The organism is Halorubrum ezzemoulense DSM 17463, from assembly GCF_002114285.1.
Taxonomy (GTDB): Archaea; Halobacteriota; Halobacteria; order Halobacteriales; family Haloferacaceae; genus Halorubrum; species Halorubrum ezzemoulense.
On the sequence record NZ_NEDJ01000008.1, the window covers coordinates 1 to 52,963 of the forward strand.

At 71.5% G+C, this 52,963-nt stretch carries 58 protein-coding genes, 1 tRNA gene and 2 pseudogenes (1 of these 61 cut by a window edge); 29 read left to right on the forward strand and 32 right to left on the reverse strand.

Annotated features, from left to right (window positions below; genetic code table 11):
• Positions 1 to 31: 31 nt before the first annotated feature.
• On the forward strand, positions 32 to 997 hold the full coding sequence (locus tag B9H04_RS03890) for a hypothetical protein (RefSeq protein WP_049931643.1): 966 nt from the start codon (positions 32 to 34) through the stop codon (positions 995 to 997).
• A gap of 27 nt (positions 998 to 1,024) precedes the next feature.
• Here the strand turns inward: B9H04_RS03890 and B9H04_RS03895 are convergent, their stop codons facing one another.
• Positions 1,025 to 2,530 (reverse strand): PAS domain-containing protein, encoded by a 1,506-nt coding sequence (locus tag B9H04_RS03895; protein WP_049931642.1) that lies wholly within the window; start codon positions 2,528 to 2,530, stop codon positions 1,025 to 1,027.
• 73 nt (positions 2,531 to 2,603) lie between these two features.
• Here B9H04_RS03895 and B9H04_RS03900 point away from each other — a divergent pair, with 73 nt between their 5' ends.
• Positions 2,604 to 4,082 (forward strand): ATPase domain-containing protein, encoded by a 1,479-nt coding sequence (locus B9H04_RS03900; RefSeq protein WP_049931641.1) that lies wholly within the window; start codon positions 2,604 to 2,606, stop codon positions 4,080 to 4,082.
• A gap of 5 nt (positions 4,083 to 4,087) precedes the next feature.
• On the opposite strand, the gene B9H04_RS03905 is transcribed toward B9H04_RS03900, so the two are convergent.
• Entirely contained in the window at positions 4,088 to 4,738 is a 651-nt protein-coding gene (locus tag B9H04_RS03905) for a tRNA (cytidine(56)-2'-O)-methyltransferase (protein WP_049931708.1), read from the reverse strand.
• Between the two features lie 168 nt (positions 4,739 to 4,906).
• On the opposite strand from B9H04_RS03905, the gene B9H04_RS03910 reads away from it, so the two are divergent.
• Together B9H04_RS03910 and B9H04_RS03915 are read left to right on the forward strand one after the other, a co-directional pair.
• Positions 4,907 to 5,968 carry a phosphoribosylaminoimidazolesuccinocarboxamide synthase gene (locus B9H04_RS03910; protein WP_049931640.1) on the forward strand — a complete coding sequence of 354 codons (1,062 nt, stop codon included), beginning with the start codon at positions 4,907 to 4,909 and terminating at the stop codon, positions 5,966 to 5,968.
• 106 nt (positions 5,969 to 6,074) lie between these two features.
• Complete coding sequence (locus tag B9H04_RS03915) at positions 6,075 to 6,779, forward strand: DUF47 domain-containing protein (RefSeq protein ID WP_049931639.1); 705 nt, start codon at positions 6,075 to 6,077, stop codon at positions 6,777 to 6,779.
• Positions 6,780 to 6,788: 9 nt separating this feature from the next.
• Here the strand turns inward: B9H04_RS03915 and B9H04_RS03920 are convergent, their stop codons facing one another.
• The 4 genes from B9H04_RS03920 to B9H04_RS03935 all read right to left on the reverse strand — a co-directional run bounded on the left by B9H04_RS03920 (position 6,789) and on the right by B9H04_RS03935 (position 11,559).
• Positions 6,789 to 9,509, reverse strand: a complete 2,721-nt coding sequence (locus B9H04_RS03920) for an AAA domain-containing protein (RefSeq protein ID WP_049931638.1) — start codon at positions 9,507 to 9,509, stop codon at positions 6,789 to 6,791.
• Positions 9,510 to 9,583: 74 nt separating this feature from the next.
• Positions 9,584 to 10,405, reverse strand: a complete 822-nt coding sequence (locus B9H04_RS03925) for a fumarylacetoacetate hydrolase family protein (protein ID WP_049931637.1) — start codon at positions 10,403 to 10,405, stop codon at positions 9,584 to 9,586.
• Between the two features lie 21 nt (positions 10,406 to 10,426).
• On the reverse strand, positions 10,427 to 10,774 hold the full coding sequence (locus B9H04_RS03930) for a cupin domain-containing protein (RefSeq protein WP_049931636.1): 348 nt from the start codon (positions 10,772 to 10,774) through the stop codon (positions 10,427 to 10,429).
• The gene (locus B9H04_RS03935) at positions 10,771 to 11,559 is read right to left on the reverse strand and encodes an SDR family oxidoreductase (protein ID WP_049931635.1); all 789 of its coding nucleotides are present in this window, start codon (positions 11,557 to 11,559) and stop codon (positions 10,771 to 10,773) included. Before B9H04_RS03935 ends, B9H04_RS03930 begins: the two co-directional genes overlap by 4 nt.
• A gap of 164 nt (positions 11,560 to 11,723) precedes the next feature.
• On the opposite strand from B9H04_RS03935, the gene B9H04_RS03940 reads away from it, so the two are divergent.
• The 3 genes from B9H04_RS03940 to B9H04_RS18555 all read left to right on the forward strand — a co-directional run bounded on the left by B9H04_RS03940 (position 11,724) and on the right by B9H04_RS18555 (position 13,807).
• Entirely contained in the window at positions 11,724 to 12,884 is a 1,161-nt protein-coding gene (locus B9H04_RS03940) for an acyl-CoA dehydrogenase family protein (RefSeq protein WP_049931634.1), read from the forward strand.
• 103 nt (positions 12,885 to 12,987) lie between these two features.
• Positions 12,988 to 13,539 carry a hypothetical protein gene (locus B9H04_RS03945; protein ID WP_085682467.1) on the forward strand — a complete coding sequence of 184 codons (552 nt, stop codon included), beginning with the start codon at positions 12,988 to 12,990 and terminating at the stop codon, positions 13,537 to 13,539.
• Positions 13,540 to 13,639: 100 nt separating this feature from the next.
• Positions 13,640 to 13,807 carry a hypothetical protein gene (locus B9H04_RS18555; RefSeq protein WP_167373073.1) on the forward strand — a complete coding sequence of 56 codons (168 nt, stop codon included), beginning with the start codon at positions 13,640 to 13,642 and terminating at the stop codon, positions 13,805 to 13,807.
• Positions 13,808 to 13,879: 72 nt separating this feature from the next.
• On the opposite strand, the gene B9H04_RS03950 is transcribed toward B9H04_RS18555, so the two are convergent.
• The 6 genes from B9H04_RS03950 to B9H04_RS03975 all read right to left on the reverse strand — a co-directional run bounded on the left by B9H04_RS03950 (position 13,880) and on the right by B9H04_RS03975 (position 18,920).
• Positions 13,880 to 14,278 (reverse strand): hypothetical protein, encoded by a 399-nt coding sequence (locus B9H04_RS03950; protein WP_049931632.1) that lies wholly within the window; start codon positions 14,276 to 14,278, stop codon positions 13,880 to 13,882.
• 73 nt (positions 14,279 to 14,351) lie between these two features.
• Positions 14,352 to 15,527, reverse strand: coding sequence for a DUF7118 family protein (locus B9H04_RS03955; protein WP_049931631.1), 1,176 nt, complete (start codon positions 15,525 to 15,527; stop codon positions 14,352 to 14,354).
• A 3-nt stretch (positions 15,528 to 15,530) separates the two neighbouring features.
• A complete protein-coding gene (gene hisI / locus B9H04_RS03960; protein WP_049931630.1) occupies positions 15,531 to 15,914 on the reverse strand; it encodes a phosphoribosyl-AMP cyclohydrolase in 384 nt (127 codons plus the stop codon).
• 73 nt (positions 15,915 to 15,987) lie between these two features.
• On the reverse strand, positions 15,988 to 16,455 hold the full coding sequence (locus tag B9H04_RS03965) for a GNAT family N-acetyltransferase (protein ID WP_049931629.1): 468 nt from the start codon (positions 16,453 to 16,455) through the stop codon (positions 15,988 to 15,990).
• A 1-nt stretch (position 16,456) separates the two neighbouring features.
• Positions 16,457 to 17,791: a DUF92 domain-containing protein gene (locus B9H04_RS03970; RefSeq protein ID WP_085682468.1), complete on the reverse strand. Its 1,335-nt coding sequence runs from the start codon at positions 17,789 to 17,791 to the stop codon at positions 16,457 to 16,459.
• Positions 17,792 to 18,140: 349 nt separating this feature from the next.
• Positions 18,141 to 18,920 (reverse strand): HAD-IIA family hydrolase, encoded by a 780-nt coding sequence (locus B9H04_RS03975; RefSeq protein WP_085682469.1) that lies wholly within the window; start codon positions 18,918 to 18,920, stop codon positions 18,141 to 18,143.
• A gap of 150 nt (positions 18,921 to 19,070) precedes the next feature.
• Here B9H04_RS03975 and B9H04_RS03980 point away from each other — a divergent pair, with 150 nt between their 5' ends.
• From B9H04_RS03980 to B9H04_RS04000, 5 genes are all read left to right on the forward strand, one after another.
• Positions 19,071 to 19,844: a GTP cyclohydrolase III gene (locus tag B9H04_RS03980; protein WP_049931625.1), complete on the forward strand. Its 774-nt coding sequence runs from the start codon at positions 19,071 to 19,073 to the stop codon at positions 19,842 to 19,844.
• Positions 19,845 to 19,945: 101 nt separating this feature from the next.
• On the forward strand, positions 19,946 to 20,185 hold the full coding sequence (locus B9H04_RS03985) for a hypothetical protein (protein WP_049931624.1): 240 nt from the start codon (positions 19,946 to 19,948) through the stop codon (positions 20,183 to 20,185).
• Positions 20,186 to 20,381: 196 nt separating this feature from the next.
• Positions 20,382 to 21,293 (forward strand): 1,4-dihydroxy-2-naphthoyl-CoA synthase, encoded by a 912-nt coding sequence (locus tag B9H04_RS03990; protein ID WP_049931623.1) that lies wholly within the window; start codon positions 20,382 to 20,384, stop codon positions 21,291 to 21,293.
• A gap of 139 nt (positions 21,294 to 21,432) precedes the next feature.
• Entirely contained in the window at positions 21,433 to 21,876 is a 444-nt protein-coding gene (locus tag B9H04_RS03995; protein ID WP_049931622.1) for a CBS domain-containing protein, read from the forward strand.
• 120 nt (positions 21,877 to 21,996) lie between these two features.
• Positions 21,997 to 22,449: a MoaD/ThiS family protein gene (locus B9H04_RS04000; RefSeq protein WP_049931621.1), complete on the forward strand. Its 453-nt coding sequence runs from the start codon at positions 21,997 to 21,999 to the stop codon at positions 22,447 to 22,449.
• Positions 22,450 to 22,620: 171 nt separating this feature from the next.
• Here the strand turns inward: B9H04_RS04000 and B9H04_RS04005 are convergent, their stop codons facing one another.
• The 5 genes from B9H04_RS04005 to B9H04_RS04025 form a co-directional block, all read right to left on the reverse strand.
• Positions 22,621 to 23,751 (reverse strand): ATP-binding protein, encoded by a 1,131-nt coding sequence (locus B9H04_RS04005; RefSeq protein WP_049931619.1) that lies wholly within the window; start codon positions 23,749 to 23,751, stop codon positions 22,621 to 22,623.
• Positions 23,752 to 24,106: 355 nt separating this feature from the next.
• Positions 24,107 to 24,191 (reverse strand) — tRNA-Leu (locus tag B9H04_RS04010).
• A 51-nt stretch (positions 24,192 to 24,242) separates the two neighbouring features.
• Positions 24,243 to 24,599 (reverse strand): hypothetical protein, encoded by a 357-nt coding sequence (locus tag B9H04_RS04015; protein ID WP_049931618.1) that lies wholly within the window; start codon positions 24,597 to 24,599, stop codon positions 24,243 to 24,245.
• A 79-nt stretch (positions 24,600 to 24,678) separates the two neighbouring features.
• Positions 24,679 to 24,918: a DUF7508 domain-containing protein gene (locus tag B9H04_RS04020; RefSeq protein ID WP_049931617.1), complete on the reverse strand. Its 240-nt coding sequence runs from the start codon at positions 24,916 to 24,918 to the stop codon at positions 24,679 to 24,681.
• 25 nt (positions 24,919 to 24,943) lie between these two features.
• Complete coding sequence (locus B9H04_RS04025) at positions 24,944 to 25,402, reverse strand: DUF5796 family protein (RefSeq protein WP_049931616.1); 459 nt, start codon at positions 25,400 to 25,402, stop codon at positions 24,944 to 24,946.
• 157 nt (positions 25,403 to 25,559) lie between these two features.
• Between B9H04_RS04025 and B9H04_RS04030 the strand changes: the two genes are divergently transcribed.
• The 5 genes from B9H04_RS04030 (at position 25,560) to B9H04_RS04050 (ending at position 29,436) form a co-directional block, all read left to right on the forward strand.
• Positions 25,560 to 26,942: a hypothetical protein gene (locus tag B9H04_RS04030; protein WP_085682470.1), complete on the forward strand. Its 1,383-nt coding sequence runs from the start codon at positions 25,560 to 25,562 to the stop codon at positions 26,940 to 26,942.
• Positions 26,939 to 27,400 (forward strand): hypothetical protein, encoded by a 462-nt coding sequence (locus B9H04_RS04035; RefSeq protein WP_049931614.1) that lies wholly within the window; start codon positions 26,939 to 26,941, stop codon positions 27,398 to 27,400. The genes B9H04_RS04030 and B9H04_RS04035 overlap by 4 nt, the downstream gene beginning before the upstream one ends.
• Positions 27,397 to 28,029, forward strand: a complete 633-nt coding sequence (locus tag B9H04_RS04040) for a hypothetical protein (protein WP_049931613.1) — start codon at positions 27,397 to 27,399, stop codon at positions 28,027 to 28,029. Before B9H04_RS04035 ends, B9H04_RS04040 begins: the two co-directional genes overlap by 4 nt.
• Before the next feature lie 88 nt (positions 28,030 to 28,117).
• Positions 28,118 to 29,110: a shikimate kinase gene (locus tag B9H04_RS04045; RefSeq protein WP_049931612.1), complete on the forward strand. Its 993-nt coding sequence runs from the start codon at positions 28,118 to 28,120 to the stop codon at positions 29,108 to 29,110.
• Positions 29,111 to 29,142: 32 nt separating this feature from the next.
• Positions 29,143 to 29,436 (forward strand): chorismate mutase, encoded by a 294-nt coding sequence (locus B9H04_RS04050; protein ID WP_049931610.1) that lies wholly within the window; start codon positions 29,143 to 29,145, stop codon positions 29,434 to 29,436.
• Here the strand turns inward: B9H04_RS04050 and B9H04_RS04055 are convergent.
• A pseudogene (locus tag B9H04_RS04055) lies at positions 29,433 to 29,783 on the reverse strand (type II toxin-antitoxin system PemK/MazF family toxin); the annotation flags it as partial. The gene B9H04_RS04050 and the pseudogene B9H04_RS04055 sit on opposite strands and share 4 nt — an antisense overlap.
• A 31-nt stretch (positions 29,784 to 29,814) precedes the next feature.
• A complete protein-coding gene (locus B9H04_RS04060) occupies positions 29,815 to 30,210 on the reverse strand; it encodes a CopG family ribbon-helix-helix protein (protein WP_049931609.1) in 396 nt (131 codons plus the stop codon).
• Between the two features lie 100 nt (positions 30,211 to 30,310).
• On the opposite strand from B9H04_RS04060, the gene B9H04_RS04065 reads away from it, so the two are divergent.
• A complete protein-coding gene (locus B9H04_RS04065; protein WP_049931608.1) occupies positions 30,311 to 31,123 on the forward strand; it encodes a hypothetical protein in 813 nt (270 codons plus the stop codon).
• A gap of 82 nt (positions 31,124 to 31,205) precedes the next feature.
• Positions 31,206 to 32,108: an MOSC domain-containing protein gene (locus B9H04_RS04070; RefSeq protein ID WP_049931607.1), complete on the forward strand. Its 903-nt coding sequence runs from the start codon at positions 31,206 to 31,208 to the stop codon at positions 32,106 to 32,108.
• A 118-nt stretch (positions 32,109 to 32,226) separates the two neighbouring features.
• On the opposite strand, the gene B9H04_RS04075 is transcribed toward B9H04_RS04070, so the two are convergent.
• Together B9H04_RS04075 and B9H04_RS04080 are read right to left on the reverse strand one after the other, a co-directional pair.
• Positions 32,227 to 33,141 carry a hypothetical protein gene (locus B9H04_RS04075; RefSeq protein WP_049931606.1) on the reverse strand — a complete coding sequence of 305 codons (915 nt, stop codon included), beginning with the start codon at positions 33,139 to 33,141 and terminating at the stop codon, positions 32,227 to 32,229.
• A 79-nt stretch (positions 33,142 to 33,220) separates the two neighbouring features.
• Complete coding sequence (locus B9H04_RS04080) at positions 33,221 to 34,090, reverse strand: CheF family chemotaxis protein (protein WP_049931605.1); 870 nt, start codon at positions 34,088 to 34,090, stop codon at positions 33,221 to 33,223.
• Positions 34,091 to 34,332: 242 nt separating this feature from the next.
• Between B9H04_RS04080 and fer the strand changes: the two genes are divergently transcribed.
• The 3 genes from fer to B9H04_RS04095 all read left to right on the forward strand — a co-directional run bounded on the left by fer (position 34,333) and on the right by B9H04_RS04095 (position 36,565).
• A complete protein-coding gene (gene fer / locus B9H04_RS04085) occupies positions 34,333 to 34,722 on the forward strand; it encodes a ferredoxin Fer (protein WP_049931604.1) in 390 nt (129 codons plus the stop codon).
• Between the two features lie 215 nt (positions 34,723 to 34,937).
• A complete protein-coding gene (locus tag B9H04_RS04090) occupies positions 34,938 to 35,333 on the forward strand; it encodes an Htur_1727 family rSAM-partnered candidate RiPP (RefSeq protein ID WP_049931603.1) in 396 nt (131 codons plus the stop codon).
• Entirely contained in the window at positions 35,330 to 36,565 is a 1,236-nt protein-coding gene (locus B9H04_RS04095; protein WP_085682471.1) for a TIGR04347 family pseudo-SAM/SPASM protein, read from the forward strand. Before B9H04_RS04090 ends, B9H04_RS04095 begins: the two co-directional genes overlap by 4 nt.
• Before the next feature lie 21 nt (positions 36,566 to 36,586).
• On the opposite strand, the gene B9H04_RS18560 is transcribed toward B9H04_RS04095, so the two are convergent.
• Positions 36,587 to 36,745: a hypothetical protein gene (locus B9H04_RS18560; RefSeq protein WP_155120037.1), complete on the reverse strand. Its 159-nt coding sequence runs from the start codon at positions 36,743 to 36,745 to the stop codon at positions 36,587 to 36,589.
• A 70-nt stretch (positions 36,746 to 36,815) separates the two neighbouring features.
• Complete coding sequence (locus B9H04_RS04100) at positions 36,816 to 37,421, reverse strand: helix-turn-helix domain-containing protein (protein WP_049931600.1); 606 nt, start codon at positions 37,419 to 37,421, stop codon at positions 36,816 to 36,818.
• Positions 37,422 to 37,559: 138 nt separating this feature from the next.
• On the opposite strand from B9H04_RS04100, the gene B9H04_RS04105 reads away from it, so the two are divergent.
• Positions 37,560 to 38,393 carry a geranylgeranylglycerol-phosphate geranylgeranyltransferase gene (locus B9H04_RS04105; protein WP_049931599.1) on the forward strand — a complete coding sequence of 278 codons (834 nt, stop codon included), beginning with the start codon at positions 37,560 to 37,562 and terminating at the stop codon, positions 38,391 to 38,393.
• Positions 38,394 to 38,512: 119 nt separating this feature from the next.
• On the opposite strand, the gene yciH is transcribed toward B9H04_RS04105, so the two are convergent.
• The 5 genes from yciH to B9H04_RS04130 all read right to left on the reverse strand — a co-directional run bounded on the left by yciH (position 38,513) and on the right by B9H04_RS04130 (position 44,927).
• Positions 38,513 to 38,806 carry a stress response translation initiation inhibitor YciH gene (gene yciH, locus B9H04_RS04110; protein WP_004596695.1) on the reverse strand — a complete coding sequence of 98 codons (294 nt, stop codon included), beginning with the start codon at positions 38,804 to 38,806 and terminating at the stop codon, positions 38,513 to 38,515.
• A gap of 54 nt (positions 38,807 to 38,860) precedes the next feature.
• Positions 38,861 to 41,137, reverse strand: a complete 2,277-nt coding sequence (locus B9H04_RS04115; RefSeq protein WP_049931598.1) for a transglutaminase family protein — start codon at positions 41,135 to 41,137, stop codon at positions 38,861 to 38,863.
• The gene (locus B9H04_RS04120) at positions 41,134 to 42,276 is read right to left on the reverse strand and encodes a DUF58 domain-containing protein (RefSeq protein ID WP_049931597.1); all 1,143 of its coding nucleotides are present in this window, start codon (positions 42,274 to 42,276) and stop codon (positions 41,134 to 41,136) included. Before B9H04_RS04120 ends, B9H04_RS04115 begins: the two co-directional genes overlap by 4 nt.
• 27 nt (positions 42,277 to 42,303) lie before the next feature.
• Positions 42,304 to 43,344 (reverse strand): AAA family ATPase, encoded by a 1,041-nt coding sequence (locus B9H04_RS04125; RefSeq protein ID WP_049931596.1) that lies wholly within the window; start codon positions 43,342 to 43,344, stop codon positions 42,304 to 42,306.
• A 215-nt stretch (positions 43,345 to 43,559) separates the two neighbouring features.
• Positions 43,560 to 44,927, reverse strand: coding sequence for a dihydroorotase (locus tag B9H04_RS04130; protein ID WP_049931595.1), 1,368 nt, complete (start codon positions 44,925 to 44,927; stop codon positions 43,560 to 43,562).
• 127 nt (positions 44,928 to 45,054) lie between these two features.
• On the opposite strand from B9H04_RS04130, the gene B9H04_RS04135 reads away from it, so the two are divergent.
• From B9H04_RS04135 to serS, 3 genes are all read left to right on the forward strand, one after another.
• Entirely contained in the window at positions 45,055 to 45,576 is a 522-nt protein-coding gene (locus B9H04_RS04135; protein WP_049931594.1) for a hypothetical protein, read from the forward strand.
• 87 nt (positions 45,577 to 45,663) lie between these two features.
• Positions 45,664 to 45,903: a hypothetical protein gene (locus B9H04_RS04140; protein ID WP_049931593.1), complete on the forward strand. Its 240-nt coding sequence runs from the start codon at positions 45,664 to 45,666 to the stop codon at positions 45,901 to 45,903.
• Between the two features lie 91 nt (positions 45,904 to 45,994).
• A complete protein-coding gene (gene serS, locus B9H04_RS04145) occupies positions 45,995 to 47,365 on the forward strand; it encodes a serine--tRNA ligase (protein ID WP_049931592.1) in 1,371 nt (456 codons plus the stop codon).
• 27 nt (positions 47,366 to 47,392) lie between these two features.
• Here serS and B9H04_RS04150 read toward each other — a convergent pair whose 3' ends face one another.
• A complete protein-coding gene (locus tag B9H04_RS04150) occupies positions 47,393 to 47,995 on the reverse strand; it encodes an LURP-one-related/scramblase family protein (RefSeq protein ID WP_049931591.1) in 603 nt (200 codons plus the stop codon).
• A 130-nt stretch (positions 47,996 to 48,125) separates the two neighbouring features.
• On the opposite strand from B9H04_RS04150, the gene B9H04_RS04155 reads away from it, so the two are divergent.
• Positions 48,126 to 48,617: a hypothetical protein gene (locus B9H04_RS04155; protein WP_049931590.1), complete on the forward strand. Its 492-nt coding sequence runs from the start codon at positions 48,126 to 48,128 to the stop codon at positions 48,615 to 48,617.
• A gap of 17 nt (positions 48,618 to 48,634) precedes the next feature.
• On the opposite strand, the pseudogene B9H04_RS04160 reads toward B9H04_RS04155, so the two are convergent.
• Positions 48,635 to 49,169, reverse strand: a pseudogene (locus B9H04_RS04160) (P-loop NTPase); the annotation flags it as partial.
• Here B9H04_RS04160 and B9H04_RS04165 point away from each other — a divergent pair.
• Positions 49,158 to 49,349, forward strand: a complete 192-nt coding sequence (locus B9H04_RS04165) for a helix-turn-helix domain-containing protein (RefSeq protein ID WP_394334717.1) — start codon at positions 49,158 to 49,160, stop codon at positions 49,347 to 49,349. The pseudogene B9H04_RS04160 and the gene B9H04_RS04165 sit on opposite strands and share 12 nt — an antisense overlap.
• 96 nt (positions 49,350 to 49,445) lie before the next feature.
• On the opposite strand, the gene endA is transcribed toward B9H04_RS04165, so the two are convergent.
• Positions 49,446 to 50,612: a tRNA-intron lyase gene (endA, locus tag B9H04_RS04170; protein WP_049931589.1), complete on the reverse strand. Its 1,167-nt coding sequence runs from the start codon at positions 50,610 to 50,612 to the stop codon at positions 49,446 to 49,448.
• 55 nt (positions 50,613 to 50,667) lie between these two features.
• Positions 50,668 to 52,335 carry an HTTM domain-containing protein gene (locus tag B9H04_RS04175; RefSeq protein WP_049931707.1) on the reverse strand — a complete coding sequence of 556 codons (1,668 nt, stop codon included), beginning with the start codon at positions 52,333 to 52,335 and terminating at the stop codon, positions 50,668 to 50,670.
• A gap of 214 nt (positions 52,336 to 52,549) precedes the next feature.
• Here B9H04_RS04175 and B9H04_RS04180 point away from each other — a divergent pair, with 214 nt between their 5' ends.
• Positions 52,550 to 52,963 carry the 5' portion of a thiol-disulfide oxidoreductase DCC family protein gene (locus tag B9H04_RS04180; RefSeq protein WP_085682472.1) on the forward strand. It continues 3 nt past the right edge of the window, so only the first 414 of its 417 coding nucleotides appear in the window; it begins with the start codon at positions 52,550 to 52,552; the stop codon falls past the right edge of the window.

A 52,963-nucleotide genomic window follows, 5' to 3' on the forward strand; every position in this document is an offset into this window, starting at 1 on the left:
GCTTTACGCGCCGTGACTCACACTCGCCCGTATGGCAGACTCGGTCGACGGACGGGGGCGACGCGCGCTCGGCGCCCTGGCGCTCCTCGCGGTCCCGGTCGTGCTGGCGGCGGTCCCGCTGGTTCCGCTCGCCGCGCTGCTCGGCCCCGGCGGGCTCGGGACCGTCCCGCTCGGCGCGCCGGGCGGGCTGCTCGCGGCCGTCGTCGTCGGCCCCGCGCTCTCCGCGCTCCTCGGTCCCGCGCTCGTCGACAGGCGGATCGCGCGGCTCCCCCGTGCCGACCTAGACGACCGCCGCGCGGACTTCGTCGCCGACCGCGTCGAACACCTCGCGGGCGAGGTCGGCGTCGACGCGCTGCCGGTGACCGCGGTCCGCGCCGACGCCGCGAACGTCGCCGTCACGGACGGCTACCGCGGGGCGCGACTGGTGGTCTCCACGCGGCTGCTCGCCCTGCCGAAGGCGGACCGCGACGCGGCGTTGCGCCACGCGCTCGTCCGGCTCCGGACGCGGCGGGCGCTCCTCACCACCGCGACGCTGCCGGCGCTGGCGGCCGTCGAGACCGCGGCGCTGCTCGCGACGCTGCTCGTGGGACGCCGCGGCGACCGGACCGCCGCCGACCGGCGCGTCAACCGGATCCACGGGTACGAGCCGGACCGCGAGCGCATCCCGTCGTGGGCGTACGCGGCCGCCGGCGTCCTGTGTTGGCTGTTGCTCCTCCCGGCGTGGGTCCCCGCGACGGTCGGCGATCGGCTCTCCGTCGCCGGCGGGCGGCGGGCCGCGGACGCGCTGGTCGCCCGGGTCGGAACCGAGGAGCGCGAGGGGCTCGCCAACGCGGTCGCGTTCGCCGGTGACGCCGCGGGCGCCGGCGACTGGCCCCCGCTCCTCGACCGGCTCTCCTTCGTCTCCATGGCCGACGCCGAGACGGGGCGGGTTCGCGGGACGAGCCGGCAGGAGGCCCGGACGCGGCTCGCGCGGCTCCGCTCGAAGCGGACACTGTAGGGGAAGCGGCTCTGTGTATCGGCCGACTCAGGGCCGCACCGGGACTTCCAGGCGGACCGTCGTCCCCTCACCGTCGGTGTCGATGTCGAACTCGCCGCCCGCCTTGGCGACGACCCAGTACATGAGCCATATGCCGAGCCGGTCCGCGTGGGTCAGCGAGGTCTCGCCAGCCTCCAGCACCTGCGTCTCGTGGTCCGGGATCCCCGGGCCGTCGTCCTCGACTTCGATCGCGATCCACTCCGGCGGACGGCGCTCGACGCGCACCTCGACCGACGGCGTCGCCGCGTCGTTGTGCTTCACCGCGTTCTCGGCCGCCTCGGAGACGGCGACGGGCAGGCCCACGGCGGTCGTCTCTATCGGTCCGTCGTCGGGTAGCGATATGGTCACCGACGCGTCCGGGTAGCGGCTGCGGAGCCGGTCTCGGAGCTCGACCAGTTCGTCTCGGAGGTTGATCGGGGCGTCGAGCCCGGGCGGTGAGACCGTCTCGTCGACGGTCTGGACGGCGCCCGCGATCCCGGTGAGGTCCGAGGCCGTCTCGGCGATGACGTCCAGCGACCGACGCCGAGACTCCTCGTCGGGGTCGTCGCGGAGGAGGTCCGCGTACCCCTCGATGAGGTTCATCTTGTTCCGGAGGTTGTGGTTGAGCACTCGGGCCATCACCTCCAGCCGCCGCTCGCGGATCTTCCGCTCGGTGATGTCGGCCTGGAATCCGACGTAGCTCGTCACGTTCCCCTCCTTGTCGCGCAGCGGCGCGATGGAGAGCCGGTTCCAGAACTTCTGGCCGTTCGCCCGATAATTGAGGATGTCGACCTCGACCGGTCGGTCCTCGTCGAGGGCCCGCCGTATCCTCGCCCGGGACTCCTCGCCGGTGTCGGGGCCCTGAAGGAACCGACAGTCCTCGCCGAGGATCTCGTCGCCGTAGCCGGTCAGCTCCTCGAACTCTCGGTTGTGGTACACGAGCGGGCTGTCGTCGCCGTCGGTCGCCCGCGCGAGGGTGATCCCGACGGGCGCCTCGTCCATCGCCCGCTCTTTGCGCCGCAGGTCCGCGACGGTCCGCCGGAACCGGAGCGACGTCCGCCGCCGCTCGACCAGGTTCGAGACGCGCGTCACGAGCGCCCGGCGTCCGACCGGGAGTTCGATGACGTCGTCGACGCGCTCCCACGCGGCGTGGCCGAGCCCCGCCCGCGACCCTTCGCTCACCAGCAGTACGAACGGGAGGAACGCGGGCTCGGCGCGCTCGCGTCGAGTGTCGATCGCGTCCGCGGCGGCCTCGAAGGCGCCGGCGTCGAGGAGACAGCAGTCGAACTCGCCGTTCAGCGCGTCCGGCGACTCGGCGGTCCGAACGGCGTACCGGTCGGACAGCGCGTCGGACAGGAGCCCGCGGTCGCGGTCGGCGTCCATCAGGAGGAGGACCGTCGCGCGGTCGCCGTCGGGGGCCCGGGAGAGAGCGGGGCCGGCGTCGTCCCCGGCGGGGCGGTCCGGGGGCCCGCCGCCGTCATCGCCCCCGGACTCCGCGTCCGACTTCGAATCCATCTCGTCGTATTTGAGTCGGGGAGCCACTAAGAACTACCCCATATATATCACGGTCGGGGGCGAGTACCACGGTATGACAACGTCGCTATCCGAGCGGGCGTCGACCGGCGTCGACGGCCTCGACGAAGTGCTGTCGGGCGGGCTCGTCCCCACGCGGAGCTACATGGTCCGCGGACAGGCCGGGAGCGGGAAGACCATTCTGGGGTTCCACTTCCTCCAGCGGGGCGTGGACGAGGGGGAGACGGCGCTCTTCGTCAACCTCGAAGAGGACCTCCGCGACCTGAAGGCGAACGCTGACGCGCTCGGCTTCGACACCGATTCGATCGAGTTCCTCGACCTGAGCCCGGGCGCGGACGCGTTCGTCGAGGACGAGTCGTACGAGGTGTTCGCGCCCTCGGAGGTCGAGCGAGAGCCGCTGACCGAGCGGATCGTCGAGGGCGTGACGGCGGTCGACCCCGACCGGGTGGTGGTCGACCCGCTGACGCAGCTCCGGTTCCTCCTCTCGGACGACTACCAGTTCCGCAAGCAGGTGGTCGGATTCATGCGGTTCCTGAAAGACAGGGGGGCGACCGTGCTGTTCACCGTCCAGAACACGCGGTCGCTCCCGACAGACGACCTCGAGTTCATCACGGACGGGACGGTCCGGCTCGACGCGGGGGCGTACGGCAAGACGGTCAGCGTCCCCAAGTTCCGGGGGTCGTCGACGCAGAGCGGGGACCACGCCTACCGGATCACCGACGCGGGAATGGAGGTGTTTCCCGCGCTCCAGCCCGGCACGCGGGACGAGGAGCTGGCGTTCGAGCAGGTCTCGTCGGGGATCCCCGAGGTCGACGAGCTGCTCCACGGCGGGATCGAGCGCGGCACCGTCACCATCGTGAGCGGCCCGACCGGCGTGGGGAAGACGACGCTCAGCACCCAGTTCATGAAGGAGGCCGCGGGCCGCGGGGAACGCTCCGTGATCTACCTGTTCGAGGAGAACCGGGAGACGTTCCTCGCCCGGTCGCGCGCGGTCAACATCCCCGTCGACGAGATGCTGGCGAAGGGGACGCTTCAGGTGACGGAGGTGGAGGCGTTAGAGCGGTCGCCACAGGAGTTCGCCCGCATGGTCCGCGACGAGGTCGAGGAGGAGGGGGCCGACATCGTCATGATCGACGGCATCTCCGGGTATCGGCTGACCCTGCGCGGCGAGAAAGAGCAGATGCTCCAGCAGATGCACGCGCTCGGCCGCTACCTCAAGAACGCGGGCGTCACCGGCCTCTTCATCGACGAGACGCGGAACGTCACGGGGGAGTTCCGCGCGACCATGGAGAACATCAGCTACCTCGCCGACAACATCCTCTTCCTCCGGCACCTAGAGGTCGGCGGCGAGCTCCGCAAGGTGATCGGCGTGTTGAAAAAGCGGACGAGCGACTTCGAGCGGACGATCCGCGAGTTCAAGATCACGGAGCACGGGGTCACCGTCGGCGAGCCGATGTCGGGGCTCCGCGGCATCCTGAGCGGGACTCCGGAGGTCGTCGAGCGAGACGCCGAGCGCGGCGACGCGGGAGAGTAGCCGGGTCAGTCGCGGCGCTCGGACGCTCGGTCGTTCCCGGGGCTGTCGTCTCCGGCCTCGTCGTCCCCGGCGCTGTCGGTTTCGGTCCCCGCGTCGATCACCGTCTTCCCGGTCGCCTCCGGGACGACGCGCCGGTCGGCGTCGGCCCACTCGCGGCCGAGTTCCGCCCCGTCGAACAGGCGGTCGAGGAAGACGGCGAGCCCCGCGACCTCCGAGTGCGGCTGGTTCGTCACGCCCACGTTGAAGTCGGCGCGCTCGTACAGCGCCCACGGCACCTTCTCGCCGCCGACGACGACGAGGAGGTCGCGCGGCGGTGACGCCTCCTCGGGCGCTTCTGGTTCGTCGAGCCCGACCGCCTCCCGGACGGCCGTCTCCACGTCTTGGACGCGCTCGCCGTACATCGTGAGGTGGACCACGACCCCGTCGAACTCCCGGACGATCGCCTTCTGGTCGTCGCGCAGTTCGACGGCGAACGGCCCGCCGAACCGGCCGGTGATGTCGCGGACCGTCTCCGCCGACTGGCCCGCGTTGTCGGGGAAGATCACCCGGTCGGCCCCGAGCGCCCGCGCCGTGAGCCCGACGTGCGTCGTCATGCGGTCGTCGCGCCCCGGCCGGTGGCCGTACCGGAGGACGACGACCTCGCGCGCATCGTTCATGCCCCGGACTGGGGGGCGGATCCCGGTGTCGCTTTCGATGCGAGCGCGCGGGCGCCGGTCCACATCGCGACCGAGATACCGCACATGTGTGGATCAAACCTCGGAAAACATGTCCGAGGTACGCACGTAACTGAAAGGTTCATGTGGGAGGCGGTCGCGGTGTGAGTCATGACGAGCGTCAAGGAGTTCCGCGTCGACGAGCCGGCGACCGCCGACGGACTCGGCCGAGGTCGGTTCGCCTTCACCGACGCCTACTCGGTGTTCGACTGGGGACAGATGCCCGACGCGATCCCCCACAAGGGGGCGAGCCTCTGCGCGATGGGCGCGTTCAACTTCGAACTACTGGAGGACGCGGGCGTCCCGACCCACTACCGCGGGGTCGTGGACCCGGGTACCGTCGCGGACGACGGGACCGAGCCCGACCCCGTCCCCCTCGCCGAGGCGACCGCGCCGCCCACCGAGATGGCCATCGACCTGACGCAGGTGCCCGACCTGTCGTACGAGGGGCCCCACGCCGGCTACGACTACGAGGCATTCCACGCCGCGGGCGGGGGGAACTACCTCGTCCCGCTGGAGGTCGTCTTCCGCAACCGGGTCCCCGTCGGGTCCAGCCTGCGGAAGCGCGCCGAGCCCGCCGACCTCGGGCTCGACGACCTCGCCGACGGCGACTGGCCCGCCGAGCCGGTCGACCTCCCGGAGCCAGTCGTGGAGTTCTCGACGAAGTACGAGCAGCAGGACCGCTATCTCACCCGGGCGGAGGCCGACGAGATCGCGGGCGCCGCCGCCGTCGACGCCCTCGAATCGCTCGCGCGCGACGTGAACCGCGTCGTCACCGAGCGCGCCGAGGCGACCGGGTTCGTCCACGAGGACGGCAAGATCGAGTGCCTCTACGTCGACGGCGAACTCCGGGTCGCCGACGTGGTCGGCACTTTCGACGAGAACCGGTTCTCGTACGGCGGCCGCGGGATCTCGAAGGAGGTCGTCCGCCAGTGGTACAAGGCGAACGACCTCGACTGGGTCGCGGCCGTGGGCGAGGCGAAAGACGCGGTCGCCGACCGCGACATCGACGACTGGCGCGAGCTCTGCGACCCGGACCCAGACCCGCTCCCGCCGGCGGTCGTGGACGCGGTCTCGGACCTGTACGCGGCCGGCGCGAACGCGTACACCGACCGCGAGTGGTTCGATGCCCCGGAGGTCGAGGCGGCGCTCGACGCCGCCGCCGAGCTGTAGGACGCGGGTCCGCGGCACCGCCGATCCGCGGCGTGCGACCGCCTGACCCTCACGATCGACGACACGCGAGGGAACCTCTTTACCGCCGACGCGCGTGGGTTCGCACATGTCCACCGACGCCGACTTCGGGGAACGGCTCGAGACCCAAACGGTCGCGTACCTCGACCGGATCGACGACTGCGTCGCCCTCCTCCCGCGGGCGCTCGACGAGTACGCGAGCGAGGGCGCGTCCCGCGACACGGTCGACGAGATAGCCGCCGTCGAGAGCGAGTGCGACGACCTCGTCCGCGGGCTCACCGGGCTCATCACCGACGCCGGGCCGGACGACATCGGCCTGCTGAACACCCGGATCAACTTCAACGAGTCCGCGCTGCTCGACTTCTACAACGAGCTGGACGTGGTCGCGAACCACACCGAGCGGATCGTCCAGGAGGTTGCCATGATGCGCCCGGCCGCGGGCGTCGAGCCGTTCGCCGACATGCGCGAGATGGCCGCCCGGATCGCCGAGATGACCGAAGTCCTCGCCGAGGTCGTCGAGGGGTTCGTCAGGGGGCTCGCGCGCGCCGACGCCACCGAGACGCTCGCCGAGGGGATCGAGTCGATCCGCGCCCTCGAGAGCGAGTGCGACGAGCTGCGGAACGACGCCATCGAGACCGCGTTCGCCGACGACACGATCGAGGAGCCGCTCGTCTACCGCGAGCTCGCGATCCTGTTGGACGAGCTCGCGAACACGATCGAGGACCTCACCGACCGGATCGTCGTGATCGCGAGCAAGGAGCCGGGGATCGTCACCGACGCGGACGAGTCGTAGGGTCGCTCCTCACCTCCGCGCCCAGTCGAGCATCCGGGCGTAGAAGGGGTCCGTGGCGAGGGCGTCGGCGTCGCCCACCAGCGTCAACTGCTTTTTCGCCCTGGTGAGCGCGACGTTCATCCGCCGGTGGTCCTCGAATATCGGCCCGTCGAGGTCGCCGGTCGCGACGAGCGAGACGAGTATCACCTCTTTCGAGGAGCCTTGGAAGCGGTCGACGGTGTCGACTGTCACGTCGGTCCGGCGGCCGATCTCCGCGACCTGCGCCCGGAAGGGGGCGATCACGCCGATGTCGTCGGGGTCGACGCCGGCGGCGACGTAGGCGTCGGCGATCGCGGCGACGCGCTCCGCCTCGCGGACGTTCCGGTTCCCGTCGCGCTCGCCGTCCGGGTCGACGAACCCGACGCCGCCGGTCAGGTCGGGCGCGAGCGCGTCGGGGTCGACGCCGAGGTCCGCGAGCGTCTGCCCGGCCACCTCGGGGGTCGCGGGGCGGAGCGCGCCGTCGTAGAACTCCGCGGAGGCGAACGCCTGGATCCGCTGGCTCATCCGGTACTGCCGGTCGAGCATCACGCTCGCGTCGGGGTACGTCTCGATGAGCCGCTGGAAGAGCGAGGTCCGGAGGTCGTTCTCCGCGCGAACGACCGGCGGGAGCTGCTCGTGGTCGCCGACGAGGACGAACCGGTCGGCGAGGTTGACGGCGGCGTGGGTCCCGGGCTCGGTGAGCTGGGAGGCCTCGTCGACGAGGGCCACGTCGAACTCGCACTCGCGCATGACGCGGGAACCGCAGGCCGCCGTCGTCGCGGCGACGACCGGCGCGTCCCGCAACTCGGCGGCCTTCGCGTTCGGCTCGCCGCGCTGGACGAGCCGCACGTCCCGCATGTCCTCGCGGACGCCGGTCTCGGTTCCCACTCGAAGCACGTCGTCGAACCCCTGGTCGCGGAGCGCCTCCAGCGCGTTGTCGACCGCGCGGTTCGTGAACGCGGAGAGCAGCACCCGGTTCCCCTCCGCGACCAGCGCGCGGATCGTCCGGGCGATTGTGTACGTCTTCCCCGTCCCCGGCGGGCCGTGGATCAGCGCGCAGTCCTCGGCGTCGACCGCGAGTTCGACCGCCTCGTTCTGCGCCGCGTTGTTGTCGATGTAGGCGTCGGGCGCGTCCGGGTCGTCGGCTCCGGGGCTACCCGGTGGGCGCTCGGTCGGGTCCCGGAACGACGGGTTCCGCCGGCCGAATATCACGTCCTTGCGGTCGGGATCGCCCTTCAGGACGGCGTCGTGGAGCGCGGTCAGCGAGCGGTCGACGGAGATCTCGGAGGGGTAGACGTCGAGCCGCCGCAGCTCCACCGGCTCGTCCGTCTCGACGACGACCTCGTCGCTCCCGAGGGCTGTGATCCGGCCCAGTTCCGCGTGGCCGGAGACGGGGTCGCCGTCGCTCGCGAGCGCCACGTCGCCCTCGCGGAGCTTCGAGACGGCGTCGCCCGGCTTCTTCGCGCGAAGCTCCCACCGGGCGTCGTCGATCTCCGTCTGCGCGACCGGCTCCAAGCCGATCAGCGCGCGGTCGTCGGCCGCGCGCTCTTCGGGCGTCTGCTCCCACAGCTTCCGGTACTCCGCGTGAGTCTCGCGGCGCTCCTCTTCGAGGGCGACGTAGAACCGGTCGAAGTAGTCGCGCTCCTCCTCGGGCACCGGCGTCCCGATCTGGCCCGCCTTCGACTCCTGGTCGAGCCGGCCGGAGACGACCATACAGGCGTCCTGCTCGAAGCAGTAGCTGCAGGTCGCGTCGGCCTCGTACCCCGTCGGCACCGCGGGGCGCTCGCCGGCCTCGTTGAGCGCCCGCCACTCGGCGGCCGCGAGGGCGTTTCGCTCGCGGACGACGAACTCCAGGAACCCCCGGCCGACGGTGAACTCCTTGGCCGGCGCGAGGTCGCCCGACTCCTCGTTGCGGTCCAAGGCCGTGTTCTTCGTGTACAGCAGCGTCCCGATGTCCGGGTCGACGCCGCGCTCGTCGAGCATGAGCGCGTAGCAGGCCGCCTGCACCTTGTCGTGGAACCGCGGCTCCCGCTTGGTGTTCTTCCCCGTCTTCAGTTCGACCGGCGTGCCGCGCCGGAGCGCGTCCGCGCGCCCCTTCAGCCCGAACGTGGGCGAGATGAGGGAGAACTCCGAGCGCCACGTGTCCTCGTCGGCGAGCGTCCCCTGCGCGAGCCACCCCTCGACCGCGGCGGCGTTGCGCCGCACCTCGTCTTCCACCTCCGCGGTCTCGTAGCCGAGGAGGCCGAGTTCGAGGCCCGCCTCGGCCACGCGCTCCGCGACCGACTCGTCGAGGTCCATCCCGCGGAGCAGGTCGCCGAACACCTCGTGGACGATGGTCCCCTTGACGACGGGGTAGTTGAGCGGAATCCCCGACAGTTTGTTCAGGTAGTACATCCGCGGGCACTGGACCCACGACCGGATGCCGGTCACGTCGACGAGGAAGTCGGGTTCGAGGACGACCCACGACTCGTCGGTCGTCGCGTACCCCGTCTCCCCGCGGTACTCGTCCTCCTCGGGGTCGGTGACGAGCAGTTCCATCCCCGGCTCCGCGTGTTCGGCGACCTCTGTCCACTTCCCCCACAGCGTCACGTCGACCGGGTCGCCCGCGCCGCGGTCGGGCCGGACCCGCACCTCGCGGAGGTCGCGCTCGCCGTACGACGTCGACACCGTCCGCGCCTCCCCGACGGAGACGATCGGCCCCCGAACGTTCACGTCCCCGCTCGGCGGCGCCGTCGAAAAACGCTGTCGGTGAGCCGGAATCGCGTCCGCGTCGGGTCGGCGCCCGCCTACCGGGTCACCGGCGCGGTGACGGACCCGATCGACTCGACGACCGCCCGCACCTCGTCGCCGGGGGCGATCGGCGCCGCACCGGGCGTCCCCGTGCTGAACAGGTCCCCCGGTTCCAGCGTCATCGCGTCGGCGTGGAACGAGACGATCTCCGCCGGCGGGAACAGCATGTTACGGATCTCGTTTTCGGCCCGCACCTCCCCGTTGACCTCGGTGCGCACCGAGAGCCCGTCGAGGTCGAGCGGCCCCTCCAGCACCGCGATCGCGGCGCCGGGCACGAGGAACGTGTCGTAGCTCTTTGCCCGGGTGAGGAACCGGGGGTTCTGCTGGAGCACGTCCTCCGCGGTCATGTCGATCACGGGCAGAAAGCCGGCGATCACGTCGCTCACCTCGCCCTCGTCGACGCCCCGGCACGTCCGGCCCATCACGACGGCCAGCTCCGCCTCGGCGGTCACCCGTTCGCTCTGCGACCGCGGCGGCAGGCGGATCGGGCCGTCCGGCCCGGTCAGGGCCGACGACGGTTTCATGAAGCTCGCCGGCTCCGTCGGGCGCTCCTCGTCGAGATCGCCGGCGTGTTCCGCGTAGTTCAGGCCGATCCCCCACAGCTTCCCGAACGACGCCAGCGGCGCGCCGAACGACAGGTCGGCCGCCGGGACGGGGTCGGCCGTCGCGCTGGCGACGCTGCCGAGCCTCCCCGCGGCAGCTCGGGGGAGCGCGTCGCGGACCGTCTCGAGGTCGGGCTCGACGGCGCCGAGCGGGACGTACCCCGTCTCGTCGCCGAGCAGGGGGTTGCCGGTCGCCGCGCGCGCGAGGTACTTCATCTCGTCCTCGGTCCACTCATCTCACTCCTCGCGGTCGGTCCAGAAGTCGAACGAGCGTCCGGGCGCGAACACGTCGAGGCCGACGGCGAGCTCGTCGCCCGTGTTCTCGACGCGGTGGGGCTCGTTGGGCGCTACGAGGACGGAGTCGTTCTTCTGAAGCGTCACCTCGTCGTCCTCGGTCGCGACGGTCAGCTCGCCCTCCAGACAGAGGCACACCTGCTCGTTCTCGTGGTCGTGCATCGGCGAGCTGTGGCCCGGCGGCTTCTCGAACCACTCGAAGGAGAACCGGTCGCTGCCCGCCATCGACACGCGCCGCCAGCCCTCCTCCGGCTCGTACGTCTCCGCCTCGTCGAACGCAACCGGCTTCATAGGTTCGCTCCGGTGGAGCCGCCGTCGATCGGGAGCGCGGTACCGTTGACGTAGCCGGACTTCGGCGACGAGAGGAACGCGACCGTGTTGCCGAGCTCCATCGGGTCGCCGATGCGTTCGAGGGGGTTCCCCGCCCAGTCGTCGAGCCCCTCCTCGTAGGAGTCGTACTCGCCCCGCTCGACGGCGGCCTCGACGAGGTCGCGGATCCGGCTCGTCTCGTGGGGGCCCGGCAGGACGGCGTTGGCGCGGACCTCCGGGGCGAACTCCTTCGAGAGCGTCTTCTCTAGCCCGATGACGCCCATCCGAACCGCGTTCGATAAGACGAGGCTGTCGAGCGCCTCCTTCACGCTTCGGGACGTGATGTTGACGATTGTGCCGCCGTCCCCTTCCCTGAGGTGGGGGTACGACTCCCGCGCCAGCCGGACGACGCTCATCACGAGCAGGTCGTAGGCGTGCTGCCAGTCCTCGTCGTCGGTGTCGAGGAACGCGCCTGACGGCGGGCCGCCGGCGCTCGTTACGAGGTGGTCGATCGTGCCGAACTCGTCGACGGTCGCCTCGACGAGCGCCGTCACCTCGTCGGCGTCGGTCAGGTCGGCGGAGTGGGCGACTACCTCGCCGGTCGCGACCGCCTCGACCTCCTCCTTCGCGGCCGCCAGCCGCTCCTCGTCGCGGCCGTTGACGACGACGTCGACGCCCTCCCGCGCGAGCGCCTTCGCCGATGCCTTGCCGAGTCCGCTGGACGATGCCGTGACGAGCGCCGCGTTCCCGTCGATCCCTAGGTCCATGTCTCGCCAATTCCGGGTGTCGCGTGAAAACGTTTCCCTACGGAAGACGACCGAGGGGACCGACGCGGTCCGAGCGCGAGCCACGGATCCGTCTCGACGGCCAATTTCCCGCGTCTCGGCGGGCGAGAGTGTACTTATTTATCCGTGGGATCGCAAGCGATCGTATGCTGGATTACTTCGACATGGAGTCGACGCTGTCCGAGGAGGAGCGGCTGCTCGTCGACTCCGCGCGCTCGTTCGTCGACGGCGAGGTCCCCGACATGGGAGACCACTGGATCGATGGCACGTTTCCCACGGAGCTCATCCCGAAGATGGGCGAGATGGGCTTTTACGCGCCGAACCTCGACGGGTACGGCCTGCCGGACGTCAGCGAGACGGCGTACGGGCTGCTGATGCGCGAGCTGGAGGCGTGCGACTCCGGGCTCCGGTCGATGGCGAGCGTCCAGGGGGCCTTAGTGATGTACCCGATCCACGCGTTCGGCAGCGACGAGCAGAAGGAGGAGTGGCTCCCGCGGCTCGGCGCCGGCGACGCGGTCGGCTGCTTCGGGCTCACGGAGCCGGAACACGGGTCGAACCCCTCCGCGATGGAGACGATGGCCGAGCCCGACGGCGACGAGTACGTCCTGAACGGCTCGAAGACGTGGATCACGAACTCCCCGATCGCGGACGTCGCGGTCGTGTGGGCGAAGGACCACGGCGAGGAGGGGACGCCCGTCCGCGGGTTCCTCGTCGAGACCGACCGCGACGGCGTCACGACGAACAAGATCGACGAGAAGCTCAGCCTCCGGGCGTCGATCACGGGCGAGATCAGCCTCCAGAACGTCCGCGTGCCCGCCGAGAACCGCCTCCCCGGCGTCGAGGGGATGAAGGGACCGCTGTCGTGTCTGACACAGGCCCGCTACGGCATCGCGTGGGGCGCCGTCGGCGCCGCGCAGGACTGCTTCGAGACCGCCCGGGAGTACGCCACGGACCGCGAGCAGTTCGGCAAGCCGATCGGCGGCTTCCAGATGCAACAGGAGAAGCTCGCGGAGATGGCGACGCAGATCACGCTCGCGCAGCTGCTCGCCCACCGGCTCGCCGACCTCAAGGAGGCGGGGGAGCTGCGGCCACAGCACGTCTCGATGGCCAAGCGCAACAACGTGCGGACGGCGCGCGACCAGTCGCGGATCGCCCGCGAGATGCTCGGCGGCAACGGGATCACGGCCGACTACTCCCCGATGCGCCACATGGCGAACATGGAGACCGTCTACACCTACGAGGGGACCCACGACATCCACACCCTGATCCTCGGCGAGGACCTCACCGGGATTCAGGCCTACCAGTAGTCCCGCCGACCGCCCTCGTTCCACGCGCCCTGACGACCCGCTCCGGCGCGCGCCGCCGCCACCGACACGCTCTTGCGCCCGCGTTTCCGTACTGTCGACCGACATGCGCGTGCGAGACTGGGACGACATCCTCGCGGACGTCGCGAGCGACTCGACCGACCCCGACGGCTGGCGCGCGGTCGCCGGCTCCCGCCGCGGCGGCCTCGGGGAGGACCTCTACTTCGGTCACCCGAGCGTCGGCCTCTACCACCTGAAGACGTACGCGAAGAACCCTCGCGACCTCCGCGGCGTCGGAGCGCAGGTCGCCCGCAAGGTCGACGACGGGCTGGACCCGCTCCTGCCCGACGCCGACAGCGACGGGCGGTTCGCGGTCCGGACGGCGCCCGAGGACGAGGACCACGCCGAGGAGATGGCGACGCGGCCCACCGAGACGCTGAGAGTCCACGCCGAGGCGCCGACCGACCCGGACCACCTCTTTGAGGACGTGATGGAAGCGGTCGACTCCCCCGCCTTCGGCCCGATGGAGTACGAGTTCGACGGACGGCCCGACGAGCTCGACGAACTCTCCGACACCTTCGAGGAGGCCGAGGAGCTGCTCACCGCCGAGCTCGACGACCTGATCGAGGACGACGACGTCGACCGCGGGTTCCACTGAGCGGCGGTGAGGGCGCTAGCGCGACCGCGCCGACTCGCCGCGGTGCGGACGAGACCGGACCCGCCGCATCGGTTTTGTCGCTCCGCCGCCAACGGGGGGTATGGGAGTCAAAGAAGACACGGCGAACGGCCTGATCTCGCTCGGCATCGGCGTCGCGGTCACCTGGTTCGCGGCCGACGACGGCGACCACGACACGACCGACCTCCTCCTCGCGGTCGCGATCAGCTCTTTCCTCTCGGGCTACTTCACGAGCTACTTCGCGAAGTGACCCGCGGTCGGTGACGTTCGGGTCGGCCGGTAACGCCCGGCCGGTCGGTGACGCCTTTGCCGATCGCCCGCCTCAGATCGCCGTCACCCACGCCCGGTACTCGGCGTCGAGCTCGTACACCTCTCGGAAGGCGCGCTCGACGAACCCGGCGACGCGGTTCGCGTCCGAGCGCGCCGTGACGACCGCGTTCGTCCCCTCGGCCTCCTCCGGGCTGACGAGCTCGTCGATCCGGAACTCCGGGAACTCGGAGAGGAGCGTCTTCAGCCGCTCTAACTCCGCGTCGGTACAGTCCAGTATCAGCTCCGTGCCCGCCAGCTGGATCCACGGCGGGACCTCGCCGCCACCGGTGTCGTCGCTGTCGGGGTCGACGTCGACGGTCATCACGTCGCCGGAGCGCGCGCGGTGCGCGGCCGCGGCGTCGGCGAGCAGCTTCAGCCGCTCGTCCTCGGTCGCGGCGTCGAATCGGGTCATACCCGTGCTCCGCCGCGACGAGGCTTAAAAATCCGCACTCGACGGCGGGGGATCCGGTCGCCGCCCGCGCCGCTCACCGCTCCGTCTCGCTCAACACGTCGTCGACGACCGAGCGCGTCCGCTCGGCCTCGGCGAGCCGCTCGTCGGCCTCGCCGCGCTCGATCAGGGCGAGGTCCCCGTCGTCGAGCGCGTGGCGCACCTCCGCCGCGCGGCGGAGGCGCCCGTACTCGTCGCTCCGCGCGAGCTCGCGGACCGAGCGCAGGGTCGCGACCGCGTCGTCGTCGGCGATCCGCCCGACGAGCGGGACCAGCTCGTCGATCTCGTAGGCGAGCTCGTCGCCCGGCTTCGGCGGCCAGTCGAGCGTCAGCGGCTCGCCGTCGAGCCGTTCGAGGTACGTCCGGTGGACCGCGACCGCCGTGCGGAGCGCGCCCGGGTCGTCGACGTAGTGGTCGAGCTTCGAGTTCGTGTAGTCGGCGTACTCCAGCAGCGTCGCGGGCGGCTCCTCGCCGGCCGCGTGCGTCTCGACGTACTCCGCGAGGTCGGTCGGCGGCACGTCGACGTCGACGAAGGGAGTCGCGTCCGCGCGGTCGAGGAAGTCGAACACCTCGCGGGCGGACGCCGACTTGAAGAACTCCCGGAACGCCTCCATCACCGCCTCATCGTACGAATCGATCGGCCCGCGGAGGCGGTCGAGGTCCGCGTCGAGGTCCGCGTCGGCCATGTCGGCGACCTCACGGAGCTCCTCCACCCGCGACTCCAGCCGCTTGCGGGCCTCCTTGGCCGCTTTCCGGCCCGCCCGGTAGTCGTCGACCGCGTCGTCGTACGCCTCCAGGAGGTCGACGAACTCCCCCGCCGGCTCCAGCGCCTCGCGGGCGGTCGCGAAGTCCTCGTCGGAGAGGCGCCGCTTGTCGACCGCCTCGTCCGCCGCCTCGAACGCCTCGGCGGCCGGCAGGTCGTCGTCGACGTCGACCGCGTCCCCGAACTGGCCGCGGAACCGGACGTACGACTCGAAGTCGCCGGAGCCGACCGCGTCCTCCTCGTATCGGTCGAGGATCCGGTGCGCGTGGCGGTACGCGTCGGCCGCCGCCTCGACCCGGTCCCGCCCGTGGTCGTCGATCCGCGACTCGATCCGGCGGAGTTCGTCGTAGCGCTCCCGGAGCCGCGCGGCCGCCTCGCCGGCCCCGCGGACGGGGTCGTCCTTGTCGCCCCCGGCGCCTCCCGACGTGGCGCCGGCGGTTTCCCCCGACATCGGTCAGTACACCTCGTCCGGGTCGAAGACGCGCTCGCCGACGTTCTCGCCGTCGACCGTCCGGTGGAAACAGGAGCGGTGGCCGGTGTGGCAGGCGCCGCCGGCCTGGTCGACGAGGTACAGCAGCGCGTCGGCGTCGCAGTCGACCCGGACCTCCCGGACCGACTGGGTATGGCCCGAGGTATCTCCCTTGTGCCAGATCTCTTCGCGGGACCGGGAGTAGTAGTGCGCCTCGCCGGTCTCGCGGGTACGCGCCAGCGCCTCCGGCGAGACGTACGCGAGCATCAACACCTCGCCGGAGTCGGCGTCCTGGGCGACCGCCGGCACCAGCCCGTCCTCGCCGAAGTCGACCTCGATCGACCCCGTCTCCGCGTCGGCGTCACTCATGGCTGTCCGGAGGCGTGGCGCTCGAATAGTCCTTGTGCCTGCGGTCCCCGCATACGAGCGCGCCGCCGACCCCTTACGAGACGTATCGCAGCACGAGCGCGTCGCCGTCGGCGTACGCGTCCGGTCGGCGGTCGACGACCTCGAAGCCGAGCGACTCGTACAGCGAGCGGGCGGCGTCGTTGTCGGGGTGGGCCTGGAGCGTGACGGGGCCGTCGGCGTCCGCGATCGCCGCGTCGAGGAGCCCGCGGGCGCGCCCCTCGCGCCGGAAGCCGGGCGCGACGACGAGCTCCGCGACGTGGAGCCCCGGGCGGTTCGGCGCGTCCACGGGGAGGAGGTAGCCGACGACGCGTCCCTCGGCGACGCTCACGCGGGCGGCGCCAACCGCGAGGCCGTACTCCAGGAGGTCCGGGCTCGGCTGCCTGAGGTGCGACTGGAGCCCGCGGATCCGGTCGGCGTCGGCGGGTCGGCCGGGGCGCACTCGTGGGTCGGGATCGCCGGAGGCGTCGGGTTTTCGCCCGGCGCCGTCGCCGTCGCCCGTCATCTCACACCACCGCCCAGAGCGCGACGGCGACGACGGCGCCGGCGAGCGTCGCGAGGAAGTTCACCGACTGGTTCCCGACGCGATCCCCCTCGATCAGGGCGCCGAGGAGGCTGTCGACGGTCATCCCGGTGACGCCGGCCGCGACGACGGCCCCGCCCGCCGCGACGCCGCCGGCGACCACCGGGCTGATCAGCGGCGACCCGCTGGCGGCGAGGGCGCCGACGAGCAGCGCGCCGGCGAGGCCGGCCAGTTCGCCCTGCCAGGTGATCGCGCCGTCGGTCCCGGGCTCGACGCGGCGGAGCGTCGTCACCAGCCGCGGGCCGTCGTAGAGGCCGCCGATCTCCGAGGAGAGCGTGTCGGCCATCGCGGTCGCGGTCGCGCCCGCGAACGCGAAGCCGAAGGGCGCGGCCGGGACGGCGAGGTGCGGCGCGACCGCGTAGCCGACCACCGCCGCGAGCGCGACCGCCGAGTTCGCGAGCACGTTCCCGGTGCCGCGGGCCCCCTCGTTCTCCTGGGCGACCCCGCGGGCCGCCTTCTCGTCGAACCGGTACTTCGAGGCGAGCCCCCCGAACGCGTAGAAGGACATGAGGGTAAGGAACCAGCCGACGCCGCCGAGGACGACCGCGAGCAGCGCCGAGACGACCCCGGTGAGCATCCCCGCGACCGAGGCGGTGCCGATGGCGAAGGAGACGTACCCGAGCGCGCCTGTCACCGCGAGGCCGGCGACGACGAGGGGGGCGTCGACGGTCGGATCCAGGGCGATGAACCCCCACGTCACGAACGCGACGAGGATCGTCGTGATGTGAGCGTCCCGCGAGAACACCAGCGAGCGGACGAGCGCGGCCGTCAGCGCCGCGGCCGCCGCGAAAAACACCGCGACCGGGAGCGTCGCGCCGTCGACCGGCGCCCCGGTCTGAAGGCGCACCGCGATCTGTCCGGCGAGGGCGGCGGCCGTGCCGGCGACCACGTAGCCGGCGACGAGCGGGAACTCGTCCGCGGTCCGGCGGGAGACGAGCGTCCGGCCGAGGCGGCCGGCGCCGACCGCGAGCGTCGCGGCCGCGAACGCCTCGTACGGCAGCGGCGCGCGCGGCAGCGACGCGAACAGCGCGAGGCCCGCGCCGGCGAGCGCGAAGGAGACGAGGCCGAAGAGGCGCTCCGCCTCGCGGTCGCCCGGCAGCGCGAGCGTCTCGAACCACTCGCCGTCGCGGACGCCGAAGAACGCCGCCCCGGCGACGGCGAAGAAGGGGACGGCTGCGGCGGTGTCGAGCGCCGGCGCGAGGACCGCGATCGCGGCCACCGCGGCGAAGGTACTCGCGCGTCGGAGCCTCGGTATCACACCCTCGGCTACCCGCGACGACCACTTAACGGTCCCGACAGCCGTCGGGCGGTCGGTCGCGGCCCGCGCGGACGCCGGCGCCGGCCGTCAGGACAGCGCGGACACCGATCCAGGCGTCACAACCGCATTCCCTCGCCCGTCAGGCCCGAACGCGCTCGCCCGTCAGTACCGGTACTCGTTGAACTGGACCGCGTGTCCCTCCACCACGCGGACGGACTCCTCGGGGTCCTCCTCGTCGTCTCCGGTCCGGTCCTCGTGTGAGTCAACCACTCCCATGCGAGAACGGTACGCTCGACCGCACATAACTGTTTCCCACGCGGCGAACGGGTACCGACCGCTTCGGGGTTCCTCAGCCGACGACTCGGTCGATCTGACCGAGGTGGTCGAGCACGTGGTCCGGCTCGATCTCGGACGCCGCGAGGTCGGCGTCGTCGGTGACGCCCGACCGGACGAGGACGGTCGTCATCCCGGCGCGCTCGCCGAGCGCGATGTCGGTGTCGAGCCGGTCGCCGACGACGAGACACTCCTTGGCGGGGTGGGGGAGCCGCTCGCGCACCATCTCGATCGCGGTGTCCGAGGGCTTGCCGAGGACGGCGTCGGGGTCGCGCTCCGCGACGCCGGCGATCGCGTTGATCACGGCGCCGGAGCCGGGCACGTCGCGCTCCGGGGCCGGGATCACCACGTCTGGGTCGGTACCGATGAAGGGGATGTCGCGCTCTAGGGCCCAGAGCGCGGTACAGAGGTCCTCGTAGTCGAACTCGCGGTCGATGGAGGCGACCAGCGCGTCGGCGGCGTCCACGTCGTCGGTCGTCGAGAGCCCAGCCTCGGCGAACTGGTCGAGCAGTCCGGGGTCGGCGATACAGAGCAGGTCGTCGTCGCGGTGGTGCTCCCGCAGGTACCGCGTCGTCATGCTGCCCGCGGTGAAGACGCGGTCCGCGTCGATGTCGTACCCCGCCCCACCGAGCCGGTCGACGTACGCCCGCGGCGCCTTCGTCGGGTTGTTCGAGACGAACAGCGTCTCGACGCCGACCTCCCGGAGGCGGCGGTACCCAGCGGGGGCGCCCGGAATCGGATCGTCGCCCCGCACGACCGTGCCGTCGACGTCGAGGACGGCGCCGCTGAAATCCATATTCGTGGTGGGGGCGCCACGGTCCTAGGAGTTGCGCTCGCGTCCGCGAACGGACCGCTGCCGCCGCGGCGCCGATCACGAACTCGGTACCGATCCCACCTTCGGGATAACGGAAGGGTAAAGCGGCCGGGTTCCGTACCGACGTTCACTGTGACGACGACTCAGGTGACCCTCGTCCAGATCGACAACTACGGGCCGTGGACGACGACGCCGGAGCCGCGCCGTGAGATGGATCTCCAGACGCTCCAGTCGCGGCTCTTCGCCGACGTGGCCCAGTTCCTCGGCCACCGCGACGCCTACGTCTTTTTCACTCGCTTCGACAACATGATCGCGGTGACCAACGGCGTCGACGGCGCGGCCCACGCGACCCTCCAAGAGTCGATCGGCAACCGTTACCCGGTCAGTATCAGCCTCGGGACCGCCGTCGCCGAGCGCCCGGTCGACGCGCTCGAAGCGGCGAACCGGCGGCTCCAGACCGCGGGCAGCGCGCAGGACGAGAGTCGGACCGAGGTGCTCGCGGGCGAGTACCTCTCGGAGACGGAGCGGTCGGACCTCCAGATCGCGCACTTCGATGTCGTCAACGCGACCGGCAAGTACACCGACCGGCTCAACGAGTTCGACACGTTCATCAACATCGAACGGGCGTACGGCTCGCTGATGCGCCACCTCCGCGAGGCGCACGGCGCCCTCTCCTTCTTCGTCGGCGGCGACAACGTCGTGGCCGTCTGTCCCGACCTCCCGGAGGCGGCGTTCTCGTCGGCGGTCACCCACGTACAGGACGACGTGGACATCGAGCTCCAGGTCGGCGTCGGCCGCGGCCCGTCCGCCCATGAGGCCGGATTCGCGGCCAAGCACGCCCTCGAGGACTGCCGACACGACGGGACGAGCGTCGAGCTGTTCGGCGCGCCCGCCGCGGGAGACTGACCCTCCGCCGCGCCGTCGGTCCGCCTCGGACACGGCCCGTAATCAATTCTGATAATTTTGGTGCGGGGTTTTTGTACACCGACCCGGAAGCCACGGTTAGCATGTCAGAGGAGATAGTGTTCGTCTGTACGGCGGACGGCTGTGACGAGGGCCCGTGGGAGGGCTCGCACGACGCGATGGCACACTGCTCCGAGCATCCCGACCACGGGTACACCGGGATGCCGCGGTCCGAGATCGACCCGTCCCGCGAGGTCATCCCCGCGACGGCGACGCGGAAGCGCGACAACCGCAACCTCCAGCACAAGGGCCACCCGAAGGGCGCGTACGCGCAGAACGACTGACGGGTCCCGACGGGCGAGTCGCGGCTCCCGCGTCCCCCTCGGACTCCGGAGCCGGCTCCCGCTTCCGGCCGTGCGGCGCACCGAGCGCGCACCGTTCTGAGCCGAACGGCTTCACTTCACCCCGGTCCGGGCGCGGTCGCGTTCTCCGTCCGTCGATCCGACGCCGTTTATCAACGGTCCGGACGTACGATCCGGCATGGTCTCGGAGATCTTCGATCCCGACGCGTGGGAGCCCGTCACCGACGAGTTCGACGACATCACCTATCACCGCGCCGTCGACGTCCCCGCGGTCCGGATCGCCTTCGACCGCCCCGCGGTCCGCAACGCATTCCGGCCGGGCACGGTCGACGAGCTGTACGCGGCGCTCGACCACGCGCGCAAGCAGGCCGAGGTCGGCTGCGTCCTCCTCACCGGCAACGGCCCGTCCGAGAAGGACGGCGGCTGGGCGTTCTGCTCGGGGGGCGACCAGTCCGTCCGGGGCGGCTCCGGCTACGAGTACCGCGACGACGACGAGGCGGGCGACGACGACGACGACCTCGTCCGCGAGGCGCGGGCGGGGCGGCTCCACATCCTCGAAGTCCAGCGCTTGATCCGGTTCATGCCGAAGCCCGTCGTCGCGGTCGTCCCCGGCTGGGCGGTCGGCGGCGGTCATTCGCTCCACGTCGTCTGCGACATGACGCTCGCCAGCGAGGAGCACGGGCAGTTCCTCCAGACCGACCCCGACGTGGGCTCGTTCGACGGCGGGTTCGGCTCCGCCTACCTCGCGAAGCAGATCGGCCAGAAGAAGGCCCGCGAGGTGTTCTTCCGCGGGAAGACCTACTCAGCCGAGGAGGCGGCGGACATGGGCATGGTCAACGAGGTCGTCCCGCACGAGGACTTGGAAGAGGTGGCCCTAGAGTGGGCCGACGAGATGACTCGGAAGTCGCCGACGGCGATGCGGATGCTGAAGTACGCGTTCAACATGGCCGACGACGGGATGGTCGGCCAGCAGGTGTTCGCGGGCGAGGCGACGCGGCTCGCGTACATGACAGAGGAAGCCCAAGAGGGCCGCGACGCGTTCCTTGAGGGCCGGGAGCCGCGGTTCCGCGAGTACCCCTGGCACTACTGAGCGGCGGCGGCCGCGCCGCGCGGGGCCGAGGCCCGGTTCCGCGCCGCGCCCGGTTCCGCGCCGCGCCCGGTTCCGCGCCGCGCCCGGTTCCGCGCCCCGCGAAGACACCTACAAGTACGCCGACGCGGTACCCCAGTGTATGCTCGTCGAGGAGGTGATGACGACGGACCTCGTGACCTGCGGGGCCGACGCCGCGGTCCGAGACGCCACGGAGCGGATGCTCCGCAACCGGGTCGGCAGCGTCGTCGTCACCGACGACGGGACGCCGGCCGGGATCCTGACGGAGAGCGACGTGCTCCGCGCCGGCTACGCGACCGACGACCCGCTGTCGGCGATTCCGGTCCGGAAGGCGGCGAGCGCTCCCCTCGTCACGGTCCGACCGAGCGCGACGCTCCGGACGGCGACGAAGCGGATGCGGTCGGAGGGCGTCAAGAAGCTCGTCGTCGTCGACGGGACGACGCCGGAGGGGATCGTCACCACGCAGGACATCGTCGACAACTACGCGGGGATCCGGAAGGAGGTCCACGACCTCGCGACGGACGCGACCGGGTGGTCGGAGCGTTCCGACCGGCTCGACGAGTGAGGCGGGCGGCTCGACCCGCGCGCAGAGGGCGACGGCCGACGGTGCCCGCGTCCCGTCGGCACTATCCCGGGGAACATGTTCGCACTCTGTCTTACCCGAGGCGGCGGCGTACGCCGACACATGACTCAGACCAGCGAACTGGCGGAGTCGCCTCCGACAGCGGCGGACGGCACGGACGCGGAGGATGCGCCGACCGCCGCGAACGAGGCGGAGACGACAGTCACCGTCCGGTGTACCGGCCACGTCCGCACGGAGCTCGACGAGTACGAGTTCGAGTACGCGTTCGAGGGCGACACGCTCCGGGCGTTCCTCGACGAGTTGTTCGAGGAGTATCCGCAGCTTCAGGAGATGCTCATCGCGGAGACCGAGGCGGACGCGACTCACAGCGGTTGGGCGCCGGCGCCGGACGAGCTGCCGGGGACGTGGACGAAGAACCCGGTCGGCGAGCAGACGACGACGTACGCCCGGATCCTCGTGAACGGCCACTTCAACGAGAACGAGAACGGGTTCGACACGGAGCTCGAGGCGGGCGACCGCGTCGCCCTGGTCTACCCGTTCATGTTCTGCTGTTAGCGCGACCGCCCCACTCCGCCCCGCCGTTGCCGCCGGCGTCGCCCGCCGCGGTCGCGAGCACGGGGCCGCGCGTGCGACTCCCTCCGAATCCGGCACCCGATGGCGGCGCGCCGATCCGCTGACCGAGCGGCGAGAGCAGTCGTCGAACGCAGAGACGGCTCTCGGCGACCGCTACACGGCGGACGCGGCGGTGTCCGATCCCCCAACGGACCGCGCGCCGCCGTCGGCCCGCGCCAGTCGCAGGCAGACGACGCTGCCCTCGGGATCGTTCTCCTCGAAGCGGACCTCTCCGCCCGAGCGCGCCACGATCCAGCTGACGAGCCAGAGGCCGAGCCCGCTCGTGTGTTCGAGGTCCGTCTCGTAGCCGCGCTTCAACACCTCGATCTCGCTCTCGGCGATCCCCGGCCCGTTGTCGGCGACTCGCAGTTCGACGTAGTCGGTCCCATTCCGCGAGACGGGCTCGGTCTCGACGCGGACGCGCGGCGTCTCCTTGTCGTTGTGTTCGACCGCGTTCTCGATGACGTTCGCCAGCGCCGAGTCGATCAGCCGGTGCGCGACGACGGGCACCGTCGGCGGCAGCGAGACGTCGATCTCCGCCGACGGATTGTCGCGCCGGACTCGCTCGCAGCACGCCTCGACGGTGGGGGTGAGCTCCTGTGACTCTCGGTCGACCTCCTCCGTAGTCAGGATCTGCTCGACGCTCCGGGCCTGTTTCCCCAGTTTCACCAGATCGGTCGCCTGTTGTCGGATCGTGTCGGCCTTCTCGTCGGTGTCGACCGACTCCTCGGTCAGGAGACTCGCGTTCCCCTGAATGACGTTGGCGTTGGTACGGATGTCGTGACGGAGGACGCGGTTGAGGACGGTTAGCTGCCGGGTGAGTCGGGTCGCTCTCTCCTCCGCTCTCCGCTGCCGGATGTCGTACACGCCGACGATGAATCCGAGGAGGGCTCCGCCCGACGCGGCGTTGACGACGACGAACGCCTGCTCGTCCATCACCACGCCGTACTGCTGCTGATACAGTATCACGAGGACCCCACCGACGGCCAGGACGGCGGCTCCGACCGCGGACCAACTCCCGACTCTGAGCGCGTACTCGCCGTCCGTGTCCCGCCTCCACAGCCAGACGCCGCCGCCTACGACGCCGGCGGCGAAGAGCATGGGAGCGACGATACCCAACAGGAACGTCGCGGCGCTCTCTTCCTCGCCGATCGCGTGCCACACGTGCGTCGCGAACAACCCCCCGCCGATCCCGACGAGTAACGGCACGCCGGCGTGTTCCCGGACGGTGGGCGGAACTTCCATGTCCCCTGCTCCGACCGCCCTCACAAAACTGTGCGGGAGAGATTATCGCATCTGATAGCTTTAGGCTCGGGCGACCGCTTCCGGTCCTCCGAGGTCGGTCGTTCGGGCCGTGACGCGGGTCCCACCAGTATCGACATTCGGAATCGGGAGCGGAGATCTGCTCGCCGAGCAGGTGGACGGTGCCAGTTAATTCGCGGGCCGCTCGCGAAGTGCTCGCCCCAGGAGTGCGGGGGAAGGGATTCGAACTCCAGTCGCTCCCGTTCGCTCGCCGCGTCGCGGCTCGCTCACCTCCCGCTCCCTAGTTCGAACCGTTCCTTGTCTCCACCCGCGGCTCGCGAAGTGCTCGCCGCAGGAGTGCGGGGGAAGGGATTCGAACCCTCGAACCTCTACAGGAGCGGATCTTAAGTCCGCCGCTTTTGGCCAGGCTCAGCCACCCCCGCGCGGATTCGGCTACCGGCGGCGGGGTGAAACCCCTTTCGGAAGCCCGGGCCCTACCAGTCGACCGAGAGCGTCCCGTCGCCGTGCGGGTCCGGCGCGATCTCCTCGTCGGTCCGCCGGTCGACGACGTGGATCACACCCGCGTCCTTCTTCGCGGGACACGCCTCTGCCGCGCTGACGTTCTCGGCTAGGTCCCCCTCGCCGATGTAGTACGCCTCCGGCTTCGCCATCCCGCTCGCCACGTCCATCACCCAGTTGTCCGCGACCTCGGCACACTTCCCCGCCCCGAAGCACTTGTTCGCCTCGAAGACGATCTTGTACGGCTTCTCCTCGATCGGCGGCCCCTCGCCGCCGATGTCGCTGGCGCGGAGCACCTCGTCGCCGCCGTCGGTCTCGGCCTCGTCGCTCATGTCGCCTCCTCGGCGGCCGCGGCCCTTTCGTCTGTCGGTCGTTCCCGGTCGGTCGGGACGGGCGGACCGGACGAGTGGGTCACTCCTCGACGTGGTCCGCGAGCAGCCGCTCGGCGTGGTCGGGCGAGTCGGCGAGCTCCCACCGAACCGTCGCGGCGTCGCCGTACGCGAGCGCCTCCTTCAGCTCGTCGCGGAGGACGCCCGTGCCGAACCCGACCGTGTCGCCGTCGGCATCGCCGAGTTCGTAGAGTGCGTAGCGATCGGGCGCGCTCCCGACGGTCGAGCGGTCGAGTTCGCGCCAGGGTTTCGCGAGGCTCATCAGAAGGATCCCGTCGGCGTCGGGGTCACCGGTGCGCGTCGAGCCCGTCCTCCGGGCCCTCGACGATCTCGTAGCTCCCCTCGGTCCAACCGTCCTCGACGAAGACGAACACGCGCCCGCCGGCGACCTCGGGATCGGCGACGACCTCGTTGCGCTTACCGTCCCGACCGACGATCACGCCGGGGAACACCTCGTCGCGATCGCCGTCCTCGACGATGACGCGACCGACGCCGGACTCCTCGAGGATCTCGTCGTCGGTCTTGTAATCGTTCACGTACGTCATCACGCCCTCCGTCTCCGTCGGGTCGGTGACGAGCACGTGCGTCTCCTTGCCGGGACCGGCGGTGACCGACCCCTCGGCGGAGTCGGGGGCGCCCCGGTAGAGGGTCGTTCGGCCGTCGAGGTACTCGACGACGACGCCCTCCTCGCGGAGGTCGACGCCGATCGAGGTCGGCGGCACGTCGCTGCGTGATGGCGCGGACATACGCGACGCTCGGGGTGCCGGCCTCAAAAGGGACGCGCTCGGCCCTCGGCCCCAACGCGTCGCTCGGCTGCCGGTCGGACCGCCGGACTGCGGGCGCGCCCTCAACAGCGAGAATCGGCGTACCACATTTAAGTTCCTGCCGCGGGGAGTGCGTGTCATGCAACGGACGCGACGGGCGCTCTTAGGCGTCGGCGCCGCCCTCGTCGGGACCGCCGGGTGCCTCGGCGTCGAGGGCGTCGAGTATCCCGACGCGCCCGAGGCCGCCGACGCGCCGGGCGACGGGGGAGACGGGGGCGACGCCGACGACCCGCCAGAGGACCCCCCCTCCGACGACCCGGCGGACGCCGACGGCGACCCGCCGGTGACGAACGCCGCGCTCGCGGACGCGACGCGCGAGGTCGTCGACGACGCGGTGTGGTTCGCGACCGAGTACCCGGACGCGGTCGCGACCTACCGCGACGCTGTCGCCGAGGCGGTCTCGACGGTCCGGTCGGTCCGGGCGACCGTCGACGAGGAGGCGGCGATCGCGACCGAACAGGTCGACGCGGTCGCCGCCGCGGGGGAGACCGCGGCGTCCCGCGCGGCCGAGGCCCTCGAACCGCACTTCTCGCCCGGGTCCCGGATCCGTGACCGAGTCGACCGCCACGTCGAGGTCTTACGCGAGTTCGCGCCCCGCGGCGACGTGGACCGCGCCCTCGAAGAACTCGACCGGTTGCGCACCGGGCTGGCGGGCATGGGAACCTCCCTCTACGTCGAGGAACAGTTCTCGCGGAACCCGATCCACAACCGCCTGTTCCGGAGGCTGCTGGCGCCGCTCCCGCCGGACAATCCCGAACGGGGTCGCGTCACGACCGGGACGCTCGTCGAACTCGCCGTCGCGAGCCGCGGCTTCTCGACGTTCGCGCACCGGCCGTACGACCGAGATGAGATCGACCGCGACCGCGTCCCGCGCATCTACGGCGACGCCCTTAGTGCCGATCGCCGGCGCGAACTGCGTGCCCGCCTCGGCCCGATCCCGCGGCCCGCCGACCGCGTCGAGGAGCTGTTCTTCTCGTTCGCCCGCCGCCCGCCGGCGGGGAATCGGCCCGAAGAGACGTTCCGCGGTTGGGCCCGCGAACTGGACGGCGTCCCGGTGTACGTCCAGCGGTACCCGGACGCGGAGACCGCCGACGCGCGGCTCTCGACCGCCCTCGACGAGGGCGCCACGGAGGGGCGCGCGCCGATCGACCCGGAGGCGACGCTCGCCGGTTCCGACTTCAGCGGGAACAGTTCGGCGACCGGGAACGGCCCGGCGACCGGGAACGGCACGGCCGCCGCCGGGGGAATTGGGGACGACGGCGGCCCGACCCCCTGGTACCGCGTCTATCACCGCGAGGCGGAGGGAGAGCGGTACGGCTTCGACGAGCACGCCGGCGTCCAGTACGGCTACCTCGTCCGAGCGGGCGAGTTCCTACTCGCCACCGGCTTCTCCGGCGACGCGTGGGAGGAGCGGACGGGCTGGCACGGCCGACTACGGCACGGGTGGGTGACCGGCGCGTGAACGCGAACGAGATCGGCCTCGTGGCCGCGGCGTTCGCCCTCGTCGGCGCCGGCGCCGGCATCGTCGGCGCGGCCGCGACGGGCTGGGCGGAGGCGGCGCTGGCGACCGCCGCGACCGGCGAGACCGCGCGCTTCGGACCCGTGTTCGTCGCCCAGTCGTACCTCGCCGTGACCGCGGCGGTCCTCGTCGGCGCGGTCCCGCTGGCCGGCGTCCTCGGCGTCCTCGTCGGGTCCCGTGCCCGCGGCGTCACCGCCGCGGCTGTGACATGCGGGCTCGGAACGGGACTCGGCGCGCTGGCGTACGGCCTGGTCGCGGTCACCATGATCGTCGTCTCGCAGGGCGACGCCGCCGCGCAGGCGCACGGGCTGGCGGACGCGTTCGTGCCGACGGTCGCGACGGCGTTCGTCGCCGCGGCCGTCGGCGCGTCGACCGGGGTCCTCGGGACGGTGATGCGATGACCCGTTCCGCGGACGGGGCGGACGGCCGGGACGCCGACCGACCCGTCCGGCGAGCGTCGCGGCGGGGCGTCGTCGCGGTCGGCGTCGCCGGGCTGCTCGCCGGCTGTCTGGTGACCTCGGAGGAGGGCGGCTCGACCCCTCGGCAGACCGAGAACGGGACGACCGGCGGCTCGGACGCGAACGACGGAGGCGGGTCCGACGGCGACGAGACCGGATCCGACGGCGACGGAGGCGGGTCCGACGGCGGCGCCGAGGAAGCGACGCCCGACGAGGTCAACCCCGACGGGTCAGGGCTCGTCGTCACCGACGCGACGGTCCGCGACGTGACGCAGGGCGGCGGCTGGACGCGGGTCAGGGCCCGCTTGACCGTCGAGAACGCGGGGCGGTTCGAGTACGGAACGATCGAGTTCCGGGCCGACGCGTACGCCGTCCCGCGGGGCTCAGACGAGCGCGAGCCGGTCGGGTTCGCGTACGTCACGCGACGCTTCCCCCGCGACGACCGGTTCGACGGGACGAGATCGCGGTCGTTCGAGGTGACGATCCGGTTCGAGACCGGCGGGACGCCCGTCCGACCCGACGCCGAGCGGTACGCGGTCGACGCGGCCGTCAGGCGCGCGGAACCGCTCTGATACCCCGGAACCGGTGCGCCCGGCCTCCCTGACAGAGAGACTCGCCGTGATCGCTACCTCTTTGTCCGCGCTCGCGAGCCGTGAACCCATGGAAGGACGGGCGGCGGCGCTCGGCGCCGGGACCGTGTTGAACGCGCTCGCGACCGGCACGGGCGCCGCCTTCGGCATCGACGTCGAGACGCGCGCGGCGGTCGACCTCGACCCCGCGGCCGACGGCGTCGCGGGCGAGATCGCCGAGGACCCCGACGCCGACACCGACCTGATCGAGCGCTGCGTGAGCCTCGCGACCGACCGCTGGGGCGACGGCGAGGGCGGCACCGTCCGGACCGACAGCGACGTGCCGCTTGCGGCGGGGCTGAAAAGCTCCAGCGCGGCCGCCAACGCGACCGTCCTCGCGACCTGCGACGCGCTCGGGCTCGTGGTCGGCGACGGCGGCCGCGCAAGTGACGACGCGGTCGGCGACGGCGGCCGCGCAAGTGACGACGCGGTCGGCGACGGCGGCCGCGCAAGTGACGACGCGGTCGGCGACGACCCGGACGACCCCGCGGTCGACGTGACCCGCCTGGAGGCCTGTCGACTTGGCGTGCGAGCGGCCCGCGAGGTCGGCGTCACGGTCACCGGCGCGTTCGACGACGCGACCGCGTCGATGCTCGGCGGCGTCACCGTCACCGACAACGACGCCGACGAACTCCGCGCCCGCGAGACAGTCGACTGGGACGTTCTCGTCTGGACGCCGCCCGAGCGCGCCTACAGCGCGGACGCCGACGTGGCGCGCTGCGAGGCCGTCGCGCCCATGGCTGACCTCGTCACCGACCTCGTGCTCGACGGGCGGTACGGCGAGGCGATGACGGTGAACGGACTGGCGTTCTCCGCCGCGCTCGGCTTCGACGCCGACCCCGCGGTCGAGGCGATGCCGCACGCGACCGCGGTGTCGCTGTCGGGGACCGGCCCGAGCGTCGTCGCCGTCGCGGACCCGGCCGATCCCGAGACCGACCTCGACGCGGTCGCCGACGCCTGGGCCGACCGTCCCGGAACGCTGCGGCGAACGACGACGAGAGCCGACGGCGCGACCGTCGAGTGAGCGCCCGCGACAGATCACTGACCCTACTACCAATGAGCGACACACCCAACGCGGAGGACCGGAGCCTCGACGAACTGCGACACGAGATAGAGGACATCGACCGCGAGATAGTCGAGCTGATCGCCCGCCGGACGTACGTCGCCGACACCGTCGCGGCAGTGAAGGAGGAGCGCGACCTCCCGACCACCGACGAGGGGCAGGAGGAGCGCGTGATGGAGCGCGCCGGGGAGAACGCCGAGCGCTTCGACGTGGACGCGAACCTCGTGAAGGCGATCTTCCGGCTGTTGATCGAGTTGAACAAGGTCGAACAGCGAGAGAATCGCTAGGGATCGATCAGGCCGAGGCCATACCTGAGCGCCTCGTCGACTTCCTTCGTTCGAGATTCCGGGACGGAACCACTGCTGTTGGTAATGCGGTGTTCGATAGGCACCGTGCGAATTTGACTACAGAGCGCGACCGAATCCTCCCGAAGCGGCGACTCCGCGACCGGAATACGCATCTCGAAGGGACACAGTTCGTCTCCCCGCGATGTCGTGATCGGAAGGACGATGGTCGTCGGATCGTTCTCGTTCCCGATATCGTTCTGGACGACTACGCAGGGCCGTGTCCCTCTCTGCTCCGAGCCCTCCGTCGGATCGAACTCGACGATGACGACATCGCCGCGGCGAACGTTCCTCGATTACCACTCGGGAACCTCGTCCCGGTCAGTCGGGGCCGTCCCGAATCAGCATCACCTTCACTCGACGGACGGCGTCGAAGTCGCGGAGCCGGTACGTGAGCTGTCGGACGCGCTCGGCGTCGCCGCGGCAGAACAGCGACTCCAGACACCACTCGCCCTGGTGGGTGTGACTCGTGTTGAGGATCACGTCCTGATACTCGTGTTGCGCGCCGTGGAGCTCCCGGATGACCTCGTGGTGGCGGTAGTCGAAGCCGACGAGCGCGACCACCTCGCCGGTCGTGTCTTCGAGCCGCGAGTGCGACTCCACGAACTCGCGCATCGCCTCGCGGACCGCCCGCGACCGGTTCTCGATCCCCTCCTCCCGCCACGTCCGATCGAACTCGTCGACGAGGTCGTCCGGGACGTTGAAGCTCGTTCGCATTGTGCCGTCGTGGATCCCGCGAGTACAAGAGGTTCGTTATGACGATTCACCCGGTTCGGTACTAACAACCGCTAAACCCCGCCCGCTCGGAGCGCCGCGTATGCTCTCAAGTGAACTGTTCGGCCCGCTCGCGGGCGCGGTCCTCCTCGGCGCGGTCCACGGCGTCGAACCGGGCCACGGCTGGCCGGTCGCCGCCTCCTACGCCCTCGACCAGACCAACAAGTGGCTGTACGGGTTCGCGGCGAGCGCCATCATCGGCCTCGGCCACCTCGTGAGCAGCATCGCGATGGTCGTCGTCTTCTTCTACGCGAAGAGCTACTTCGATCTCACGCAGGTCAACGAGCCGATCACGGTGCTCGGCGGCGTCCAGATCGGTGGGCCGGTCAGCCTCGTCGCTGGCGCGCTGCTGATCGGGCTCGGCGTCCGCGAGTACGTCCACGGGCACTCTCACGGCTCTCTTGAGGCGTCGGACGATCACGACGCTCACGCCCACGGCCACGATCGCGACCACAGCCACGACCACGACCACAGCCACGACCACGATGACGACGACGGACGCCTCGCTCGATTGAAGCGGCTTCTCCCGTTCGTCGGCGGCCACTCGCACGGCGGCTTCGACGAGGGGGCCGACCGCGGCCTGCTGGGAATCGCGTGGTTCGCGTTCGTCCTCGGGTTCGCCCACGAGGAGGAGTTCGAGATCATCGCGCTCTGTGCCGGGTCGAACTACTGTCTCGAACTGATGAGCGCTTACGCGCTCACCGTCATCGCGGGTATCGTCGGACTCACGTTGCTGCTGATCGCCGGCTACCACCGCTCTCGGGAGCGCGTCGAGCGGTACACCCCGTACCTGCCCGCGTTCTCCGCGGCGGTCCTCGTCGTCATGGGCGTCGGGTTCATCGCCGGGCTGTTCTGACCCGTCGTCGCGCGCGACCACCGTCCGGCGGGGACGCCCCCGTCGGCCGATCGCTTTTTATCCGGCCCGTCGAACTCGCGGTATGACACGCGTCGCCGAACTCCTCGCGTATCCCCTGAAGTCCTGTGACGGCGTCGCCGTCGACCGCGCCGCGATCGGCCCCGAGGGCGCGCTCCGCGGCGACCGCACGTACGCGCTCGTCGAGGCCGGCGTCGACCCGGAGCGCGCCTCCGTCAGCGGTGGCGGCGGCTACGTCAACGGGAAGAGCGAGCCGGCGATCCACGGGCTCAGCGCCGAGTACGAACTCGCCGGCCCGCCCGACGCCACGCCGACGGCCGTGACGCTCTCGCGACCGGCGACGGAACGCGCCCCGGCCGACGAGCGCACCTTCGCGCTCCCCGACGAAGGCGACGCGCTGGCCGACTGGGTCGGCGAGTACCTCGGGTACGCGGTCGACCTCGTGCGAGACGACGCGGGCGGCTTCCCCGACGACCGCGCCGCGCGCGGGCCGACGGTGGTTTCGCGGGCGACGCTGGCGACCGTCGCCTCGTGGTTCGAGGACGTGGCGGACGCGACGGAGATGCGCCGGCGGCTCCGCCCGAACGTCGTGTTGGACGACTGCCCGGCGTTCTTCGAGGACAGGCTGTTCGCCGACCACGGGGAGGGCGTCCGCGTCGCGGTCGGCGACACGGCGCTGATCGGCGTCAACCCGTGTCAGCGCTGCGTCGTCCCCTCTCGCGACCCGGACACGGGGGCCGAGATCGACGGGTTCCGCGAGCGGTTCGTCCAGAAGCGCCGCGAGACGCTGCCCGAGTGGACCGCGAGCGACCGCTTCGACCACGACTTCCGGCTGATGGTCAACACCGTCGTCGAGGAGCGATCGTGGGGCGACGTCCTCGCCGTCGGCGACGAGGTCACCGTCGACGGCGTCATGACCGTCGACGAGAGCGGGACGCCCGTCGCGGGCGCGGACGCGGCGGAGTGACTCTCCGGAAGCGACGCACGAACGGTAAAAGGCGAGCGGGCGGGTCAGCGAGCGGAATCGGAAACGGTCGAGAGCGGGATCAGCGCGCGATCGTAAAAGTGACGACCGCCGTGACGCGTCAGCGCCCGCCGTCGGTCATCGCGACCGGTTCGTCCGCGTCGGCGTCGGCCGGCTCCGCGGCGGACTCGCCGCGCGACGCGGGATCGACCGCGGTGTCCGTGACGCCGAACTGCGTCCAGAAGGTCGCGACGACGACCGCGTACGCGACCAGGTCGTAGTGGACCGCGCCCTCCAGCCCGGTGAACGCGGTGAGCGTGCTGTAGCCGTAGAGGGCGGCGACCCCCCCGACGAACGCGACCTCGTTGGTGAACTCACCGTCGCGCACCGCCGCGGCCGCGCGACGGATCGTCGGGCCGCAGGCGACGAGGAACGCGAGCCCCGAGAGCGCGCCGAGGTTGATGAAGAAGTGCGTCGTCATCTGCGAGTCGAGGATCGACTGAAGGTACTGGACGGTCACCGGGTCGTAGAACAGCCACTCGACCCGGGTCGGGTACAGCACTGCGATGTACGGCGTCGCGACCATCAGGCCGAACAGGGTCGCGACCGCGACGCGCGCCGACGCGAACTGCGAGGCGCGCCGGGACTCGAACGCCTCGTCGCCGGGCGCGACGACGAGGCCGCAGGATTCGAGCTCCCCGCGGAGCGCGTCCCGCGAGAGCGACGGGTCGTGGTGGACGCCGACGGTCCCGTTGCGCCGCGTTGCCGAGGCGGCGCTGACGCCGTCGACGTCGCGCAGGACCGTCTCCAGTAACCCCTCGCGGCGGTCGGTCTCGATCCCCTCGACAGAGAACGTGTCGTGGGTGTGGCTCTCCGGCACGCGGGCGACTCGCGGCCCCGAACCGCCGGCGTCGCCCGGACACGTCGAGTCCCCGGTCGGATCGGGCTTCCCCGCCCCGTCGGGCGCGTCGAGTCCCCGTTCGCGGACCACGGCGTCGAGCGGCGACTCGCCGCCGGGGTGGTTGCTGTCTCGCATGAGAGATACCTACGGGTACACGACTATGAAACTTCCCCCGAGCGCGCGCCGCGTCCGGCCCAAAGTCCGCGTGCGGCGCTCAGGCGTTGACGGATTCGAGGTACGAGCTCACGATCATCTGTCCCTTGCGGGTGAGCGTGGTCCCGCTGTCGCCGTCGGCGACGAGGTCCTCCTCTCGGAGCGTGTCGAGGATCATCGACGTCTGGGCGACGTCGCCGGTGACGACGTCCGCGATGTTCGCCTCGCCGCCCGCGGAGTAGATAGAGACGAGGATCTCCAGCTGCTCTTCGGTCGGGTCGAAGGACTCCAAGTCCTCCATCGCCTCGTCGTACTCGATCTTGATGTACCGGCCGAGGATGTTGAGCGCGCGCTCGTTCGGCACGGTCGTGATCGACGTGACCGTCTGGTCGTCGACGACGTGTTCGAAGACGAGCGCGGGGCGCTTCTTCCCGCCGAGGGTGCGGTCCGTCCGCTCGTAGTCGATCACCGAAGAGAGGTCGACCGTGAACGGGTCCGGACAGTTGTTGAACCGTATCTCGCCCGGCGACACCGACACCGAGGCGCGGTGGTCGGTCGCGTCCGTGACGCGGCCGCCGACCTTCGCTGGGTGTCGCACCGTCACGGTGACGTTCCGCAACAGGGACGTGAACAGCAGCCTGACGAACTTGTCCATGTCGTCGGGTTCGCCTTCCACGAGCGCCGAGCGCCGCGACCCGTCGCGCTCGTACGCGACGGTGACGCTGTCGTTGAAGAACGAGCGCAGGTCGCCGGGGACGCTCCCGACGACGACGTCGAACACCCGCGAGAGGGGGATCGTCTCCTTGCCGTCGTCGGTCGCGAGGACCAGCCGTCGCTGGCTCAACAGGACGCGACCGGTCGCCGGCTCGTCGGCGGACAGGCTCGCCGCGTGAACGCGGCCCACGAAGTCGGCGACGACGGACTCCTCCATCGGTACGTTCTGCGCGTCGTACGCTATTTATTGTTACTCACCTCGTATCAGTCGCGATAACGCGCAGTCACGCGATCGGACGGAGGTCGCCGGCGGTGAGGAACCCGGCCGATCGACGACGCCCCGATCCCCGGACGAGGCGACGGAACGTGCCGAACCCGTTCGGTCGTCGGGCTCTCGTCTCGGCGGCGGCGGACGGGGAACAGCAAAGCCTAATGAGGTGGGCGCCAAACCGTCAGGTGATGCCCACAGTAGAATACCTCAACTACGAAGTGCTCGACGACCACGGCTGGTCGATGGACGACGATAATCTCTTCGAGGAGGCCGCAGACGCCGGCCTCGACGAAGAGGACTACGGCACCCTCGAAGTGAACCAAGGCGAATACATCCTCGAATCGGCCGAGGCGCAGGGCTACGACTGGCCCTTCTCGTGCCGCGCCGGCGCGTGCGCGAACTGCGCGTCCATCGTCAAGGAAGGTGACATCGAGATGGACATGCAGCAGATCCTCTCCGACGAGGAGGTCGAGGAGAAGAACGTCCGGCTCACCTGTATCGGGAGCCCGGCCACCGACGAGGTCAAGATCGTCTACAACGCGAAACACCTCGACTACCTGCAGAACCGCGTCATCTGATCGGGTTTCTCCTTCGGTAACGGCCGCTCTCACACGGGATCGCGGCGTACGCGGTCCTCGATTCTCTCGGAGCCGGGAGCGGCAGGTCTGCCGCCGTCGCTCGACTCGGACGGCGACCCCTCCGCGTTACCGTCTCGCCCGAACCCGTTCGGTCGAATTTCGCGGCCGTGGGAACGCGCGAAACCCCGTTCGGGGAACCGTCCGTACGGTGGGGTATGGTCGAGAAGACGGACCGAAGCGAGGGCGCGAACGGGCCGCGGTCGGCCGACGGTCGCCGCTTCGAGGTGTTCGTCCGCGAGGCGGAGTCGGACCCGCTCCGCCACGTCGGAACCGTCGCCGCCCCGACGCCGGACGCCGCCCACGAGGAGGCGAGCAAGCTCTTCGCGTGGTACGCCCGCGACGTGTGGGTGTGCCCGGCCGCAGAGGTTTCCCGGTTTTCCGCCGGGTCGCTCGCGGACGACGGGACGGAGGCCGGAGAGAGCGACGATGGCGACGGGGACGCCGACGAACCGCGCGTTTACGAGGAGACGGAGGGGACGCCGACCGTCTCCTGCGGCGGCGCGCCCCCGGCCGACGCGGTCGACGCCGACGACGCGGGGGACCAGCGATGATATCCGTCAGCAAGCTGCTCTGCGGGCTCGACGCCGAGAGCGACGGGCTCCGCTACGACGCGGCCGACGGCTCGAAGAAGCCGCAGATCACCGAGGAGGTACAGCAGCGTCCGGTCGTCGTCTGGAACACCACGAAGCGGTGTAACCTCTACTGCGAGCACTGCTACGCCGGCGCCGACGAGGCGGGCGCGCCGAACGAGCTCTCCACCGCGGAGGGGAAGGCGCTCGTCGACGACCTCGCCGAGTTCGGCGTCCCGGTCCTCCTCTTCTCCGGCGGCGAGCCCCTCGTCCGCGAGGACCTCACCGAGCTGGTCGCGTACGCCGACAACAGCGGAATCCGGCCGGTGCTCTCGACGAACGGCACGCTCCTCACCCGGGAGCGCGCCCGCGAACTGAAGGAGGCCGGCCTCAAGTACGCCGGCGTCTCGGTCGACGGACTCCCCGAGCGCAACGACCGCATCCGGGGCGCGGAGGGCGCGTTCGACGCCGCCGTGCGCGGGATCGAGGCCTGCCTCGACGTGGGGCTCAAGACCGGACTGCGGTACACGATCACCGAGCACAACGTCGACGACCTCGCGGGCGTCGTCGACCTGCTCGCCGACGTGGGCGTCGACCGCTTCTGCTTCTACCACCTCGATTACGGCGGCCGCGGCGCCGACATCTCCGACGTCGACCTCTCCCCGGAGGCCACTCGGAAGGCGGTCACCGACCTCTGTGACCTCACCCGCGAGTACCACGACCGAGGCGAGGAGATAGAGACCCTGCTCGTCGGCAACTACGCCGATGCGGGCCACCTGGTCGAGTACGCCGACCGCGAGATGGGGGAGGATCGCGCCCGGCTCATCTACCGGTACCTCGAACGCAACGGGGGCGACCCGACCGGCGAGCGCGTCGCCGACGTCGACCCCGTCGGCAACGTCCACCTGACGCAGTTCTGGCAGGGGTACTCGCCCGGGAACGTCCGTGACCGCTCGTTCGGCGCGATCTGGTCCGACGAGTCGAACCCGCTCCTTTCCGGGCTCCGCGAGCGGGAGGAACACCTCTCCGGGCGGTGCGCCGACTGCGCGTACCAGTCGATCTGTCGCGGCGGCTCGCGGCTCCGGGCGCTCTCCGCGCACGGCGACCCGTTCGCGCCCGACCCGAAGTGCTATCTCACGGAGTCGGAGCGCGCTGGCGAGGAGGCCTTCGCACGGATCGACGGCCCCGACCGGTCCGCGCCCGCGGACGACTGAGTCGCCGTCCGGCGGTGGGCTTCACTCCGGGCCGCCGTCCGACTCGATCCCCGTGCCGTACTTCGTCGAGAACCGCTCCGCGGGCACCTCGCCGCGCGCGACGCCGATGGCGTCGCGCACGAGTTCGACGGTGGCGTCGTCTCGGGCCGGTTCGGGAACCGGTGGCTCGTCGTCGGTCATACCCGGCCCGACGCGTCGACGCCACCTCCGCGTCCCGCTTCACGTGTGTATCCCTTCAAGAGGACCGCGCTCACCCTTCGACGCCGTCGAAGACGTCGGTCACCAGCTTCGCCTGCGCGGTGCGGAGCCGCTGTGAGAGCGCCGACTTGCTGATCCCGAGCTCGTCCGCGAGGTCGCTCAGGCGCACGTCGCGGTCGTCGTCGAAGTAGCCGCGGACGACCGCGAGTTCGAGGCCGCGGCGCTGTTTCGGCGTCAGCGCGGAGAGGTCGAAGGTGACCTGCTCGGTCGCGTCGGGGCCCTCCACGACCGCGAGCCGGACGAGCCGCACCCGGTCGACGACCTCGCGGAGCTCCTCGACCAGTCGGCGCACGGCGTCGCGGTCGTCGACGTACGCGGTCACGAGGATCGTCCCGTCCTCGACGCGCCGGAAGTGCGGGGCGTAGCCGAGCCGGGAGAAGGCGTGACAGAGGCAGTCCTCGCTCACTTCGCCTGTCCCACGGCGCACGTCGCCGTCGGGCGTCGTCACGTCGACGACGCACTCCTCGCCGACGGCGTTGACAGCCACCCCGGCGGCCTCGGTGGCTTCGGTGACGATCGGACACCCGCTGTCGTCGACGAGGTCGACGTCGAGGTCGACCCGCAGGCGGCGGTCCCCGCTGACGGCGGCGTCGGACATGACAGCCGGTACGGGCAGCGCCGGTTTTACTTTTCGGCGGATTCCCGCGGACCGGTTGGACGACCCGAGCCGGGCCGGCGGCGCAGCGCGACCGATCCCACACCGTTTATTCCTCGCGGGCGGGAGTAGGCGGACGACGTGCGAGACGCGCTCCGCGGTATCGTCGAGCTCGCGCGCCTCGGCAACTGCGTCGCCGCCGGGGGGCTCACGGCCACCGGCGCGTTCGTCGCGGGCGCGGGCGGCGCCGCCCTCCCGACCGCGCTAGCGGCCGCGACGACCGTCTTCGCGGTCGCCGCGGGCAACGCGATCAACGACTACTTCGACCGCGAGATCGACGCCGTCAATAGCCCCGGCCGGCCGATCCCCCGCGGCGCCGTCTCGCCGCGGACCGCGCTGGCGACCGCCGCGCTCTGGTTCGCGGTCGCGGTCGCGTTCGCGGTCCGACTCCCGACCCTCGCGATCGGCATCGCCGCGGTGAACCTCGTCGCGCTCGTCACCTACACGAGCGTCTTCAAGGGTACGCCCGGGCTCGGCAACGCTCTGGTCGCCTACCTCGTCGGCTCGACGTTCCTGTTCGGCGGCGCCGCGGTCGGGAACCCGCGCGCGGTCCTCGTCCTCGCCGCGCTCGCCGGTCTCTCGACGTTCACCCGCGAGGTGATCAAAGACGTCGAGGACGTGGCGGGCGACCGCGAGGAGGGGCTCGCGACGCTCCCCATCGCGGTCGGCGAGCGCCGCGCGCTGTGGATCGGCGCGGCCGCGCTCGGCGTCGCCGTGACCGTCAGCCCGCTACCGTACCTCTCCGGGACGCTCGGCGCGGCGTACCTCGCGGTCGTCGCGGTCGCCGACGCGGTCATGCTGTACGCCGCCTACGAGGGCTTCGCCGACCCGGCCGCCGCGCAGCGCCGATTTAAGTACGGAACCTTCCTCGCGGCGGTGGCGTTCGTCGTCGGCCGCGCCGCGGTAGTCGCCTGAGACGGTCCGTTCCGGCCGCGTGAGTCGACGGTGCCGTCGCTCCCGGACGCGACTCATGGTAAAAACGAGAGCCGACTGCGGTTCGAACCGACGCTCGACGGCGGACGGTCAGGTGACGGTCACGCGACGTTGAAGCCCTTGTCGCGGAGGAAGTCCTCCACGCGACCCGAGTGGTTCCCCTGGAGTTCGATGGCGCCGTCTTCGACGGTGCCCCCGCAGGCGAACTTCGACTTGAGATCCGACGAGAGGGAACTCAGGTCCACGTCCTTCGGGTCGAATCCTTCGATGACCGTTACCTCCTTACCGTACCTGCGCTCGTCGATGCGGATGCTGATCTGCTGGGACTCTTTCGCGACGTCCTCGCAGACGCAGAGTTCCTGGGGCAGTCCGCACGTCGAGCAGACTTCCGACATTACAGCCTGAGTCTACAGGATGCCCATATTAAATAGTGTCGGGAAGCCCCCCGTTCAGCGGACGAACCGCCCGACGAGCGGCAGCCGTTCGAGCGCGAGCCGGCGCACGGCTCGCCGGGCCTCGTCGGCCTCGGCGCGCGTCACCGACCCGGCGTACGCGGCGCGCTCGTACGCGGCGGCGACGGTCTCGACGCGCTCGTCCGCGCCGAGCGTCCGGACCGCGTCGACGTAGCTCCGCGGCGTCTCCCCCGGGCGCCGCTCGCGGTAGCGCCCGGCCAACAGCCGTTCGAGGTCCCCGAACGCGCGCTCGGCGTCCGCCCTCGGATCGCGCCGCCGCCGCGGGAGCGCCGGACCGATCCGACGGTGAACTCGTCCCGCGAGTCCCGTCCGGCGGACCCCCGCGACGCCGAGCCCCGCGACGAGCAGCCAGTAGAGCGCGGTCTCCGGGTCGGGGAGCGACCCGAGCGGGCCGCCGTCGCTCCCGTCCGCCTCGGATCCCCTCGCCGACCGCGTGGCCGCCGCCGGAATGGTTCCGGTCCGGGTCCCGTCGAGCCGCGCGATGTCGGTGGGACCGACCGCGCCGCCGCCGCTCGCGTTCCCGACCGTCGAGTCGTTCGTCCCCCCGCTCGGCGCGTCGTCGGTCGTCTCCGCGTCGGTCTGGTTCGGTTCGGGGTCCGGCGTCCGGTCCGGGACGGACGCGTCCGTGTCGACGTTCTCCGCCCCGTCGGCGCGCGCCTCCGCGAGCCGGGTCGCCCGCGTCTCGTCGCGCGGCCCGGACGGGGTCGGGTCGAACGCCACCCAGCCGTGGTCCGGCACGTAGATCGACACCCACGCGTGGGCGTTCTGTCCCCGGACGACGTACTCGTCGTCGCCCACCCGCTGGCCCGGGGTGTAGCCGGTCTCGAAGCGCGTCGGGATCCCCTGCGACCGGAGCATCGCCGCCATCGTCGTCGCGAAGTACACGCAGTACCCGGCGTCCATCTCGAAGAGGAACGCGTCCGCCACGTCTCCCTCGGGCTCCTCGACGGTCAGCGTGTACTCGTACTCCGAGCGGAGGTACGCCTCGACCGCGGCCGCCTGCTCGTACGGCGACTCCGCGCCCGCGGCAGCGACGATCTCCTCTGTTCGGTCGCCGACCCGCTCGGGCGTGCTCTCGGGCAGCTGCGTGTACCGCTCCTCGATGGCCGTCGGGTAGTCGTCGCTGGCGTTCCGGAGCGCCGCGGGGTCTGCGTCGAGCACGCGGCTCCGGACGACCGCCCCGTCGCCCGGTTCGAGCGGCTCCGCGAGCCGGAGGCTCCCCCGCTCGTCGACCTCGACCGCGCCGCCGCCCAGAGCCGAGACCGGCTTCCACGGCGCCGGCAGCGCGGTCGACTCGGCCTCCGAGGTGATCCGCGTCTCGACGAGGTCGCTCGCGCCCGGCGGGCCCGACAGCGAGCCGTTGACCGCTGACCGCTCGCCGCTCCGCACCCACCCATCGCCGGTGTAGGTGTCGTACGCGCCGGTGTGCCAGTTCCGCTCGACCGGGCTCTCGATCGTGTACCGCACCTCCGGCGAGAGCCGCGTCGATCCGACGACGTCCAGCTCGTCGTCGCCGCTCAGGCTCGACTCTAACGTCGTTGTCCCGCGGTCGAGCCCCAGCGGGGCCGCCGCCCCCGCCGGGATCACGGTGACGGTCGCGCTCGCGACGACCATCGCGGCGACCACCACGGCGAACGTCCCCGCGTGGCCGCGGCGCCGGCTCGGCGTCGAGAGCGTCGCGAGGCCGACGGCGAGCGCCAGGCCGACGACCCCGGCGACCGCGGCTCCCGTCTCGGCGTCGCCGGTCAACACGAGGAAGCCGAGCGTCCCTCCCGCGACCGACGCGGCCGCGACGTGTCGCCCGCGCCCGGCGAAGTAGCCGACGAGGAACGTCGGCACCGGCGCCACCGCGAGCACCCAGACGTCCGCGAGCGCCAGCCGCAACACGGAGAGCCCGGTCGACAGCGCGAGGAGGTCCAAGGTGACGCTCCGCGCCGTGAACAGCGCTCGCCGGCTCTCGGGGATCGCGAGGACGTAGGCGGCGAGCCCCGCGGCGAGGAGGAGGCCGGCCAGCCACAGCGCGGTCCGCTCGCCGACGGCCCGCGCCAGCGCGACGCCGCCGAGGCCGGCGAGCGCGACGACGCCGGCGGTCCGTCCCGTCCCGCCGACGACGTTCGTTATTTGGAAGAACACGGCGAGGTACGCCGCGGTGACGACCGCGACGCCGACGACCGCCGGGTCGGCGAGCCGCCCGTCGCCGTCGGTCGGCTCGCCCGGTGAACGGGGTTCCCGGAGCGACGAACCGCGGCTCACGGCGACGCCACCTCCCCGGGGTCCGCCGCGCTCTCGGCTCGGCGCGGGCCGTGGGCTCCGGTCGGCGTGCCCTCCTCCTCGGCCTCGCGGCGCAGGTCCGCGAAGGAGACCGCCCGGTCGCCCGTGCGGAACCGGGCGCCGTCCGCCCCGGCGACGACCGTCACGTCGGCCTCGTCGTCGGCCACAGCTCCCGGGCCGGTCACCGCCGCCAGCTCCAGCACCTCTCGTCGACCGCGGCCGCCCGGTGCCGCCGAGACGCGACCGCCGGGGAGCCGCACGTCGACCGGGACCCCGTCGTCGAGCAGCGCCAGCGCGAGACTCACCGCCGCCCGGGCGAGCTCGTCGGCCGCGACCGCGCTCGCGGCCCGGTCGGTGTCGCCGTGGTCGATACCGGCGAACACCGGTCGTTCCTTCCCGCTGCCGATGTCTGTCCCGCCCGCGATCGTCACCCGGTTCCGCGCGGTCTCGGCCGCGAACTCCTTGACGACGATCTCGTCTCGCTTGGCGGTCGTCGCCCAGTGGACGTCGCGGACCGCGTCGCCACGGGTGTACTCGCGGAGCCGGTCGAACTCCTCCCGTTGCCGGCTCACGTCGACCGCGTCGGCCGCGTACAGCGCCCGCCGGAACCGCGTCGGCATCGGGTCGCGGGGCGGGTACACCGTCACGGCGTCGGTCTCGTCGACGACCAGTTCGCGCTCGAAGAGGCCGAACACGTCGGTCACGGTGAGGTCGATCGGTCCGAGGGTCCGCTCGCCGCGCTCGCGGTACGTCACGCGGTACGACACCGGCTCAGTGCCGACGGACGCTCGGATCGGCGCCGTCGGCCCGTCGAGCCCCTCGTCTACCCGGACAGACACGTCGGCGAGGAACGACGGGGAGGCGTCGCCGCCCCCGACCGCGTCGGGTCCGAACTCCAGGCGGACCTCCCGCGTCTCCCCGACGAATCCGTCGGCGGGCGCCACGTGGCGGACCGCGGGCACGTCGACCCGCAACACTTGGACGTAGCCGGCCGCGAGCGCGATGGCGACCGGGATCACGATCGCGTCTAAGGCGCGGCCGCCTGCTGCGAACGCGCTGGCGGCTGCGACGAGGCCGACGACGCCGGCGACGCGCCCTCGTCGGGTGAGCGCTGGCGTCATCGGCGCGAGGGGGGCGTCATGGGCGGGTCACTCCACGCGAATCCGGTCGAGCGCGTCGCTGACGACGTCCGCGCCGTCGGTCCCGCCCGACTCGGTCCGGACCCGATGCGAGAGCACCGTCGGCGCCTCGGTCTGAACGTCGTCCGGGATCACGTACCCGCGGCCGTCGAGCGCGGCGCGGGCCTGCGACGCGCGGATCAGCGCGAGGCTCCCGCGCGGGCTCGCCCCGAGCTTCGCGTTCCGCCGGGTGAACACCGCGAGCCGGGCCACGTACTCCCGGACCGCCTCCGAGGCCTCGACCTCGCCGACGACCCGGCGGGCCGCCCGCACGTCCGCGATCGTCGCGACCGGCTCGACCGAGTCGACCGGGTGGTCGCCGGTGAGCCGCCCGAGGATCGCGGCCTCCTCCTCGGTGTCCGGGTAGCCGAGCCGGATCTTCTTCGTGAACCGGTCGACCTCCGCGACCGGAAGCTCGTACGTCTGTCCCGGCTCCACGTCGTTCTGGGTCGCGATCACGCAGAACGGGTCCGGCAGCTCGCGGGTGGTCCCGTCGGTCGTCACCTGGTTCTCCTCCATCGCCTCCAAGAGCGCCGACTGCGTCTTCGGCGGGGCGCGGTTGATCTCGTCGCCCAGCACGACGTTCGCGAACACCGGACCGGGCTGGAAGTCGAACTCGTCGGTGCGGCGGTTGAACACGTTGACGCCGGTGACGTCGGAGGGAAGGAGGTCGGGGGTGAACTGGACGCGCTTGAACGAGCCGTCGATCGAGCGCGCGACCGACTTCGCGAGCGTCGTCTTCCCGACGCCCGGCACGTCCTCCACGAGCAGGTGGCCGCGCGCCAGCACGGTGACGAGGACGTGTTCGACCGCGTCTCGCTTGCCGACGATCACGTCCTCGACCTCCTCGACGATGCGGTCCGCGAGCGTGGCGACGTCCGCGGGGGTCTCCGGTCCGCTCCCCGCGCCGGCCCCGGTCGTCGCTCCCGCGGCCTCGGCGTCGCTCGATTCCGCGTCGGCCGACCCCGCGGGACCCGTCCCGACCGGCCCCGACTCTCCGGGGTCGGTCATGTCCGGCCGACCTCGTCCGGGTCGGGCTCCCGCCCCGAGGCGACCGTGCGAATGCTCCCCGTGGTCATCGATATACACCGGCTAAGGCGAGCAACGGCATATGCGTTCCGCCGCCCCCGATCCGTCGTCGCGGCCGATTTCGGCGTCTCGGCCGTCGATCGCCCGGACGCGCGGTTTCCGCACAGCGCTCCGCGATTCCCTTCGGTTCCCCGCGATTACGACTCCCTGACGTTCCGCCCGACGGGCTCGCCGAACGACGCCGCCCCCGTCGCCGGGTCGCGTTCGTAGACGACCTCGCCGCGGACGAGCGTCACCTCGGGGAAGACCCCGCGGAGCCCCTCGAATGGGGTCCACGCGGGGGCGCTGTGGAGCGCGGCGGCCTCGATCTCGCGGGGGTCGGCGATGTCGACGAGGACGAGGTCGGCGTCGCGCCCCGCCGCGACCCGCCCCTTCCGGTCGAGGCCGAATATCTCGGCCGGGTTCGCGGCGACCACGTTCCGGACGCGTTCGAGCGACAGTTCGCCCGTCCGCGCCGACTCCAGGAGCAGGGGGTACAGCGTCTCCACGCCCGGCACGCCGCTCGGCGCGTCGACGAGTCCCCGCCGCTTCTCCTCGACCGTGTGAGGCGCGTGGTCGGTCGCGACCACGTCGACGTCGCCCGCGGCGAGCCGGGCGAACAGTGCCTCGCGGCGCTCCTCCGACCGGAGGGGCGGGTTCATCCGCCCGAACGTGCCGAGCGACCGCGCCCGCTCGCGGGAGAGGTAGAGGTGGTGCGGCGTCACCTCGCAGGTGACCAGTGCGGTGTCGGCGTCGCCCCCGTCCTCGTCGGCTCCCGACCCGCCCTCGCGGGCCTCCGTCACCGCGTCGACCGCCTCCGGCGTCGAGGTGTGCGCGACGTGGAGCTGGGCGTCGCGCTCCGCGGCCGTCGCGAGCGCGCGCTCGACCGCGGCGACCTCGGCGTCGGCCGTCCGATAGGCGGACCACGCGTTGGCGGTCGCGGCCGTGCCGACCCCGCCGAGGTCGCCGTTGAGCGCGCCGTCGTCGAACAGCGTCGCGTCCTCGGCGTGGACCGTGACCGGCACGTCGCGGGCGCTCGCCTCGTCGAGCGCGTCGGCGAACAGGTCGGCGTCGATCCCCATGTCGCCGGTCGAGTCCGCGAGGAACACCTCGCCGAGCGCGAAGAGGCGCCGATCGAACAGCTCCTCGGGGTCCCAGTCGGGGGTCACGCCGCCGTTGATCCCGTAGTCGACGAGCGAGTCGGCCGCGAGCGCGGCCTTCTCGTCGAACGCCGCGCCGTCGACCGTCGGGGGCGAGGTGTTCGGCTGGTCGACGACGGTCGTGACCCCGCCGGCGGCCGCGCTCTCGGACCCGGAGGTCCACGTCTCCTTGTGCCCCCCGCCGGGCTCCCGGAAGTGGACGTGGACATCGACAGCGCCCGGCAGGAGGTGCCTCCCGCGGGCTTCGAGGACGCGCTCGCCGCCGTCGGCGCCGAGCCCCTCGGCGACCACGTCGATCCGTCCGTCGTCGCCGATACGCACGTCTCGCACCCGGCCGTCGGCCAGCGTCGCGCCCGTGATGAGCATCGTTGTCGGCCGGTCGCGGCGAGCGGGATAAACGCTGGTGGTTCCGGGCGGCCGCCGGCCGACCGCGACGGCGACGCCTCGCAGGTCACCACAAGAGGTTTGCCGCCCGCGGCGGCTCGTCTCGCGCATGGTCTCGCCCGTCCCCGCTCCGTCGGTTCCGCTCTCCCTCGCTCCCGCGGTCGTCGATTCGGTCGTCGGCTGGCTGTGGACGCTCGCGCTGCTGGGCTTCCCCGGGCTCGTCGCCGCGGGACTGTGCGTGCCGTTCCTCGCGGCGTCGCGCCTCCGGGCGCTGTTCGAGGCGCTTCCCCCGGCGGGGCGGGTCCTCCCCTCGTACCTTGCGGTCGCGGTCGGGCTCTCCGTCCCGTACCTCGTCGGGGTCGGCCTCACGGTGGCGCGCGCCGGCGAGGCGGGGCCCGCGTGGAGTTCGGGGTTCCTCTCAACGGCGCTTCTCGGCGGCGTCCTCGTCGGCCTCGTCGCCCCGGCGGCCGCGGTCGCCGGGCTGCCGCGGTTCGGGGTCGACTGGGACCCGACGGGATACGGCGTCGGGACGTGGCTCCTCCTCGGCGCCGCCGGCCTCTGGTACGCGGTCGTCGCCGCCGTGCCGCTCGCCGCGCTCGCCGTCGGGATGGCGTTACCGGGCGGGTACTGACGGCGACGCGCGAACCGGGCGCCCCGACTCCGCGGGACCTCCCGATTCCATAACCCTTTGTTGCCTCGCGTCAAGACTCCACCGCGCATGCTCCCCGCACCATTCCGGCTGTTCTTCGTTGCCGTCCCCCTCCTCGTTAGCGCCGGCGCGCTGGCGATGGCGGCGTTCCCGCGAAAGATGACGAGCTGGCAGACCCGCTCGCCAGACGGATCGACGGGGCGGATCGAACCGAGCGACACGCGGATCCTGATGATGCGCGTGATGGGCGTCGTCGTCGCCGCGCTCGCCCTCCTGATGGCGTTCGGTACGTTCTCGTTCATCCCCTGAGGCCCGCGGTTCCGCGCCCCGGCCCGAATCCTTGTCACGCGGTGACGACGCTCCGATACGGTTTTGGGTCGCCCCGCGGAACTCCCGACAAATGCTGTCTCGACAGTTCGTCCGGGAGAACCCCGAGGTCGTCCGCGAGGCGCTCGACAACAAGGGCGTCGACATCGACCTCGACCGGATACTCGACGTCGACGAGGAGTGGCGGAAGCTGAAACAGCGCGGCGACGACCTGCGCCACGAGCGCAACGAGGTCTCCTCGACGATCGGCGAGCTGAAAGCCGCCGGCGAGGAGGAGGCGGCCCAGGAGGCGATCGAGCGCTCGCAGGAGCTCAAGTCGGAGCTCCAGGAGGTCGAGGCGCGCGCCAACGAACTGGAGCGCGAACTGGAGGCGTCGCTGCTCGAACTGCCCCAGATCCCCCAAGACTCCGTGCCGGTCGGCGCGGACGAGTCGGAGAACGTCGAGGTGCGCCGCGAGGGGTTCGACGACCGCCGCGAGGTCCCCGCCGACGTGGAGCCGCACTACGACCTCGGTGAGGACCTCGAGATCCTCGACTTCGAGCGCGGCGCGAAGGTCGCCGGCGGCGGGTTCTACGTCGCGAAGGGCGACGGCGCGCGCCTCGAACACGCCCTGATCCAGTTCATGCTCGACGTCCACCGCGAGCAGGGGTACGAGGACGTGTTCCCGCCGATCCCCGTCAACTCCGAGTCGATGCGCGGCACCGGGCAACTCCCGAAGTTCACCGAGGACGCCTACCGCGTCGAAGGGTCGAACGAGGACGACTACGACGACGACGACCTCTGGCTGCTCCCGACCGCGGAGGTGCCGGTCACGAACCTCCACCGCGACGAGATCCTCCTCGGCGAGGACCTCCCGCTGAAGTACCAGGCGTACACGCCCAACTTCCGACAGGAGGCGGGCGAACACGGCACCGAGACGCGCGGTATCGTCCGCGTCCACCAGTTCAACAAGGTGGAGATGGTGAACTTCGTCCGGCCCGAGGAGAGCGACGAGCGCTTCGAGGGGCTCGTCGACGAGGCCGAGGAGGTACTCCGCCGCCTCGAACTGCCGTACCGTATCTTGGAGATGTGTACCGGTGACCTCGGGTTCACGCAGGCGAAAAAGTACGACGTTGAGGTGTGGGCACCCGCGGACGACATGGACGAGGGCCCGGAGCAGGGGGGCCGCTGGCTGGAGGTCTCCTCGGTCTCCAACTTCGAGGATTTCCAGGCGCGCCGCGCCGGGATCCAGTACCGCGAGGAGCATCACGAGTCCGCGGAGTACCTCCACACCCTGAACGGCTCGGGGCTCGCGGTCCCGCGGATTGTCGTCGCGATCCTAGAGTACTACCAGAACGACGACGGCACCGTCACCGTCCCGGAGGCGCTCCGCCCGTACATGGGCGGCACCGAGGTCATCGACGGTCACGACGCGGTCGGCGAGTCGAAGCTGGGCGGGGAGTAGCCGGCGCCGTCCCCTCGGTCGCGGCCGCTACTTGTTCTCTAGGGCGTCGAGGATACACGCGGCGGCGATCACCGCCTCCTTCGGCACGCCGCTCGCGTCGTCGATGGTGACCGTGTAGGCGTCGCGCATCGAGAACTGCCCCGCGATGTCGCCGACGTGGCCGCCGTCGGCGTCGAATATCTCGTACTTGTTCGGGATCAGGTTCGCGGGGCCGACGAGGTGCCGGAGCGCGGACAGCACCTTGTTTTTCGACCGGATCGTCGCCAGCGCCTCGCCGGTGTCGGGGTCGCGAATCGTCCAGTTCTCGACGAGAAGCGAGAGGTCCTCGTCCAAGACGACGACCTCCTCGCCGGTGCCCGCGTCGGTGATCGCGTAGTTGCCCGCGACGTCCATGATGCCGCCGGCCTTCACCGAGAAGGCGTCCTCGCCGTCGGCCGTGACGAACGGGAACTCCTCTTTCAGCTTGAACATCTTCTGTTTCCCGCGCAGGACGACATCGCCGGCGCTGTCGGTGACGGCGTACTTGTTGCGGACCAGCGACTGCGTGACCTCGTATCGGTCGTCGCTGAGGTCCACCGTTGAGATGTCGTACGCGCTCGACTTGGCGGGGAACGTGGAGGGGTCGACCATGGGTGTCGACGCGCGTCACCGCCGGAAAAAGCTTCCTGCTCTCTCCGCGGCGCCCGCGGCCGGTCGGTAGCTCAAGCGATCGTCGTAGCCTCCGAGACCCCTTTTGAAACGGCGCACCGTCGTGACGGTAATGTCTCGACTCGCCCTCGTCGCGGTCGCGTGTCTCGTCGTCCTCGCCGGCTGCCTGTCGGGCGGCGCTCCGGGCTGCCCCGCGATAGGACCGGACGGCGAACGGGTCGACGATCCGGTGTGTCCCGACCAGCGGACGGGCGGGCTCTCGCTGTCCCTCGATCGGGACGGGGAGACCGTCCGCGTCGTCGCCACGAACGTGGGCGACGAGCCGGTCCCGATCAATCCGGACCGGTGGGTCGTCTTCCGGAACGCCGCCGACTCGGGGGCGCCCGAGTGGCGGGCGGCGGCGAACGCGCCGGCGGGAACGTACAACCTGACCGTGATCGAACTGGCCCCCGACGAGACGCGGACGTGGGCGCTCCGCTACGACCCGACCGCGTCGGACGCGTCCGACCGGCGCGACGCGGTGCTCGACCGGCCGGGCGAGTACGTCTTCTCGCTCGGGTCGAACAACAGGACCTACGTGATCCCCTTCGATATCGAGGCGTGAACGGCGGCGCGCGCCGCTCAGACCGCCTCCTCGCTCTCCCGCTGTCGGTGGTGACGCCGGAGGACGCCGACCTTGTTCGCGACCGCGGCCGCCAGGTCCCGGAACGCCGCCGCGGCCTCGCCGTCGCCGTCGGAGACGATCGGCTCACCGTCGTCGCCTCCCGTGCGGACGGCCGGGTCCAGCGGCAGCGATTTGAGGTACGGGACGTCGACCGACTCGGCGAGCGTCCGCCCCCCCGCCCTCGCCGAATATCTCGTGTCTGTCCCCGCAGCTCGGGCAGACGAACCCGCTCATGTTCTCGACGACGCCCAACACGTTCGTCCGGTACTCCCCGAACATCTGAACGCCTCGACGGGTGTCGCCCACGGCGACGGACTGCGGCGTCGTGACGACGACCGTCCCCGTCACGGGGAGGTTCTGAAGCACCGTCAACTGGACGTCGCCCGTCCCCGGCGGCAGGTCCACCACGAGGTAGTCGAGCTGCCCCCACGACACGTCCTCGAAGAGGTCGGTGAGCGTGTTCTGCGCGACCGGTCCGAGCTGACCGACCGGCAGCGCGAAGCGGCGCGCACCGCGCACTTCGCCGGGTTCTTCGAGTGGCCCCGCGAGCACACCGGAGAGGAGGTGGCGTCGATGATGGATATCTCGCAGACGACGTTCACGCAGCACCTCCGCGCGGCCGAAAACAAGCTGTTCGCCGCGCTGTTCGACGACACTGTGACGGTGTCGTGAACGGCCCGCGGAGCGGTGACCGGTCGGCCACGGGGCGGTGATCGGTCGGCCGCGAGACGGTCGGCTGCGGTATCCCTCAACTCCGGTGCCGGTCGGCTACGGCGTCAGTCGGTCGACCGAGACCCACTCCACGTCGGCGGCGCGGACCCAGTCCGCCGCGCGCGCGCCGCGTCCGCCGCCGCCGACCGACGTCACCGCGAACACCATCTCCTTGCGGACGCCGCCGGCGAGCCGCACGTCGAGCGAGAGCTCGCGCGGCGAGAACCGGTGGTCGGCCTCGACGACGCGCACCAGGTGTTCGGAGTGGGGCAGGTCCTCGACCGTCTCCACGTCGAGGTACGTCCGGAAGTCGGCGCCGAACTTGAAGCCGGTCTTCGGCACCGCGTCGGCACCGCGGAGGCGCTCGTACACCGCGAGCCGGCGGTCGAAGCGGTCCCCCTCCACCTCGCGGCCGCGGGCAACGATCCGGGCGGCGTCGTCGCCGGCAACACCCCCCTCGTCTCCGACCGACGTGGACAGCGCCAGCCGGCCGTCCGCGACCAGCGACGCGGCCTCGACGAGGGAGAGCTGGAGCGCGCCCTCGACGTCTGCGGCCCGTCCGGTGAGCGGGCGGCCGTAGAAGCCGCGCTCGTACAACCCCTCGGGGGCGTCCCAGACGACGACGCGGTCGGCGAGGAGGACGCCGCTCAGGTCGGCGGGGGGCTCGTAGTCGGTCGCGCCGTCGACTGCGCCGCCCTCGGCCGCGAAGTAGGTGATGTCGGACTCCTCGTCGACGACCGCGAGGGTGCGGCCCGCGAGCCCCGCGGCCGCGACGGACTCCCGCTCGCCGACGACCCGAATGGGGTACTTGACCTTGCCCGTGTCGGGCGTCTCGCCGCGCTCGTAGGCGACGAAGTCGACCGCGTCTCCCGGCGCGTCGCTCCCCCCGGGCCACGGCTCGCGGGCGGGCGAGAGGTAGAAGCCGCGGTCGCGGAGGTCGGAGTAGACGAGGAACCGCACCGCGAAGCGGTCGGCGGCGGCCGCGCTCGCGACGAAGAAGCGCTCGAAGCCGACGGGGTCGCCGCCCGACACGCCCGCCGCGTCGCCCCCGAGTTCGATCCCGGAGAGGTCGCCGCGGAACAGGAGGTGGGCGGCCTCGACCCGCGAGAGCGCGATCTCGTTGCCGTCGAGCGGCCGCCCGTACCCCCGGGCGTCGTAGAAGCGCTGGCGGGCGTCCCCGCCCACGCGGACCGCGTCGCCCCGCAGGTGTCCCGTCGGTTGCATACCCGTCACGGCGGCCGGGCGAGGGAAGGGGGTTGCGGTCGGCGGTCGGGGCCGGTCACTCGTCTTGGATGAACTCGCCCGAGCAGTCGTACTCGATCAGCTCGAACCCGTTCGCGGCCACCACGCTCCCGTTGTAGGGGTCGGTCCGCTCGTACTGCTGGTGGATCGTGACGTTTTCCACGGCCGTCTCGCGGGTCCGGTTCCAGTCTTCACAGAGGTAGTTCGCGAGGTACGACCGGTGGTTCTCGTTGTCCGTCGACGCGACGTTGCCGAGGTACTTCCGCCAGCGCGCGCTCCGGTAGGTGGCCTCCGCGCGCGGCGGCCGGTCGAACTCCACGGGCGAGTCGCGCAACACGTCTCGCTCGGTCCCGTCGGCGAGGGTGCCGACCGTCACGAACCACCGGGTCGTGCGGGTGGGATCCGGTGCGAACATCCGCCAGTGTTGGTCCATCTCGACGGTTTCGAGGGCGTTTTCGGCCGGGTCTGGCGTCTCGGCGTAGCCGACCGCCTGGGCGCTCGAGAGGACGATCAGCACGAGGAAGACGTACGGCACGACCGTCGAGAGGAGCGGTCGTCCGCGTCCGACTCGCGCGCGGAGGCCGGCGAGGGCGCCGCTCGGCGTCGGTCGGGGTATCGACGCGTCGAGCGAGGCGAGCGCGTCTCCGACGGACTCGAGGCGCGCGCGCCACCGTTCGAGGGCCGCCGGCAGGCCGAACCGATCCACGGCGCGCTCCGCGGCGTCCCAGACCGGGGTCTGGAAGAACGGCACGAAGCCGACGACGACGACGATGGGGAAGAGGCCGATCGGCATCGTGACCGCCATGCCGAGGTGCATCCCGACGAACAGCGAGGCGATCGCGGCGCGCGGGATCCCCGTGAGCAGGATCAGCAGCGGGGAGGCGAACAGGAGCGCGATCCACAGGACCGTGAGACCGCGGAGCAGGCCGGTGAACTCGGCGAGGTGGTTCCCCAGCAGGTAGGTGAAGTGGTCCGCCTGCATGATGTACGCGACCGCCTCGCCGTCCATCCAGAGGTCGCTCCCGCGCTTGTGGATGCCGTTCGTCACGTACATCAACAGCACCTGTATCAGGACCGCCATCGTGGCGACGGTCGCCACGGCGGACCCGGACGGCCCGGCTGTCGCGGACTCATCGCCGTCGTCCGCCCCGGGATCTCTCTCGGAGCCGCCCGCGCCAGCGGCGGCGTCCGCGTCGGTCCCCGCGCCTGCCCGCCTGAGGGCGTCGACCGACCAGCGGGCGCCGAGCGGGAGGAAGACGCTCCAGAAGAGCAGCATGCGGAGCAGGCTGTCGCCCGAGTTCAACACCATCGGGTTCCGGGCGTGGAGCGAGAGCAGCAGCAGCCACGAGGCGAGCGCCGCGAGCCGCGTCCGATAGCCGGCGAGCAGCGCGAGGGCGAACGCGCCCGCGAGCGCGAACAGCAGGGCCACGGCCCACGGCTCACCGACGAGCGCGTGGACGGAGTACACCTCCCCGTAGTCGGCGAACAGCGCGCTCCGCGGGAGCACGCCGTCGTCCGTGTAGAAGGCGGACAGCGAGCGCGACCGCCGGATCAGGTCGGCGATCACCAGCGCACCGAGGCCGATCCGGAAGGCGGCGAGCGCGCGCAGGTCCACCGAACACCGCGCGGCGAGCGCCGCCGAAAGCCGTCGCACGACGGTCCGGAACCGCGATCGGGCGGTCGCGACGGAGGAACTTCGAGCCATGATGTCGGACTCCAACTTGTTGGAGAGGCCGAGGGACCTGTATAAGTTTTCCGTGCGCGGGACGGACCGCGTCCGCCTCGGCGCCCGCCGGGGTACCCGGCAACCGGTATCCCCCTTCTGCGCTCGCCGCAATCTTCCGCTCCGCCGCCACCGCAACCCCGGCTCCGGGTCCACCGCAATCCTGAACTGCGGCGGCGACGTAGGTTCGCGAGTGATGGACGGGGATATCCCCGACGATGAGGCCGTCATCCTCTTCGACGGCGTCTGTAACCTCTGTAGCGGGTTCGTACAGTTCGTCGTCCCCCGCGACGCGGAGGAGAAGTACCGCTTCGCCTCGCTCCAGTCCGACGTGGGACAGGCGCTGCTGGCCGAACACGACCTTGCGAGCGACGACCTCGACTCGGTCGTCCTGATCGAGGACGGCGAGAGCTACGTGAAGTCGTCGGCGATCATCGAGATCGCGTCGGGGCTCGGCGGCCGCTACCGGCTGCTCTCGCCGTTCCGCTACGTCCCGAAGTCGGTCCGCGACCGAGTCTACGACTTCGTCGCCGACAACCGATACCGGGGGTTCGGGAAGAAGGACCGGTGTATGATGCCCACCGGCGACGTGGAGTCGCGGTTCATCGAG

What these genes read in the sequence shown, in the direction of transcription:
- B9H04_RS03915 (WP_049931639.1), top strand. Translation starts at nt 6,075, where the DNA reads ATGTCCACCGACGCCGACTTCGGGGAACGGCTCGAGACCCAAACGGTC.
- B9H04_RS04100 (WP_049931600.1), bottom strand. Translation starts at nt 37,421, where the DNA reads ATGTCCGACGCCGCCGTCAGCGGGGACCGCCGCCTGCGGGTCGACCTC.
- B9H04_RS04150 (WP_049931591.1), bottom strand. Translation starts at nt 47,995, where the DNA reads ATGGTCGACCCCTCCACGTTCCCCGCCAAGTCGAGCGCGTACGACATC.
- B9H04_RS03995 (WP_049931622.1), top strand. Translation starts at nt 21,433, where the DNA reads ATGCTCGTCGAGGAGGTGATGACGACGGACCTCGTGACCTGCGGGGCC.
- B9H04_RS03945 (WP_085682467.1), top strand. Translation starts at nt 12,988, where the DNA reads ATGCGCGTGCGAGACTGGGACGACATCCTCGCGGACGTCGCGAGCGAC.
- B9H04_RS04050 (WP_049931610.1), top strand. Translation starts at nt 29,143, where the DNA reads ATGAGCGACACACCCAACGCGGAGGACCGGAGCCTCGACGAACTGCGA.
- B9H04_RS04015 (WP_049931618.1), bottom strand. Translation starts at nt 24,599, where the DNA reads ATGAGCGACGAGGCCGAGACCGACGGCGGCGACGAGGTGCTCCGCGCC.
- B9H04_RS04155 (WP_049931590.1), top strand. Translation starts at nt 48,126, where the DNA reads ATGTCTCGACTCGCCCTCGTCGCGGTCGCGTGTCTCGTCGTCCTCGCC.
- B9H04_RS04090 (WP_049931603.1), top strand. Translation starts at nt 34,938, where the DNA reads ATGGTCGAGAAGACGGACCGAAGCGAGGGCGCGAACGGGCCGCGGTCG.
- B9H04_RS04175 (WP_049931707.1), bottom strand. Translation starts at nt 52,335, where the DNA reads ATGGCTCGAAGTTCCTCCGTCGCGACCGCCCGATCGCGGTTCCGGACC.
- B9H04_RS04025 (WP_049931616.1), bottom strand. Translation starts at nt 25,402, where the DNA reads ATGTCCGCGCCATCACGCAGCGACGTGCCGCCGACCTCGATCGGCGTC.
- B9H04_RS03985 (WP_049931624.1), top strand. Translation starts at nt 19,946, where the DNA reads ATGTCAGAGGAGATAGTGTTCGTCTGTACGGCGGACGGCTGTGACGAG.
- B9H04_RS04030 (WP_085682470.1), top strand. Translation starts at nt 25,560, where the DNA reads ATGCAACGGACGCGACGGGCGCTCTTAGGCGTCGGCGCCGCCCTCGTC.
- B9H04_RS04000 (WP_049931621.1), top strand. Translation starts at nt 21,997, where the DNA reads ATGACTCAGACCAGCGAACTGGCGGAGTCGCCTCCGACAGCGGCGGAC.
- fer (WP_049931604.1), top strand. Translation starts at nt 34,333, where the DNA reads ATGCCCACAGTAGAATACCTCAACTACGAAGTGCTCGACGACCACGGC.
- B9H04_RS03910 (WP_049931640.1), top strand. Translation starts at nt 4,907, where the DNA reads ATGACGAGCGTCAAGGAGTTCCGCGTCGACGAGCCGGCGACCGCCGAC.
- B9H04_RS04095 (WP_085682471.1), top strand. Translation starts at nt 35,330, where the DNA reads ATGATATCCGTCAGCAAGCTGCTCTGCGGGCTCGACGCCGAGAGCGAC.
- B9H04_RS03925 (WP_049931637.1), bottom strand. Translation starts at nt 10,405, where the DNA reads ATGAAGTACCTCGCGCGCGCGGCGACCGGCAACCCCCTGCTCGGCGAC.
- B9H04_RS04120 (WP_049931597.1), bottom strand. Translation starts at nt 42,276, where the DNA reads ATGACGCCAGCGCTCACCCGACGAGGGCGCGTCGCCGGCGTCGTCGGC.
- B9H04_RS18555 (WP_167373073.1), top strand. Translation starts at nt 13,640, where the DNA reads ATGGGAGTCAAAGAAGACACGGCGAACGGCCTGATCTCGCTCGGCATC.
- B9H04_RS03930 (WP_049931636.1), bottom strand. Translation starts at nt 10,774, where the DNA reads ATGAAGCCGGTTGCGTTCGACGAGGCGGAGACGTACGAGCCGGAGGAG.
- B9H04_RS04070 (WP_049931607.1), top strand. Translation starts at nt 31,206, where the DNA reads ATGACACGCGTCGCCGAACTCCTCGCGTATCCCCTGAAGTCCTGTGAC.
- B9H04_RS04075 (WP_049931606.1), bottom strand. Translation starts at nt 33,141, where the DNA reads ATGCGAGACAGCAACCACCCCGGCGGCGAGTCGCCGCTCGACGCCGTG.
- B9H04_RS03955 (WP_049931631.1), bottom strand. Translation starts at nt 15,527, where the DNA reads ATGTCGGGGGAAACCGCCGGCGCCACGTCGGGAGGCGCCGGGGGCGAC.
- B9H04_RS03905 (WP_049931708.1), bottom strand. Translation starts at nt 4,738, where the DNA reads ATGAACGATGCGCGCGAGGTCGTCGTCCTCCGGTACGGCCACCGGCCG.
- B9H04_RS04130 (WP_049931595.1), bottom strand. Translation starts at nt 44,927, where the DNA reads ATGCTCATCACGGGCGCGACGCTGGCCGACGGCCGGGTGCGAGACGTG.
- B9H04_RS03900 (WP_049931641.1), top strand. Translation starts at nt 2,604, where the DNA reads ATGACAACGTCGCTATCCGAGCGGGCGTCGACCGGCGTCGACGGCCTC.
- yciH (WP_004596695.1), bottom strand. Translation starts at nt 38,806, where the DNA reads ATGTCGGAAGTCTGCTCGACGTGCGGACTGCCCCAGGAACTCTGCGTC.
- B9H04_RS04040 (WP_049931613.1), top strand. Translation starts at nt 27,397, where the DNA reads ATGACCCGTTCCGCGGACGGGGCGGACGGCCGGGACGCCGACCGACCC.
- B9H04_RS04065 (WP_049931608.1), top strand. Translation starts at nt 30,311, where the DNA reads ATGCTCTCAAGTGAACTGTTCGGCCCGCTCGCGGGCGCGGTCCTCCTC.
- B9H04_RS03935 (WP_049931635.1), bottom strand. Translation starts at nt 11,559, where the DNA reads ATGGACCTAGGGATCGACGGGAACGCGGCGCTCGTCACGGCATCGTCC.
- B9H04_RS04125 (WP_049931596.1), bottom strand. Translation starts at nt 43,344, where the DNA reads ATGACCGACCCCGGAGAGTCGGGGCCGGTCGGGACGGGTCCCGCGGGG.
- endA (WP_049931589.1), bottom strand. Translation starts at nt 50,612, where the DNA reads ATGCAACCGACGGGACACCTGCGGGGCGACGCGGTCCGCGTGGGCGGG.
- B9H04_RS04135 (WP_049931594.1), top strand. Translation starts at nt 45,055, where the DNA reads ATGGTCTCGCCCGTCCCCGCTCCGTCGGTTCCGCTCTCCCTCGCTCCC.
- B9H04_RS03975 (WP_085682469.1), bottom strand. Translation starts at nt 18,920, where the DNA reads ATGGATTTCAGCGGCGCCGTCCTCGACGTCGACGGCACGGTCGTGCGG.
- B9H04_RS03950 (WP_049931632.1), bottom strand. Translation starts at nt 14,278, where the DNA reads ATGACCCGATTCGACGCCGCGACCGAGGACGAGCGGCTGAAGCTGCTC.
- serS (WP_049931592.1), top strand. Translation starts at nt 45,995, where the DNA reads ATGCTGTCTCGACAGTTCGTCCGGGAGAACCCCGAGGTCGTCCGCGAG.
- B9H04_RS03965 (WP_049931629.1), bottom strand. Translation starts at nt 16,455, where the DNA reads ATGACGGGCGACGGCGACGGCGCCGGGCGAAAACCCGACGCCTCCGGC.
- B9H04_RS04020 (WP_049931617.1), bottom strand. Translation starts at nt 24,918, where the DNA reads ATGAGCCTCGCGAAACCCTGGCGCGAACTCGACCGCTCGACCGTCGGG.
- B9H04_RS04060 (WP_049931609.1), bottom strand. Translation starts at nt 30,210, where the DNA reads ATGCGAACGAGCTTCAACGTCCCGGACGACCTCGTCGACGAGTTCGAT.
- B9H04_RS03940 (WP_049931634.1), top strand. Translation starts at nt 11,724, where the DNA reads ATGCTGGATTACTTCGACATGGAGTCGACGCTGTCCGAGGAGGAGCGG.
- B9H04_RS18560 (WP_155120037.1), bottom strand. Translation starts at nt 36,745, where the DNA reads ATGACCGACGACGAGCCACCGGTTCCCGAACCGGCCCGAGACGACGCC.
- B9H04_RS03895 (WP_049931642.1), bottom strand. Translation starts at nt 2,530, where the DNA reads ATGGATTCGAAGTCGGACGCGGAGTCCGGGGGCGATGACGGCGGCGGG.
- B9H04_RS04080 (WP_049931605.1), bottom strand. Translation starts at nt 34,090, where the DNA reads ATGGAGGAGTCCGTCGTCGCCGACTTCGTGGGCCGCGTTCACGCGGCG.
- B9H04_RS04045 (WP_049931612.1), top strand. Translation starts at nt 28,118, where the DNA reads ATGGAAGGACGGGCGGCGGCGCTCGGCGCCGGGACCGTGTTGAACGCG.
- B9H04_RS04140 (WP_049931593.1), top strand. Translation starts at nt 45,664, where the DNA reads ATGCTCCCCGCACCATTCCGGCTGTTCTTCGTTGCCGTCCCCCTCCTC.
- hisI (WP_049931630.1), bottom strand. Translation starts at nt 15,914, where the DNA reads ATGAGTGACGCCGACGCGGAGACGGGGTCGATCGAGGTCGACTTCGGC.
- B9H04_RS03990 (WP_049931623.1), top strand. Translation starts at nt 20,382, where the DNA reads ATGGTCTCGGAGATCTTCGATCCCGACGCGTGGGAGCCCGTCACCGAC.
- B9H04_RS04005 (WP_049931619.1), bottom strand. Translation starts at nt 23,751, where the DNA reads ATGGAAGTTCCGCCCACCGTCCGGGAACACGCCGGCGTGCCGTTACTC.
- B9H04_RS03890 (WP_049931643.1), top strand. Translation starts at nt 32, where the DNA reads ATGGCAGACTCGGTCGACGGACGGGGGCGACGCGCGCTCGGCGCCCTG.